The following is a 57,671-nucleotide window of genomic DNA, read 5'->3' on the forward strand; positions in this document are numbered from 1 at the left end:
CAAGTAAAGTTCCATGCTTACGTGTGATTGTGTTGCAGCGAATACCGGTCATCTTCATCCGCAGGGCGAAGATCTCAGCCAGATGGCCGGAGACTCCCCAGCTCATGGTATGAATTTCACCAGCCTGCAGGAGCGCTTCCACCAACGTGTCGATCCGGTTAAAGTCTATAGATTCCAGTGTGTTGGAAATGTTTTCTTTTTCTTTTTGACACAGTTCTGCAGCATCAAGATGGTAATGGCTGTTGATGACACTCTTCATTTTGCTGGCCGGAGAACCTTGCAGCAGTACTTCCTGTTGCAATACCTTCTTGAACTCGGCATAGCCTGAAAATCCTGCTTTGGTGGCAAAGCGCATCAAGGTGGTTTTTGAGATGTTAAGCGTCGATGCTACTCTGCCGATCGAGTGAAGGGCAAAAGTCTTGGCGTCTTTGGCCATCAGGTCATAGATACGTTTTTCATTGGCGGTCATCTCCTGGTAGCGGGTACCTATGCGTTCTATCAAGGTCATTGTTTCCCCTCCGCAGCTTTTTGATCACGTTTGATATCCTGCCAGTGGTGGCAGGCGATCTGGTGTGGTTCGAGATCCCTTCGTATGATTGTCTCCAGCATGGGCTGCTTTTTTCTGCATATAGCAGTAGCGTAACGGCAGCGAGTCTGGAATTTGCAGCCTTCAGGAGCATTGATGGGTGAGGGGATTTCACCCTCAAGGCCTATTCGCTTTTTGCGCTGCCCCGGTAAAGCGGCGGGGATAGCTGAAATGAGCGCCTGGGTGTATGGATGCCGGGCCCCGTCCCGGAGGGCACTGCTTGGCAGCAGTTCCACAATGTTGCCCAGGTACATGACAGCGATGGAATGGGCGATATGCTTGACCACCGACAGGTCATGGGTGATGAACAGGTAGCTGACATGTAACTGCTGCTGGAGACGTTTCATCAGGTTCAGCGATTTGGCCTGCACTGATACGTCGAGTGCAGACACCGGTTCATCGGCTATAACGATTGCAGGTTCGGTGGCCAGCGCTCTGGCGATACCCACCCGCTGACGCTGACCACCTGAAAATTCATGGGGATAGCGCTGGGCGTATTCTCTTCTGAGTCCGGTCAGTTCCATATATTCATGGACCAGCTTCTCGCTCTCTTCTTCCGGCCGGTGAAACTTCACTGCCTCACCGACGATCTCACCTACAGTCATCTTCGGGTCGAGCGATGAAAACGGGTCCTGAAAGATCATCTGCATCTGTTTTCTGAAGGGCTTCAATTCTGCCTCACTGCAGGAGAGAATATCCACGCCTTTGCAGGTGACTTCACCACCACTAGCGGCGACAAGTCTGACCAGTGCCTTGGCCACGGTGGTTTTGCCGCAGCCGGATTCTCCAACCAGGCCAAGGGTTTTGCCGCGATACAAGTCGAAGGAGACACCGTCCACAGCCTTTACATGGCCTACAGTGTGCCTGAAGAGGCCTTTTTTCACCGGGAAATGGACCTTGAGATCTCTTACAGACAGTACTTTCTCATTATCCATTTTCCTGGACCTCTTCATGCTTGGTATCGGAGTAGAGCCAGCAGCAGGCATAATGCTCATTGCCGAAGCTGGTGCGGGGTGGTTCCTCGGTTTTGCAGCAGTTCATTCGCTTCGGGCACCGTGGTTCAAAATTACATCCCCCGGGCAGATCGAGCGGGTCGGGTACCGTGCCGTCGATGACGTCGAGCATATCCATCTCTTCATCAATATCGAGCACTGAGTTTATAAGGCCTTCAAGGTAGGGATGCCTGGCGTTGAAGAAAATGTCATTCACTTTGCCATATTCAACAATCTGGCCACTGTACATCACCGCTACTTTATCCGCGGTTTCGGCAACTACGCCCATATCATGGGTGATAAGGATCACCGCCATGCCTATTTTTTGCTGCAGTTCGGCAATCAGTTCAAGAATCTGGGCCTGAATGGTTACATCAAGGGCACTTGTGGGCTCATCAGCGATGAGGAGTTCCGGTTTGCAGGCCAGGGCGATGGCGATCATCACCCGCTGACGCATTCCTCCGCTTAACTGATGCGGGTACTCATCCACTCTGGCCCGGCCATCGGCAATTCCTACCATGGCCAGCAACTCTATGGCTTTCTGCTTCGCCTCGGAGCGGGAGTACCCCTGGTGCAGAACCAGACTTTCACCTATCTGCTGCCCCACAGTCATGACCGGGTTAAGCGAGGTCATCGGTTCCTGGAAAATCATGGCAATGGAGTTGCCGCGAATGCGCTGCATTTCATTACTGTTCAATTCCAGCAGATTTTCGCCCCTAAAGAGAATTTCGCCGCCGGTGATCTCGCCCGGCGGGTTAGGGATAAGCCCCAGGATGGACATGGCGGTAACCGACTTTCCGGAGCCGGATTCACCGACCACAGCCAGGGTCTCACCTTTATTGACCGAGTAATTCACTTTGTCACAACCTTTGACAATACCGTCCTCGGTGTGGAACCAGGTTTGCAGATCTTTAATTTCCAGTAAGGGTGTTATTGGAGGTGTTGTCTGTGATTTCATAATTGCGTCACCTCTAAGCGTTGAGTCTGCTGTCAAGCGCGTCCCGCATACCGTCGCCGAACAGGTTGCAGGAGAGCACAATAAGCAAAATGGTTACACCGGGAACAACCGACATCAGCAGGTTGTCATGGAGGAATTGCTGACCGTTGGCAAGCATGCCCCCAAGACTCGGCATCGGCGGCTGGATGCCAAGGCCAAGAAAAGACAGGCCTGCAATTACCAGGATGGTTTCACCGATTGAGAGACTGGCCATTACCAGAATTGGTGATATGCAGTTGGGAACTATGTGACGCGTGATAATGGCCGGGTTGGAGATACCAATAACCCGGGCAGCGGCAATGTAATCAGCCTCTTTTACCGTGAGCACCGAGCCGCGGATAATTCGGGCAAAAGCCATCAGGTTTGAAAGGCTGACAATCAGGATAAGTTTACCCACGCCGGTTCCCAGGGCAGCCATAATGGCAATAGCCAGCAGGATAAAAGGGATGGAATTCCAGATTTCCAGGGACCGCATGATGATTGAGTCGGTTCTGCCGCCGTAATAGCCGGCGATCAGACCGAGGAAGGTACCGATCAGGGTGTTGAGAATAACTGCGGTGATGCCAATGCCGAGAGCGACCCGGATACCGAACAGGGTGCGGGCAAAAATATCACGGCCGAGATCGTCAGTTCCCAGCCAGTGACTGCTGCTCATGCCCTGGGACAAGGCACCCCAATCCGTCTCAAGAGGGTCATGGGGGCTGACAAATGGTGCCAGCAGTGCGGCGTAAATGAGGATTATGAGTACCACCATGCCGAACATGGCGTTTTTGTTTTTTGAAAGTCTTTTCCACATCAGCTGGCCGGAGCTTTTTACTCTATTTGTAGCCATGCGCTGGTTACTCCTATTTATGGCATAGGCCATGAAGAGTGTAGCGGCTGTGAGGAGAGCGAAGAAACAATAGGAGATCAGATCCTGTCCGGCCTTGGGAGCGAAGCTCACCAGCAGGACAAAAGAAAAAAGAAAAAGATAAAAAGTTTTAACCCGCAGCATAATATCCCCTATTCGTAACGCACCTGGGGATTGATTACCCCATAGAAGAGATCAACGAGCAGGTTGACCAGTACATAAATGACCGAAAGAATCAGCACTGCCCCGAAGACCAGTGCTTCGTCGCGGCGAAAGATGGCGTTGACAGCAAGCCTGCCTACTCCGGGCCAGGCAAAGACAGTTTCGGTGAGTACCGCACCGGCAAACAGTCGTGCCACCTGGTTACCGATATTGGTGGTAATTGGCATCAGAGCATTGCGGAAAGCATGCACCAGAATGACAGAGCTTTCCCTGACACCTTTGGCGCGGGCGGTGCGAATATAATCTTCGCGGATCACATCGAGCATGGCCGAGCGGGTGATTCGGGTGGTGGAGGCCATCAGGGTAAAGGAGAGAACGAGCGCGGGAAGCAGCACGTGCCTGGCGCCATCGACGGTATAGATTGGGCCACCATACCCGGAAGCGGGCAGCCACTGGAGCTTTACGGCAAACAGATAGATAAGAAGAATACCGCTGAAAAATACCGGAATCGAGATGCCGAACAGCGCTGTGGTCATCGAGGCATAATCAAAAAACGAATTTCTTTTGATCGCTGAGACGATGCCTGCCGGAACGGAAACCACCACCGCCAGAAAGAGGGCGGAAAAGCCGAGCTCAAGAGTTGGTATCATACGCGACATCACCACTGAAATCACGTTATCGCGATAGTAGATGGAGTTCAATTCCCCGGTGAGGAAGTTCTGCATCATCTTCAGGTATTGCACGATAAATGGTTGATCCAGAGCATATTTTTCCCGGGTCAGACGCAACAGTTCCTCGGTGGCACGGTCCCCCAGCAGGATCATGGCCGGGTCACCCGGGGTGAGCTTTAAAATGGCGAAGATGATCACCGATATGGCAGCCAGTATCGGTATGAGCATCAAGAGTCGCCTGATGGTGTAGTTGAACACAGTGTTGTCCCTTGTGATTTCTTAATTGATTCTTGAAATCTTGATCTCTCCGGCGGGAAAAGTGAATATCCCGCCGGAGTTACAGCAATTGCGCTCTGTTTGCTACTGAACGCTTACGTTACGTTTTTCGGTCACCAGGTGGAAATAATCCTGCGGGGAAGGCGCGAAGTCCTTCACCCGGTTGGAAGTGACTGCGGTAACGCTCTTGAAGACCAGCGGAATGTGCACATATTCCTGGGCCAGGGCGGTACGCATAACCTTTTTATACTGCTCACCACGCTCCGCGACGTCTACCAGTACGCGACCCTTGTCCAGCGCTGCGTCGATATCGGGGTTGGAGTATTTGGAAAAGTTCATGGAAGAACCGGTGTAGAAGATCTTGTAGGTCCAGCGATCCGGATCGGGTACAGAACCCCAACCCATTACGTATATACCGAGATCGTTGCCCTTGAGGATCGGGAAGAGGGTACCCCACTCCAGAGATTCGACCTTGGCTTTGATGTCATATTTGCGAAGCTCGGTGGCAACTGCGGTGGCAATTTTGACCCGGAACGGGTTCTGGGAGGTGTAGATGGAGAACTCAAATCCTTTCGGCAACACTCCCTCTTGTCTCAACTCGTCAAAAAGGGCGGTGGCTTTTTGGGGATCATGCGGCAGGGCATGCTCTTTCATGTAGTTGGTGTCTTCAGGAACCACACCGTTGGGTATCCAGGAGTAGGAACGTTCGCCAACGCCTTTCCAGATACCTTTGATGGCAGGCTCAAAAGGGACTGCATAGTAAACGGCCTGCCGGAAGCGCAGGTCGGAAAACGGTGCCTTGTTCACGCCAAAACCGAGGTAGGAGTTGGAAAGACCTGGGATGGTCATAACCTGCACGCGGTCGGAGCTTTCAAGACGGGAAACATCCTGGGGCAGCAGCCGGTGGGCGATATCGATACCGCCGGACTCAACCTCGGCAGCCATAACTTCAGGCTTGGGGATAGGGCGGAAGATAACCTTGTCGAGCTTTGGTTCAGTTAAGAAGTAGTCACTGTTTTTCTCGAGCACGATACGCTCATCGGGCAGCCACTCAACAAACTTGAAAGCACCGGTTCCAACCGGATGCTTGTCAAACTCATCCATGCCAACTTCAGTTACCAGTTTCTCAGGAATAATGCCTGAGGTGGCACTTCCCAAGGCGAGCATCAGCGGGGCATACGGATCTTTCAGGTGCAGCTTTACGGTATAGTCGTCAACAACTTCCACGCTCTCGATCGGGGAGAAGAACTCCTTGCTTGGCGAGGCGTTGTCCGGGTTCATAATCGCTTCGATGGTGTACTTGACGTCTGCTGCGGTGAAATCCATACCGTTGTGAAACTTTACGCCTTTACGAAGCTTAAAGGTGTAGAGCTTGCCGTCCGGAGTGATATCCCAGCTCTCAGCCAGGGCTGGTGCCGGACTGGAAGGGCTCTCTTTAAAAGAAATGAGGGTGTCGAAAATGTTGCCGGCAAGTGCTTCACCAAATACACCGGGAATCAGGACCGGGTTGAGTTTCGCCGGTTCCTTGGCGATACCGATTGTCAGGGTGTTGTCGGCGGCCAGAGCATTAAAGCTGGCGCAGACCATCGCTGTCGATACTGCCAACGATACGAAAAGCTTTTTCATCATTTCTCCTCCAAAGTTTGAAAAAATAACTACGGTTACATTTTATTCTCCTGGGATAACTTTGGTTACCTTATCGGAACTAGATGGAAATTGCGAATAAAAAACTTTTTCGATACATGTGCCGAAAAAGTTTACGGGGCGGGCAGAATAGGTTGAAAAAAAACAGGTATTTAATTAAATGCTATACTTGACAGTTGTGATCCCACAAAATAGTATTGCAATAAAATTGTAATAAATTCGGACTAATAAGCTTTAATCGTTATGGCGTATGCCAGGTTGTCAGAAGCGCATATTCGTATATGCATTTGAGTTGCACTACCATTTTTCCCGAGGGGAATGGAGTATGAGTATCAGAGTACGGTTTATCTTGGTTATCGGCTGTCTTAGTCTGATTGCGACAGGTGCTTTTGCTTTCTTGAGTTACTCGTTCACTATTAACACAGCACTGGACGAAGCACAGAAAAAGGGGGATATCGTATCGGCATTTTTGGAGTCATCCCTGGCTTTTTACAGGACTGAGCAGCGACCTCTTATCATGGATATGGTTGATAAAGAGCGCTTTCATCCGACCCTCATGTCCGGTTTTGCCATATCCCGGGGCGTGTGGGACGAGTTTAAGCAAAAGCTGCCGGGTTACCGGTTTAAACAGGCAACTGTAGACCCGCTCTATACTCCAAACAAGGCTGACATCGATGAAATCAGGCTTATTACCGATTTTAATGAAAATAAGAGTTTAGAGCGAAAATCAGGAATAATGGAGAAAGATGGAGAGGATTTTTTCTATTATGCTCAGCCCATTGAGGTGAAAAAGGGCTGCCTTCGTTGTCATGGTAATCCTGCCGATGCACCTGAGGACCAGCGAAATATGTATGGCACGGAAAATGGCTACAATTGGGTCGCCGGCAGTGTGGTAGCCGCCTATGTGACCTATGTTCCAGTGCAAAACGCAATTGATGATGCACGTAACTCGGCCATGACTCTCTTTGGTTATGGTGTGGCCGGAATCTTTGTGTTGTCGCTGGTAATCTGGTTTTTCTTTGAAAAAAAGGTGGTATTGCCAGTTAGGGCGTTGGAAAAGAGGGCCTCGGATATCAGTGTGGGTAAAAGGCTTGATGAGAAAATTGAAACTTCATCGGAAGATGAAATCGGCAAGCTCGCCAAGGCCTTGGAGAGAATGCGTATTAGTGTAGTGAAGTTAATTGAACGTCATAGCAGCAAGTAATCTCAGATACTGTATTTTTCAGCCAAAACACAAAAATTGATTACCCGCTGAAATCCGGTTCCAGGATGTGAGGTGCGAGAGCGAGCGGGGAGGGGGAGAGGTTTAAGGCTGAGGATTGGTGGGAACCAGAAAACAAAAAAGGCGCTGCCGAACTATCGGTAGCGCCGATCCGGGTACCATTTTGATAATTACCTGACTATTTGGTATCAACTGACAAATCCTGAGGTTTAAGGGTGCTGAGCAGCTCTTGTCTGTCTTCATTGCTGTCTATCTCGGCAAGGGCAGCCTCAATCACCTCCTGACGTGCGCTGTCGCTGTCATTTTGTAACAGGCTGGCGTATGGTTCCATAGCCACAGCGGCGAAAGGGCCTACAAATTCGGCCAATTCCTCGGTAACTCGTCTAAGAAAGGCAGCTGGAGTGTGTTTTCCTGCTTCACTGCCGGACTCGCCAATGGCGAGAAAGTTGTGTGTCAATAACTGCTGTATCCCTTCCAGCCCTTCATTTTCAGCGACCATTGCCTGTCTGATGATCTCGGACACGGTCCGCTTACCGTCTGCGAGTATAAAAAGCCTGCGAACTTTGCCATCCTTGATTGGAAGTGCTGTAAGTTCAATACATTTCCCGGGTACTGATGATATATCCATGGAATTACCCTTACGTGAGAAGATGCTGGACCGGCCAGACTGTGCCTGTCTATATACGGGTGAGCATTACTTCTACTATGTAATAAGGCAGAGTAAAGGTCAAGATTAAATTTAGTAATAACAGGTATATAAGCTAGTCAAGTATGGCTGAAAGGGTTGAAAATACTGTTCTGGCGGCTGACTGAGGAAAACGTAAAAATGGACAATGTCATAATATGAAAATAGTGAGCCTCCTGGGTACCGCCGGCGGCCTCATTATTCGGTTTCTGCGGTAGCTGTATCAGTAACAGGTTGATCTATGTTTTCTGTGTCCCGATCTGTCCCTTCATTTTCTGCCCTGCTGGTTTCGAGGCCCTGCTCAAGTTCTTCCAGGGACCGTTTATGGCCGATATGAAAGAGGGCAAAACCGGGGCTGACAAACTGGTTTTGCGCTCTGCCGAGGATTGTACCGGCAACGGGTGAGTGGATGGCTACAGTGGTGTTATCAAGCGGGTTGGAGATTTCTGCCAGCAATGCGCCTTTTTTCACAGATTCCCCGAGTTGTACCTTGTTGATCAGGATGCCGCCTGAATTGGAACGAACCCATTCACTCTCATAAAACACTGGCTGTGGGCTTGGCCAGAGGGTGATTTTATCTAGCATGCCAACAGATTGCAGAAAACTTCGAATTGAGCGCAGACCCACCTCAACCTTATCTGTTTCAAGGCTCAGTGGTCCACCGATCTCCATAACAATAGTGGGGATTCCTGCATCTGTTGCTGCCCCACGGAGACTTCCTGCAGGAGCAACACTATGAAGTGCTGTAACGGCGCCGAATCCTGTTACCAGCTCAGCAACTTGTGGAACAGTGAGGTCAACTCTCAGTTGAGGCAGGTTTTCTCTATAGAATGAACCAGTATGGAGATCGATGACCATATCGCCCCGCTGTACTATGGTGGTGAACAGACTGTGGGCAATACGGGACGGGTGTGAGCCTGATTCGTTACCGGGGAAATAGCGGTTCAGGTCTTTGCGGTCGCCCAGGTACCGTTCTTTTCGCCAGAATCCTTCAAGGTTGACGATTGGTACGCCAATTACAACTCCTTTCAGCCTCTTGGGGTTCAGCTCATGCAGGAAACGGCGGTTAATCTCAATGCCGTTGAGCTCGTCTCCATGGATCGCCGAAGTCATTACCAGTACGGGGCCGGGTTTAGCACCATTGACGACGATTACAGGTATCTCAATTCTTTTGCCGAGCGGTGATTGCAGAGAAGGCCATTCCAGAGTCCGGGTCGTGCCTGGGGCAACGGTGTGCCCGATGATTTCAAAAGGTTGAGCCTCTTTTACCTTAAACGTTTCAGCAAGATCCTGATGGACTTGATCGTCAGGTACCTGGACAGCAGCACCCTCATCAACATCCTTTTCCGGCGTTTCTTGCTCTACAGGCTGCGTAGCCGGTTCAGTGATGGTGTCACTATGATCTTCGATGGTCTCTGTTGCGCGGGAAATTTCTACTCCCGAGCCCAACAAAAAGGCCCATATAAGAAAGCAACAGATCAGGTTTGAAGTGAATTTCATGGTTCTGATTGTTTCCTCGATGCCTTTTGTGTAGTTAAACTTTGGATAGATGCTCCATGGAATGTTCGGCACGTTCATGTGCACTGAGATTGGATATCACCAGGGACTGCATGGCATCGATGGCATCGACCCTCGGTTGCAGGCCACTGCCGTTAGCTATCTGAATGGCGAGGCCTGGTCTGGCATTCAGTTCGAGTACCATTGGGCCCTTAAGTTTATCGAGTACGATATCAACACCAAGATAACCGAGCGAAGTGATTTCATAACAACGTGATGCCAGCAATAGAAAGTCAGACCAGAGTGGTACCTCGAAGGTCTGCAGTGCAACTCCCGTGTCAGGATGGTGGCTCACTGGCCGGTCAAACTGGACAGCACGCAGGGCCTGTCCGGTTTGTAAGTCGAGCCCGACTCCAACCGCACCTTGATGCAGGTTTGCTTTTCCGTCTGATGCCTTGGTCGAGAGCCTGGTCATGGCCATCACCGGAAAGCCTTTATAGACGATGATGCGAATGTCGGGCACTCCCTGGAAAGAGAATCCGTCAAATGTATCAGAGAAATGGACCATTTCCTCTATCATTGCTACATCGTTGGCTCCACCAAGACTGTAGAGGCCGCTGAGAATGTTTGAGGAATGGCGCTGGAGCGAGCGGAGCCCGATAGTTTCGCCGCTCGCTTTGGTATACTCTCCGTCTGTATGGGAAGAGACCACAAGAATTCCTTTGCCGCCACTCCCCTTGGCAGGTTTGATGACGAAGGCCTGGTGTTTTTGCAGGAAATCTTCAAGTTCACGGATATTACCCTGGTGATGGACGACACCAAGCAGCTTGGGTGCTGAAATACCTGCCTTGGCGAGGATTTCTTTAGTCTTAACTTTATTGTCGACCAGCGGGTAGAGGCTGCGGCGATTGTTTCTGGCGATCAGCTGAACATTTCGGCCGTTCATGCCGACCACACCAGCTTTGCGTAATTTTGCAGGTGAAACAAAAAACATGGCTATTCCCCTCTGGCGAGTGGCTCGAAGCGGCGCAGCTCAGTCAACCGATAGCCGGAGTAGGAGCCAATCATGATGATGATGGCCAGTACAACCAGTAATAACTCGGGAAACGAAAAAGTGAGATGTTTGAGGTAACTATTCGACATGGCAAAGTAGATAAGGCTTGCCGCGAAGAGGCTGCCGCCACCCTGCTTGAATACGTCGCGTGGGCCTTCTTCTTCCCAGAGTACAGACATTCGCTCGATAGTCCAGGAGATGATAATCATCGGAAAGAAGGTGACCTGCATGCCTCCGGCAATGCCCAGTTTATGGCTGCCGACACTGATAGCCACATAAATGATAATTACGAAGACCAGTACCGCTGATATTCGAGGTACCAGTAATAAGTTCAGATGACTGAGGTAGGAACGAAGCACCAGTCCCACGCCCACTACAGTAATGAACAGCACAAGTCCTGCTATCAACTTGGTTTGCAAAAAGACCAGAGCTATCAGGATCGGCATAAATGTACCGGAAGTTGGAATGCCAATAAGATTTCTGAGGACGACAACCACCAGCGCGCCTATGGGGATAAGCAGCAACAATTTGAAGGTGTTCTGGTCTTTGATCGGCAGGCTGTAGATGGAAAAATCGATTAATACGCTGCCGGATTGATGGCCATGGAGTACAGCGGCGCGTTCCGCAGCCATCCGGCCTCCAAGGATTGAAATTGCAACCTTGCCACCACTACCGCCAATAAGGTCGAGCAAAGGTTCATCATCAATTTGCCAGCTGAGGAATGTTTCTCTGCTTTCCGGTTGGGCCGTAGTGGGATTAAGGAGTACCAGCTTGTTGTTGTCAACGATTTCAATATAGGTATCCAGGCTGGCGTTGTTCTGGTCCCGAACCAGGTTGATGCCGCGAACAGGTCGTGCCTTGATGCCTGCCTTGTTCAGCACAGTCGCCGCAAGATTGGCTTTGGTCGGGAAAAATTTTGCCTCGCTGATGAGAACATTCGTGTCCGGTGATTCTGTATTGTTCAGTGCCGTAAGCAGATAAATGGCTTTTGTTATGGTTTCACTTTTTATGGTTTCACTTTTGATCAATGGGCTGTTTGTTCTGTTCTCAAGCCTTTTCTCAACCTCTGCTATTATGTTGTTTGCTGCAGTGGTGGCTGGTTCCTTGAGTTCCCGTGCATACGGTTTAAAGGATGATGGCACCAGGTCCTGACCGCCTTTTAAGCTGGAAACCGTGGCTCTGAAAAATATCTTCTGGGCCCCTTTTGCCTGTTCGCGACTCCACTTGGCCTGGTTTTCCATCAACTCAAAGGTATAACCTGAGTCGATGCTCGACATATCAAGAACAGCAATATTATCGGAGGTGTTGGGCAGATTGAAAATCATTTCAACCGGACCGTCGTTGGCGGTAAAGGTTATGGCGGATTCAACAGTCCAGGTTCGGATACTTTCAGAAGGCAGAAAGGAAAAACCGAGAGAATAATGCTTGTAGATCGCCGAGCTTAAGCCAACAACAACGAGGGTGGTAACGATAATGATAAGTTGTAGCCGTTGTTTCACTCAATTACTCCTCAGCCATCGATGAAGTGGTGTTCTTTCTGGAGACATCCACAATAAAATTACTGTCAAGTATGTTTCTGCCTATGAGCACCGGGAAGTCCAACTGGCTGCGGTCGGCAAGAGTAAACTCTTCGGTAAGGGTTTTATTACCCAGGCGAACCTTGAGGCGAATAACCGGTCGCCGATGGGATTCGGCATCTATTCTCTTGATCAGGACAAATTTAATAATCCTGTTCTCCAATTCAGCCACTTCACCCGTGGTACGCTCCAGCAGGTGGTAGCGGACCCATTTTTTGCCGTCGCGTTCAAATTCAGTGTAGTCTTCCACATCAAGAGAAGAAGTTGTAGCTCCTGTATCTATCCTGGCCTGCTTTATCATCTTTGCCCGAACTATGGTGACAGGTTCGATCTCTCCGATTATCTCAGTCGCAGGTCTGGCAATCACGCTCGTATTTCTGCCAGTGACAGCTTCGGGATTGATGATGATTTTTGCCGGTTCATCGATGATGGGCTCTTGAGGGCTGAGGTCGGGTGCGGGCAGCACTTCTTCAATAACGGATGGTTCAGTTGGTGGTTCATTAATGGTCACTTGCTTGTTCGGAGCGGAGCAGGCCGCCAGAAATAAAATAAATAAACAATTGAGTAAGGTGGCAAATAGATTACAGGTCCGAGACTTCATGTTTTCTGTTGTGGTTGATTTTCGGTTGTTTTATTGGTCGGAAGGGCAGGCGCTCAAGAGTGAAACGGCAAACCGGACATTGGAACTGATTTGTATTATTAAACAACTGAGATGAGAACACAAGGGTGGCGGGTAACAAATTGTGTACAAATCCATGGTTGGAAGGCCTGGGCTAACACCAGGGGCAAACATTGCGGTAACGGAGAGGTTGTCGATAATTGCGTAAATGATCATCGGGTTACCGGGAGGGATGAGAACACCGAGGTTGGTAAGAGGCTACCAGGCATTCTGCCAACGAGGCTTTTCACAGCCTTGAGATCTTCCCTGTACTTGCTGATGAATTTTTCAACGATGCGGATGTTGATAGGCAGGAAGCAGGCATGAATAACAATTTCGACGTGGGCTATAACTACCAAGAGGGTTGGAGAGATCTCAGTAAATTCCGAAGCGATCAGATGGGTGTCGTAGCATGCCCAAACCCAAACCAGAAAGAAATTGATACTGATCCATGAGGTGGAGCGAGAAAGCTCCTCTGTGAAGGCAAAGGAAGTGCTGAAAAAGGCTCTGGTTATAATCTGAACTACAAGGCACATGATCATTATGGTCAGCAGAGACATGCAGGCATATTTTTCGAAATTTCGATAGAAATCTTTCTGATTACCCCCACAATTTTGCCCAATGCTCAGCAACTCGTCCGGGAGCCAGATTGATTGTAAAGGAAGTGCAGGGAGGACTGATCTTTTTTCACGTAGTCCAGTGAAAACAAATCTGTTTCCGGGCTTAAAAAAGAAAAATTAAATCAGTCCTCTCGCCACAACTTGGATTGCAGTGCTGAGTTTCAAGGGTAATTTGATAATTATTTCATAGCTATTAGTATGTAAAAAATGCAATCCGGTCTTTTGGGAAGATTACGGCGTATTCATGATTTCCAGCGCGCGGTCGATATTTTCTTTTCCCCCAACTGCTCTGTAAAACCTGGGCCAGAGGGCTCGGGCACGTGCTTTCCACTCATGCTCATCACTGAGGCGGGTGATTTGCATGCCGTTGTCCAGACATTCCTGAAGTGCCAGCCGGTTTTGCTCGTCAGCCCATTGCCACTGGTGGGCAACTGCTTTGCGGGCGGCACGATCAATCAGGGCCTTCAAGTTGGGCTCAAGGTTCTGGTACCAGCGCTCGGAAACCAGCAGCGGACCAACCCACAGCATATGGTGCAGGTCGGTGACGTATTTTTGAACTTCCCAGAGTTTCTGGTCACGATTGACGGAGTGAGGATTTACCTGCCCGTCAACAACGCCCTGTTCCAGGGCATTGACGGTCTCGGACCATGCGAGAGGATGTGGCTCTACTTCCCAGGAGCGGAACAATTCGAGTTGAATCGGCACCTCCGGGACCCTGATTTTCAGACCCTGAAGATCAGCAATTCGGGTAATCGGTTTTTTGGAATTTGTCAGTGACCTGTAGTCGCTGATCATCCAGCCAAGAGGTCGGGTGAGACTTTCAGCAGCCACCCGATCGCCGAGCTCCGTTATGAAGTTGTTATTCTCAAAAAGCGTATATGCCTTCTCAATTTCAGGGAAAAGATAGGGCAGTACAGTTATGGTTGCAGAAGGTGCAAATGGGGCAAGATCACTGGTGGCAACCGCTGCGACCTGGAGTTCTCCGGTGCGAAGCTGTTTGACATTGTCGAGCTCGTCCCCCTTGGAACCGCCGGTAAACAGGGTTACGGTTACATTGCCTTTGGACTCCTGTTCCAGGATTTCGGCAAATTTCTCAAGTGCCGTGACATGGACTGAACCAGCATGATTGGCAGTCGCTGCCATAATCCGTGTTTGAGGATATTCAATATCGGCAGCATGAATGGTCTGAAAGGAAAGCATCAGACAGACAAAAGCTGTAACGAGAATTGTTCGCACATTTATACAACTCGATATCATCGGACCTCCGTTAGCTTCACGATTCTCCAGGCGCCTTCTCCTTGGCTACATGGAGACCTGTCTCATAAGCGGTATTGGCATAGATGAGTGTTCCTTCATCGTCTGAAATGCAGATAACTTCATATATGGCATTAAAATTGAGCATACGTAGCGTTGGATCATAGGAAAATTTCTGGGAACTGCTGTGCCGGCCTGCAAGGTGGATGTGCGGTTATTTATCGCGTGATGAATGGATTGTGGGGGCATACCTGGGACGGCGGCTACGTTCTGTCAAACTGCTAAAGTTTCTCCCCGAACGGCTTCCTATTCTAGCTTTGGCTGCGAAAAGTGCAACAGTATCGTCCACTCTGTCACCGTGAGAATAATAGTAACATCGATTTTCTGAATTTTTTATGTCGTGAAATGAAGTGATTAATCTATTTTTTATGCCAGGTGTTTTTTTTTGATTGCTGCTGTGGATGTGCTGAATAAACCGCCATAACAATGCAGTTCTGACCTGCTGGGGCAGTTCCATGAGGTCGATTCGGTATCAACTTGTATCGACTGCTGGTTGGGCAGTTGTCGTTTGAGCAACCTTTAGAACACCTTTTTCGTTGCAGAAGGTTGCAACGTGTTGCTTTGGCGATCGGTTGATGACAAATTCTGAGCGATATCGGGAATTGAGCTGTCGATCTTTTGCAGGGAAATGTGTAATATTCGATTCCACTCTGAAGTTGCACCCTTTGAGCCGGTCTGAACAGACGGCGCATTCCCGATGAAGAATAATGCTTGAGTTGTTCAATATTTGTTGGAATTCAACAATTCAAAGAGGTTTTATATGTCATTTGCAGTGCTGGTTATTGATGTTCAGAGTGGCCTGTTTGATCCGGAACCGAGACCATTTGAGGCTGATGTTGTGGTAAAAAACATTAACAGAGTTACTGCTGCTGCAAGATTGGTCGGTAAGCCCGTTATTTTCATACAGCATGAAAAGGCTGGTACCGTGCTGGAGTCTGGAGCAGATGGTTGGAAACTTCAGGCCAATCTGGAGATTGGTGATACCGATCACTACGTTCGGAAAACAACACCGGACTCATTCCAGGGCACAGATTTGCAACAGCTTCTGGCCGATTATGGTGTCGAGAGCCTGATTGTTTGCGGATATGCATCTGAGTTTTGTGTCGATACCACCGTTCGACGTGCTGCCGCTCTGGGTTTTTCGGTGCACATTGTAAAGGATGCACACACAACCCACGATAAAGAGCATATGGAAGCAGCCCGGATACGGGAACATCACAACAAAACGTTATGTAATATTCGAAGTTTTGGCCCTGAGATCAGAACTGTTTCAAGTGATGGGATTAGTTTCTCCTGATCTGGGTGAGAATAACTTAACGACATACTTCTGAAATAATTTCTGCTGCATTTCATTTAGGCTAAAGGTGGTGTGAGTCAATGAATCACGTACTAAACTGTACCGGGCATGAAATGAAAATGGATAATATCGTCAGGGCTGATGGTGTCTATCTCTTTGATGAAAATGGCAGACGGTACATGGACCTTGAGTCTGGTGTCTGGTGTATTTCTGTCGGCCACGGTAACAGGAAAATTATCGAAGCGGCAAAAGACCAGCTTGATTCGATCATGCACGCGGGGTTTTGTTACACCAGCAGTGTGATCGGAAAATCAGCCGGAAAACTACTTGACACTTGTGGCCTGGAAGATGGAAAATGTCTTTTTCTCTGTTCGGGGAGTGAGGCCATAGAAGTGGCACGGCAGGTTGCACGTCACCTGACCGGCAGGAAAGTATCGATGACCTTCCACGACGCCTATCTTGGTGCATACAGCTCCGCCACAGATCGAAGCCGGGACTGGTATCTGTTTGACTGGAGTTATTGCCGGCAGTGCAAAAAAAACGACACATGCGATACTGACTGTCCGTCACTTGGTGATATACCGGTTGAGGTTTCGGATTTTATTTTCGAGCCGGGCAGTTCCTCCGGTTTTGTCCGCTTTCCTCCTGAACCGCTGGTGCGGAATATAGTAGATAAAGTGCGGCAGAATGGGGGACGGATAATCGTCAATGAGGTGACGACCGGGGTAGGCCGTACCGGCCGCTGGTATGGTTACCAGCATTACAAGCTGGTGCCGGATATGATTGCGCTTGGTAAGGGGATAGGGAACGGTTATCCAGTTAGTGCTGCTCTGTTCAGTGGCGAAGTGGCACGGGAGTTGACCCGAAAGCCTTTTAAGTACTCGCAGTCACATCAGAATGACCCGCTTGGTGCTGCTATTGCCGGCCAGGTTGTGGCTGAGATTACAGAACGTGATCTTATTGCCGAAGCAGAGAAAAAAGGATTCCTGTTCCTTGCGCAGTTACAATCACTTGTCGATGGACAGATTGTACGGGCTGTTCGTGGAAGGGGTTTGATGTTTGCTATTGATCTGGTTGATGAAGGTCTGGCAGACAAAATTTACAACAGTCTTATAGTCAAGGGGTATATCATCGGTAATCGAGGTTCTACATTACGGATTGATCCGCCGCTTATAGTCAATGAGGCACAATTATCTGAATTTATTGATGAGTTCGGAAAAATCATAACACTAATAAAGAGCGCAGGCAGAAGTTGATGGTCGATTTTCCGGAGCCCTCATCCTCCGCAGGCGCATGAGGTGAGAGCATGAAAATGAAATTTTTTTTATTGACGAGTATATTAGCTTTGTTATTATCAACGTCTGCGCTTCACGCGGCGGACAACATGAAAGCCTTTCCCGAGGCTGAAGAAGGGCTGGTCCGCTATGTTTTGAACCTTCCCGCACAAGAAAATGAATCCCACTACCGCGTGGAGCTTATTGTAGGCAAAACCGTCCAAGTAGATACCCAGAATAAATACTTTTTTGGTGGTAAAATAGAGAGCGAGACCATTCAGGGGTGGGGTTATACCCGTTACCTGGTCAAAGAGTTCGGGCCGATGGCCGGTACGCTGATGGCTGTTGATCCGAACGCAGAAAAAACAGAGCGTTTTATTCCTATCGGTGGTGAACCGTTCATGATTCGCTACAACAGTCGTCTGCCAGTGGTAATTTATGTCCCTGAGGGTGTTGAAGTACGCTACCGGTACTGGGTTGCAGGTCCTGCTGCGGACGTGAATAACGGGTAATAGACGTTTTTTGCTAGCGTTGAAACAAATCAGTATAATGCACTTGTGGAGTCCTGTATTAGCTGCGGGTGCATTCCTGTCGTATTGTAATCCTGAACTCTAGGCTGTTTTCACAGAATTTTATCCAGGTAACAGCAGCGTATTAGGCGCATTACTTTCGCCCGCAGCAGATTCTCTCTGCTGTCGTTCTGCAGGCTAGTAGTTTCAGTCTCCTAATCATCCAATTACACTCGGGAAATGCTTTGAAGAAAAAAATTCTTGTTGCCAATCGAGGGGAAATTGCCATTCGACTGATTCGTGCGATCCAGGAGTTGGACTGCACCGCTGTCGCGGTATTTGAAAAACCTGATGAACGTTCCAGGCATATCCGTCTGGCTGATGAAGCTGTGCTGCTGGGAGATGGTCCCAGAAAAGATTATCTCGATATTGCCAAGGTGATCCAGGCAGCCAAGAGGACAGGAGCTGATGCGATTCATCCAGGCTATGGCTTTCTTGCGGAAAACCCTGAATTTGCCAAAGCCTGTGAAGCAGAGGGTATTGTCTTTATTGGTCCGTCATCGAAAGTGATTTCCGATCTGGGCAATAAAGTCATTGCCCGTCAGATCATGGCTGATGCCGGCATTCCGATGGTTCCCGGTACTGAAAACCTCTCCCATGGTGATGCCGGTGTCCAGGAGGCGAAGGCGTTTGGAGCCAGGTATGGGTATCCGGTTATGCTGAAGGCGACATCCGGCGGTGGCGGCAGGGGAATCCGGCTGATTGAAAATGAGTTCCAGTTAATTGAGCAGATTCCTGTGGCGCGTTCTGAAGCGCTGGCTGCGTTCAATGACGACTCAGTTTATCTCGAGAAGGTTGTGATTAATCCGAAGCATGTCGAGGTTCAGATCCTGGCCGATAAGGCTGGTAAGACTTTGCACCTTGGCACCCGCGACTGTTCTATCCAGCGTCGTAACCAGAAGCTGATCGAAATTGCTCCCTCACGTGTGGGCAACCCTGAGTTGCTTGAAAAGATCTGCCAGACTGCTGTCAAAGCTGCCAAAGCTGCAAACTATCTTAACGCTGGTACCGTTGAGTTTCTGATCGACAAGGATTTCAACTACTATTTCATGGAGATCAATACCCGAATCCAGGTTGAGCATACTGTAACCGAGATGGTTACTGGTATTGATATAGTAAGGAACCAGATAAAGCTTGCTTTTGGCTACGAACTCTCTTTCGGGCAGGAAGATGTGCAGATTCGCGGCCATGCCATCGAGGTGCGCATCAACGCCGAAGATCCGAAAAACAACTTTATGCCTGAGGGCGGCAAGAAAGTGAGCGTCTACCGTTCCACAGGTGGATTCGGGGTTCGCCTCGACGGTTTTGTCTATCAGGGCTATGAAATTCCAGAGGTTTACGATTCACTGCTGGTGAAAATGACAGTGCATGGTTTCACCTGGGATGAAACCGTTGAGCGTATGAAGCGTTGTCTCAAAAACTTTGCCATTGTCGGACCGAAGACCACCATTCCGTTTTACTTGAATGTTGTTGATGACCCGGATTTCATAAAGGGAGACTTCAATACCTCATATCTCGATACCCACCCGCATCTTTTCCACTATGAAGAAGAGGTGGGGGAAGCAGGCAAGCTCGCCAAACTGATCGCAGAGATTCATCACCGTGGTGAGAATCCGTTTGCATCGTAATTTTCCGTATCTTGATTTCGCTGATCATTAAAAAACGTGAGGATTTAAAATAATCATGGAAAGAATTATTCAGGGAACATCGGCGGGCGAGGTGCTGAAAAAACTTCGTGCGGCCAAGAGCTATTACATAACCAATACCGCCCGTGACATCTCTCAGTCCGATTTCAAAAATCGCATTCTCCTGCACACCGATTTACTGGCGGCGGAGCAGCGGGATAAGGCGGGATATTATTCACTGGAAATCACCGGTGGCGCTTCCGTCCATGTGGATATGCTTAAAAAACAGGTAAATCCATTTACCAAGCTGGAGCTGTTGCGGGAGAAGATGCCGAACACTATGTTTCAGACCCTTTGTCGGGGTGTGAACCTCTTTGGTTATCGGCCATATCCACAGAATGTAATTCGTTTTACTGTGCGGGAATTTGCCAAGTATGTGGATGTCTGGCGCGTGTTTGACTTCCTCAACCACGTACCCAATATGCAGGCAGTGCTGGAAGAGGTTGCTCTTGCAGGTAAAATCAGTGAGCCGTGTTTGTGTTTTTCAACCGGTGATGAGCATACCAATGCATTTTATCTGAATAAAGTACAGGAAATACTGGATGTTACCGGGCCGGAGGCAGTGCTCTGTATCAAGAATCATGGTGGTCTTGGCACCCCAAGAAGGATCGGAGAGCTGGTGGATGCGATCAAACAGCGTTTTCCTGATCTGGTTCTGCATTATCACGGTCACAATACCGATGGCAATGATGTGGGACGAATTGCCGAGGCGGTGATTAAAGGTGTGACCATTATCGATGCGGCCGACGCAGCTTTTACCGGTTTTTACGGCCCGCCACCGGTACTGACAGTTATTCAGGTGTTGAAAGAGCATGGCTTTGATCCTGTAGGTATTGATGAAGAGGCGGTGATTGCCACCTCTGATATCATTCGTGACGAGCGTCAGCATTATCAGCAGTTTGAATCTCAGATCAAAGGTTTTCAGCCGACAGTGCAGATCCATAAACTGCCTGGTGGTGCCATGGGCTCAAGCCTCGAGCAGGCTGTGAAGGGTGGATTCCTGAAAGAGATGCCTGAGATACTGCATAAGGAGCTGCCCAGAGTTCAAAAAGATCTCGGCAATTTCTGGTCGGTTACTCCGGGTTCCCAGATTCTCTGGACCACTGCGGTATCCAACGTGCTTGGCGGAGAGCGTTACGGCAATCCATCCGGCGACCTGAAGAACCTGCTGCTCGGCAAGTATGGTCCGTTTCCTTTCTACCAGCCGGCGGAGTGGATTTACGAGAAGGTCCTTGGTGAAGATTGGAAAGAGCAGCTCGCCAGTGAAGGTGGTGTGGATACAATTGCCGACATCGATCTTGCCGAGGAGAAGGCGGCCCTGCATGAAAAAATTGGCAAAGAACCCACTGATCGGCAGCTGGTACTCTATCTGCAGCATCCCGTCGACGCGGTGGATTTTTTCAAGTTTGAAGAAGAGTACGGCATGGCCTATGTGCTGCCGCCATCTATCTTTTACCGTCAGGGTGGTTTTGAAGTTGGTGACACCCTTTACTTTACTGACCTGGTAGGTAAAGAGCACATCGTTGAGATTGGTCCATCCCCAACGGTGGATACCGGTGAGACTGCGGTCTATATGAACGTTGACCATCATCCTATGGTGTATACCTTCCAGCCTGAGCGAAACGGTAGCGAAGCTGCAGCCCGCATACAGCTCAGCAAAGAGGAGATCATGGATCTGGCCATGGCGGGTGATGTGCGCGCTGGATTTGCCGGCAACCTTGTTGAGGTTACTGTCGCTGAGGGTGATCAGGTGAAACGTGGAGACAAGGTCGCCATCATGGAGGCGATGAAGATGCAGACTCCTCTGGTCAGCGAAATCGACGGTATCGTTACCGTCATTACCGCCAAGAACGGGGCGGCATTGCAGCCTGGCGACAAGATCCTGAAGATCGATTTTGACGAGTAAGGTATGTAGATTTATAGATCTATCGATCTGATACGATTGTTCTGTTACCCATTGACCCCAAAAGGCCTGAAAGAATTGAATTTCTTTCAGGCCTTTTTTGGTACTTTCAGTATCCAGGTGTATTGTTTCCCTTAGCTTTGTACTAATAAAAATATACACTAACGCTCAGCTCTAAAGAGTGAGGAGTAACAACATAAAGCTGAAAGGTCTTCTCCAAAAGCCGGTTGAATAATGATTCCGGTGACTGGTACGATTGCCAATTGGTCACAGCTCACGTTTATCTGATCACCTTTTCAAGCTGAAGAATTGAGGTAATCAGGTTAAAAAATACAAAGAAGACAACGCCGAATATGAAAAAAGCTCCAATGTATACCCGTTATGCCCGAGAATATGAGCGTGCTATAGAGGATAATATCTATAATGCCCGTTTCGAGCGGCCATCCCTGCTGTCGATGTTACCCGATGTGGCTGGCAAATCAGTCCTTGATCTTGGCTGTGGTCCCGGAGTTTACGCAGAAATACTATTGCAGCGCGGAGCAGAGGTTACCGCGGTAGATGCTTCCAGCGAGATGGTGGCACGGGTGAAAGAAAAGTTTGGCTCAAGAATAAAAACGTACATCCAGGATGTGAGTGAGGGGTTGCCGCAGGAAGCCGACTTTAGCCATGATCTTGTCATTTGTCCTTTGGCTGTTCACTATATTAAGGAGCTGGCGCCTCTTTTTCAGGAAATATATCGGGTGCTGAAGCATGATGGAACCTTTCTCTTTTCAACCCACCACCCGATGATGGATTTTCAGTCATCTCCTTCGGGGAATTATTTCAGAAGGGAACTCGTTACCGAGACCTGGGATACTATCGGCAATCCGGTCGATGTTCAGTTTTACAGGCGTTCCTTAACCGAATTGTTCGGTTCGATTACAGAGGCTGGGCTATATATCTCGAATTTCAGCGAGGGTATACCAGACAAGATGATCGAAGAGGTTTCTCCTGCGGATTACCAGCGCTTGTCAAAACTACCAACGTTCATGTTCATTGAGTGCAAAAAGAACAATTGATATCTTTGGCGACCAGGCTCGGTTGTGGTTGCTATAGTAACAAGCTGTTCAGGCGTTGATTACGACGCTGTATGGCTTCAGGATAACAGAAAACGAGGCACAGCCGTTTTGCCTGAGACAGTGGTGGGGACTGTCTGAGCAATTCATCGACTGCAAAAAAATGTTATCGGCTGTTTAACATTTCGGTTATTCGAACCCGATATTCAACAATATCATTGCGAAGTGAGGAGAGGCTTGCCATCTTCTCGTCTACCTTGGAGATATGTTGATCGAGGATTTCGATAAGCTTAGGAGTGATGGTGTTGAAGTTTTGCGCGTTGATGTCGAATATATCACTTAATTCCTGAATTTCTTTTAGAGATATTCCTAATTGCTTGAGCTTGAGAATAAACTTAAGTCTCAGCACGTCATCCTGGTTGTAGGTCCTGGTGCCACCGCCCAACCGTTCACTCGAACCCATAAGTCCGATCTCTTCGTAATACCGTATTGTTCTGGTGGTGATATTCAGCCGTTTGGCTAACTCACCGATCTGTACAAACGGTTCATTTTTACTGGACATTTTTTTAACCTCATAAAACTACAAAATTACCCTTGGATAATCGGGCATTTTTCATAAGTGTGGCTGATACCTGGTGAAAGGTTCACCCCGTTCTGAAACAACCTTATCAGGAATAAATTTAGTTGAAGCAACTCTTGGGATTTACCTTTACGTAATTTTTCAGAACAAGTTAGCATAGGGGATGAAGTGGTGTCAAATAAAAATAGTTAATTAGATGGTTTTGTAAAGATTGTGTGTGTAAAGCGATGTCCGCTCGATGTGAAAAATTCTTGACCTTTACGTAAACAAGGGATATATAAGGGGGAATATTTCTGCATGATTTCACTTATTGCTCAGGTTATCAACTGGAGAGTGGTTTATGATCTTTGAACTAACGGAAGAACAGGCGCTTATTCGCAGCATGGTACGGGAATTTGCAGAAAAAGAAGTTGCACCTTCTGCAGGTGAGCGCGATGAAAATGAGCGTTTTGACCGGGAACTGATGTTTGATCGGCTGGCAGAGTTGGGCCTGACGGGCATCGTATTTCCTGAAGAATATGGCGGCGCCGGCGCCGATTACATCAGTTATGCAATTGCTGTGGAAGAGCTTTCGAGGGTGTGCGCATCCACTGGTGTGACACTTTCGGCCCATCTTTCCCTGGGAGCCAACCCCATATTTCTGTTCGGTTCCGAGCAGCAGAAGCAGAAGTATCTGGCTCCTCTTGCTTCCGGTGAGAAAATGGGTGCTTTCGGGTTGACAGAGCCTGGGGCGGGATCGGATGCCGGTGGTACCAAAACCGTGGCCAGTCTCGATGGCGAGGAATGGGTAATCAATGGTTCAAAGATTTTTATAACCAACGGCGGCGATGCCGATACCTATGTGGTTTTTGCCCGGACAGACAAAGAGGCTGAAAAACATCATGGCATAAGTGCTTTTATCATTGAGAAAGGCACCCCGGGGTTTAGTTTTGGCAAAAAAGAGCAGAAGATGGGGATCCGCTCCTCACCTACGTTGGAGCTGGTCTTTGAAGATTGCCGTATCCCCAGGGAAAACCTGCTTGGTGAAGAAGGACAAGGTTTTCGGGTGGCGATGAAGACCCTTGATGGCGGGAGAATTGGTATTGCCTCCCAGGCATTGGGCATTGCCCAGGGCGCACTGGATGCCGCTGTGGACTATGCGCGGGAACGCAAACAGTTTAATAGCTCCATAGCCAGTTTTCAGGGCATTCAGTTTCAACTTGCAGATATGGCTACCCAGGTGGAGTCAGCGCGTTTGCTGGTTTATAACGCTGCCTATCGGGCGAGTAATGGCCTCGGCTACTCTCAACAGTCGGCGATGGCAAAGCTGATGGCCAGTGAAACCGCAATGAAGGTGAGTACACAGGCTGTTCAGATTTTTGGTGGTTACGGCTATACCAGGGAGTTTCCGGTAGAGCGCATGATGCGCGATGCCAAGATCACCGAGATCTATGAAGGAACCAGTGAGGTGCAGAGAATCGTAATCGGTTCCGCTCTCACCAGATAGTAAACGAGTGGGCTTTATATGCAGTAAAAGGGCGTGGGCGAGGACGCCTGTTTTTGAGGCACGAGTGTAAGTACAAAAGAGTTCAATGGAGAGAGCGATGGAATTTACCCGTGAGATTTATTGGAACGTGGGGCATGGCGCTGCAACCCTTGTCCCTATGTATCTTCTAGTAGTCGTTGCTGTAGGTGTTGTTGTATGGGCTTTTCGAAAAAAACTGGATGTGTACAGGCAGGGGCTGCCGCTGGAACGAACGGATCAGCTCGGTAGCCGGATAGGCGCAATGCTGAACAATGCCATCTTCCAGAAAAAAGTAACCCAGGTGAAGATTCCTGGTCTATTCCACGGCATATTCTTCTGGGGCTGGTTTCTGCTGCTTATAGGAACCACGCTTATCGTTATTCAGGCGGATTTCACAGACCTGCTTTTCGGTTATAAATTTCTGGTCGGCAATTTCTATAAAATCTTTTCAGTTACTCTGGATATCGCCGGACTCGCTTCAATTGTTTTTTTGAGCGCTCTCTTTGTCCGGCGGTATTTTTTTAGACCTGAAGGACTCGAGACCAAAAGAGACGATGCCATTATGCACGGGCTGATGACCATCATCCTGCTTACCGGCTTCGTAATTGAAGGTAGCCGCATGGCCGTCACCGAGCTAGGAACGCCGGTCGCGCTCTGGTCTCCCGTAGGTTATCTGCTGGCGCAGTCTGTAGCCTGGATGGGTGAAGACAGCCTGCGGCTTATCCATAAACTTACCTGGTGGTTTCATCTGCTGCTGGTGATGGGCTTTATTGCTCTTATTCCATTCACCAAGTTTCGTCATATACTTACTACCAGCGCGAATTACATTTTTGCAGACAGGGGCCCGAAAGGAAAGCTTCGTTCCCTCGATCTTGAGGACGAGGATGCTGAAACCTTTGGTGCAACTTCTGTAAAGGAGCTGACCTGGAAAGATATCTTCGATGCCGACGCCTGCACCCTGTGCAAGCGCTGTCAGGATCGCTGTCCGGCCTGGAATACCGAGAAACCTTTGTCACCCATGAAAGTGGTCAATCAGATCGGCGAGGTAGCCTACAACGATCCCGAGGCGAATCTGATAGAGACCCTCAGCCGGGACGTTCTCTGGTCATGTACCACCTGTCGGGCCTGTCAGGAAATCTGCCCGGCTTCCATCGAGCATGTGAGCAAGATTGTCGACGTTCGTCGCTCCATGGTGCTTATGGAGGGTGAGTTCCCTGATGATGCGACCATGGCAGCCATGGAGGCAACCGAGGTCAATGGTAACCCGCTGGGACTGGGCTATGCCTCCCGTGGTGATTGGGCGGCTGAGCTTGGGGTGAAGACCCTGGCTGAAGATCCGGAAGTTGATGTACTCTACTTTGTCGGTTGTTACGCTTCATTTGATAAACGCAATATCGCAGTGGCCAGGAGCTTCATTCAACTCTGTGAGGCTGCAGGCGTGAAAGTGGGAATCCTCGGCAAGGAAGAGAAGTGCTGCGGTGAGCCGATGCGTAAGATGGGCAACGAATACCTTTACCAGAGTCTTGCCATGGAGAATGTTGAGCTGATCAATGGCTATGGTGTCAAGAAAATCGTTACAACATGCCCGCATTGTTACAACACTCTGGAAAAGGATTACCGTGACTTTGAGCTTGAAGCTGAAGTGGAAAGTTACACTGTATTCCTCGAGCGACTGTTGAAAACAGGCCGCCTCAAGCTCAAAGCCGAAGGGCTGGATTGCACCTATCATGACTCCTGCTATCTTGGCCGTCACAACGATATCTACGATGCGCCTCGTGCGCTTATTGAAGCCGCTGGCGGGACCATCAGAGAGATGGAGAAAAGCAGGGCTGAAGGGTTCTGTTGCAGTGCCGGTGGCGGGCGTATCATGGCCGAGGAGAAGATAGGCGAAAGGATAAGTGTCAAGCGGGTGAATATGGCAGTAGAGACAGGTGCGCCGACGCTTTTGTCAAACTGTCCTTTCTGTCTGACAATGTTTGAAGATGGTGTGAAGGGGGCAGAGGCCGAAGATAAACTGAGACCTCGTGACATCGCCGAGTTGCTTGCTGAGAGATTGTAATTGCGGTTGTAGTAAAGCAGCTCGGGCACTAGGCTTGAATTGAACAAAGCTGAAAAAAGCGAATCGTTATCGGAGGATGGAGAATGAACATTCTGGTATGCATTAAGCAGGTTCCCGACATGGAATCAAAGTTTAAAGTTGCCGCGAACGGTACCTGGTATGACAATCAGGATCTGGCCTGGCGGATGAATGAATATGATGAATATGCAGTTGAACAGGCGGTTCAGCTGAAAGAGCAGGTCAAGGATGCTGACCTCACCGTGCTGTGCATCGGCTCGGACAAGGTCAAGGAGACCATGAAGAAGGCGCTGGCAATGGGCTGTGATCGTGGCGCCCATATCGACGACGCTGATTCCTGGGCCAAGGAGCCTTTCGAAATAGCCGGAATTATATCTGAATACGCCAAGGATAAAAGCTTTGACGTCATTTTTACCGGTATGCAGTCCCAGGACCGCGGCAGTGGTCAGGTCGGCGTACTGGTGGCAGAGATGCTTGGTATTGCCAGTGTCTCAACCATCGTGGATTTCGCTTTTGATGATGGCACAATCAAGGCCAAGCGTGAACTTGAGGGTGGAATCAAGGCCAATGTTACGGTTCAGGTTCCGGCCCTGGTGACCTGTCAGCTTGGCTTGAACACCCCACGCTACCCTACCTTGCCTAATATCATGAAGGCCAAGAAAAAGGAGTTGCTTACTATTCCGGTTGCAGATGTGCTGAAGGTGGATGCACGTATGGAGACTTCTGCCATGTACTTCCCTGAGAAGAAGGGCGGCGGACTGGTGCTGGAAGGTGAGGCAGGTGATCTGGCTGACAAGCTGATTTCGATTCTCAAAGAAAAAACAAGTGTCCTGAAGTAGGAGGGGAATCATGAAAATAGTATTGATCGCGGAATACAGGGATGGACAGATGCTCTCAGGCTACACCGAGTTGCTCGGCTTTGCCGAGACCATGGGAGCAGAAACAGTGATGTTTGTTGCCGGCAGTGATGCTGTTTTACCAGCCTATGACGGCAAACTTTATCTGGCAGATGCTGCTGTCTGTGGCGAATATAATCCTGATTTGCATAAGCAGATGATCCTGGATGTTGTTGCCAAAGAACAACCTGATATGGTTGCTTTTTGTCACTCATCTTATGGCTGGGATCTCGCCCCACGAGTGGCCTTTGGCATGAAGGCTGCCCAGGTCTCTGAAGTGGTTGAGGTAAAAGACGGAGCCATGGTCGCTCCCGCCTGCAACTCCAAGCTGCGCCGTACTGTAACTTGCAAGACCGGGCAGACAGTGGTGACCCTGCAGGCAGGCGCATTTGCCCCGGTTGAGGGCGGTGGTACTCCAGAGGTTGAGAAAATTGCCGTTGACGGTCAGGGACGAGTGGTCTTTGAGGGGTATGAGGAAGCTGAGGCCGGTGGCGTTGATCTGAGTAAAGCCGAAGTCATTGTCAGTGCCGGCCGTGGTATTGGCAAACCGGAAAATGTCGCGATGATATCTGCTCTGGCTAAAGCACTCGGTGGGGAATATGGCGCAAGCCGTCCGGTTGTCGATTCTGAATGGGTTGAACATAACCGCCAGGTCGGCACCACCGGACAGACGGTTGCACCCAAGCTCTATCTCGCCTGCGGTATTTCAGGTGCTATTCAGCATCTGGCCGGTATGAAGAAGTCTGAGTTTGTGGTTGCCGTGAATACCGACAAAGATGCACCCATTGGTGAGGTGGCAGACGTGCTGATAGTAGCCGATCTGTTGCAGTTTGTACCCGCGCTGACTGAAAAAGTTCAGGCGCTCTAATTGCCATAGGGAGGAATCTGAAAATGTTGGATGATACATTCAGCCAGATGGCTGAGTCCTTCGTCAAGGATGCGGTCGATGGGCAGAAGAGCTTCTATTTCTCTTTAGCTGATGTGAAAAAGACTGTGGTGGTGAGTGGTTCTGAATGTACCATCACCGAGGGTAAAACTGTAGAGCAGGCTGATTGCGTTTGTAAGACCAGCCCTGAGTTTTTTCTGCGGATCTGGGATGATGGCTATCGACCAGGAATGGCGGATTTTATGAAGGGCACGATCAAGTCGAATGATCCTTCTCTGCTGCAAACCTTTCTGAAATGTTTCGGTAAAGAGTAGGCTGAGAATCAGCACACCACGGTACCGTTTCGAAGGGATGGGAACTTAGGTGGCGACGGAGTTGCCGTGGTGTGTGTTGTGCAAAGTGTTGAAATTGTAAATCTCAGTTGTGTTGAGTGTGCCTATCTTATAGGTGGTGATTTCATAATGTTTGTTAGACAGGGATAGGGGAATTACATGGATGCTCTGACGGAAATTAAAGTACGTGGATATCATGCAGACTTTTACGGTCATGTTAATAACGCCAGGTACCTTGAGTTTTTTGAGGAAGATCGCTGGGCCAGGCTTGAATCCCATATAGATCTTATGAAATGGGCTGCCCGGGGGTTAGGTTTTCTGGTCGTGAATATTAACGTAAACTACCGAAAGGCTGTACAGGTCGGCCACACAGTTGTGGTTACCACTGGAATAGAGCAGGTCAATCAGAAGAGTGCGGTGCTGAAACAGGAGATACAATTCAAAGGATCCAGCGAGGTTGCGGCCGATGCGATGATCACTTTTGTGATAATTGACTCGAGTGGTAAGGCGGTTCCCCTTGAGGGAGAAATTCTTGAAGAATTACAGATGTTAGGACAATAGGTATAAATAATTGAATTTCTACAGTATAAATAATTGTCCTGAATGAAATATCTTGACGAATCAACAGGTTTTACAACTTTTTAAGCTCTATTTATAGTTGACATTTGTGTAATTTATATTAGACAAATGAGAATATGACGATTTGCTGATCGTGGTGCTTGTGTTGTGAAAAAGAATTCACCATTACGTAAACGTCATGTCATCCATTTGTTGTTCTGCTGGAAAGAGAGAGCTGGTAGGACGGAGATGTACCCGTAAAAAACACTTTGCTTCAGGTGGGCAGTTCGGCTGAAGCAGATTCAGGAGAGATGGGGCGCATCACACATCAATTGATAGAAGGGGAGATAAGCATGAAAAAAGTATTATCCGTAGTAGCATTGGCTTCGTTGTTTGGAGCCACATCCGTAATGGCATCCGGTTTCCGTATTCCGGAGCAGTCTGTTGATTCTACCGCTAAGGCTGGCGCCAACATCGCCTCCGCCGATAAGGCGGACGCCGCTTACTTCAATCCGGCGATCATGAACCTGATGGAGGACACCTGGCATGTGGAGGCTGATCTTTCCTATATTTATCTGAGTGAAATAGACTACGAAGGGACAGCGGGAGAAGCACCTTACCCGTTGCCAATTGATACCTCTTCTGAGAGGGAACACTTTTTTGTGCCCACCCTGTTTGTAGTTTCTCCAGACTACAACGGCTTCCGTTTCGGTTTCGCTTCAGTAGCGCCTTTTGGGTTGGCCAAGCGCTGGCGGGAAGACCCGTATGCTAAGGCTCTCTCAAGCAGGTTCTCTCTGCAGGTGATTGAACTCAACCCTACCGTTTCCTACGCTTTCAACGAGATGTTCTCCATTGCCGGTGGCGTTCGCATGACCTATAGCAAGGCGACGGTTATCAATGAAGGCTTTGCCGTGCCTCCAGGTAGCAGGTATCTGGATGGAGATACAGTGGATTGGGGCTATAACCTGGCGGCCAACTTCAAGCCCAACAAGGACTGGAATTTTGCTGTCACCTACCGTTCCAACATCGATCTCGATTTTGAGGACGGTGATACAGAGATAACCATTAATCCGGAGATTACTGAGGGTGATGTCACCGTTTCGACCCCGGGCGTTCTCTCCTTCTCTGCCGCCTATACCTACGACAAATGGACTTTTGACCTCACTGTCGATCAGACCCAGTGGTCCGAATATGAAAGCCTGGATTTTACTTATAATAACGCTACTGGGGATTCCTATTATGATAAATTCAACCTCTCAGTAAAGGATTGGGATGATACCTGGGCCATCAGGCTCGGCGTGGAGTATGAGCTGAATCCGCAGGTGACCCTGATGGGCGGCATCGCCTATGACGAGAACCCGGTACCGGAAGAGACCGCTAGCTTCGAGCTGCCCGATTCCGACGCCTGGCTTTTCTCGGCTGGTGCACGCTATGCCTACAGCGATAATATGGAGTTTGGTTTAGCCATTCTTTATGATTACAAGGAAGAGCGCACCTTCAGCAACGAGTCGGTTGATGGTGAATTCTCCAACGCCTCCGCCTTCCTCGTCACTGCTGGTCTGAGCTATAAGTTCTAAAGCAGCAAATTCCCAGAATGTAATAGATAAAAGCCCCCTGGCTGACAGCCAGGGGGCTTTTTCGTGTGGCAATGGTTTGAACTTACAAAGCCCGCATATATTCAGGCTTCAAGTTCACCTTTCCCGCCAGCGCCTTTTGAATCAACTCAAGCGTCTTTCTCTTGTCTTCAGGCAATTTCGCCTTAATCGGCAGATAATTTGAAGCATGGTTGGCATGGAAATAGCCGTTGGTGAGTTCAGTTGCCGCCAGCATGGAACCAAGTTCTTCCAGCATTCCATTGGCATCCGGCAGTTGCCACCTTCCTTGTTGCTGATCAGTGAAAAGTGGTGTGTTCGGGGTTAGCATCAGGCTCAAGGCCCCCACATATTCCGGGTCGATGGCAGACAAGACCCTGCCGGTCTCAGTGGCATGCTGCTGTGATCTTTCCGTGCCGCCTACTCCCAGCAGCACTGTGATCGAAAGCTTGATGCCAGCCGAACGAATCTTTCTGCCCATCTCAATCATTTTCGATGAATCGGCGCCTTTCTTGATTGCGGCCAGTGTTACATCATCTCCGGACTCAAGGCCCATATAACCGATACCAATTCCCAGTTGGTGTAACTCTTTCAGCTCATCAACACTCTTTCTTTGTATACTTTTGGTGTTGGCATAGACGCCGATCCGCTCAAGCCATGGAAGTTTTTTCCGCACTGTCTCCAGTATCTTCACCAGTCGTTTTTGTGGAATTATCAAGGCATCACCATCGCAAAGAAACAGTCGGTTTTGCCTGCGGCAATGTTTGGCGGCAAAATCAATATCAGCCATGATGGTGGCGTCGTCTTTGATGGAAAACCTGGTGCCCTTATACATTCCGCAAAAGGTACATTTGTTGTGGGAGCAACCGGTGGTGACCTGTAACAGAATCGAATGCGCCTCGCTGGGTGGCCGAAAGATATTACCCTGATAATCCATGGATCTCTCCTTGTCGTAAACGTCATGGTGTATTTCCTGTAAAGATATAGTATACTCACTCTTTCTTTCGCAAGAAGATTTAATTATTTTAGTACTATGTTGTTCGGGCACCTGAATTCAATCAAAGAAGGCTGCAAGCGCTTACCCGCAAAGGACGAAATGGTATGACATCAACACAATCCCCGTTCCCCCTCCTGTTTCAACCCCTGGACCTGGGTTTTACCCAACTGAAAAATCGCATACTGATGGGCTCGATGCATACCGGCCTGGAAGAAGAGAAGGGCGGATTCAGCCGAATGGCTGAATACTTTCGCCTGCGGGCCGCAGGTGGAGCCGGGCTGATCGTTACCGGCGGAGTAGCTCCCAACAGAGCCGGCTGGGTGGCGCCTTTTTCCCTGCGGCTGAGTAATAAGGATCAGGTTAAGGACCATAAGCGAGTGACCGAAGCGGTACATGGTGAAGATGGCAAGATCTGTATGCAGATCCTGCACTCCGGCCGATATGGGTATCATCCTTTCTGCGTGGCTCCTTCGAAACTGAAAGCACCAATAAATCGTTTCAGGCCCTGGGCTTTGAGTGCAAAGGGGATTCATTCGACCATAGCAGACTTTACCAAATGCGCTGTTTTGGCCAGAGACGCGGGCTATGACGGAGTTGAGGTGATGGGCTCTGAAGGGTATTTGATTAACCAGTTTATTGCCTCTAAAACAAATAAGCGTGATGATGACTGGGGTGGCTCGTTCACGAACCGTATTCGTTTCCCTCTTGAGATCATCCGTTCTATCCGAAAAGCAGCAGGGCCTGATTTTATCATCATTTACCGCCTCTCCATGCTCGATCTGGTCAAAGACGGCTCCAGTTGGGATGAGGTGGTTCAGTTGGCCAAAGAAGTGGAGGCAGCCGGTGCGACCATCATCAATACCGGCATCGGCTGGCATGAGGCGCGGGTGCCGACCATCGCCACCATGGTGCCACGGGCTGGATTTGCCTGGGTCACCAAAAGGTTGATGGGTAAAGTCGGAATTCCTCTCATTACCACCAACCGTATCAACATGCCCCAGGTGGCTGAATCGCTGCTGACCGATGGTTGCGCTGATATGATCAGTATGGCCAGACCATTCCTGGCAGACCCGGATTGGCCAAACAAGGCCGCTGAAGGCAGAGAGCAGGAGATCAACACCTGTATCGGCTGTAATCAGGCCTGTCTGGACCACATTTTCCAACAAAAAACAGCTACCTGCCTGGTGAATCCGAGGGCTTGCCGGGAAACGGAAAAGGTCTTTCAACCCGCAACGGTCAAAAAGCGGGTGGCTGTGGTTGGTGGTGGCCCTGCCGGAATGGCCTGTGCGACCACTGCGGCAGCCCGTGGTCACGAGGTTGTGCTTTTTGAGGCGGGTGAAAAGCTGGGCGGCCAGTTTCTTCTGGCCAGAAATATCCCAGGCAAAGATGAGTTTGCCGAAACCCTTCGATATTTTCATAACCAGCTTGAGCTACATGGGGTTGACGTGAAGTTGGGCTATCGGGCGGAGCTGTCTGATCTTGAGGGTTTTGATGAGGTTGTGATGGCCTCGGGTGTGGTTCCCAGAAAAGTTGATATCCCCGGTTGCAATCTGGACCATGTTGTTGCCTATAATGATGTCCTCTCCGGCAAGGCTGAGATAGGTTCGAGAGTAGCAATTATCGGAGCTGGCGGCATTGGCTTTGATATGGCTGGATTTCTCTTGCAGCATGAACGGGCAGGCGATGAAAAAAGTCAGGTGGAAGAGTTCATGTCGGAATGGGGGGTGGATATGGATTACGGCCAGCGGGGAGGGCTGGGGATAGCGGTGGTTCCAGCTCCGGCGCGGCAGATTCACCTGCTCCAGAGAAAGAAAACCAAGCCGGGAGCGACCCTTGGCAAAACCACGGGTTGGATTCATCGTCTGGAGTTGAAAAAGAACGGTGTCAAATTCTGGAACGGTGTGGACTATCTCAGCGTTGATGAAAACGGTTTGTGGATCAGCCATAATGACGAGGACCGTTTCCTAGCCGTGGATAATATCGTGGTGTGCGCCGGCCAGGTCCCGGAGCTGAGCCTGGCACGGGAGTTGGATGGTGCGGACATAAAGTATCATATCATAGGTGGTGCCTTAAAGGCGGCTGAGCTGGATGCGCAACGGGCTATTACGCAAGGGACTGAGGTGGCCGATAAACTGTAGGATGGTAGGAGATAGGCGTGAGGCGTGAGGCGTGAGGTGTGAGAGGTGAGGCGCGAGGAGTGAGAGCTGAGGGAGTAGGAGAAGGAACAATGGTGAAGGTGAAAATGACTGAAGGTGAAATTGCTCCGGCAAAAATTGTCTGTGTTGGCCGGAACTATGTGGCCCATATTGAAGAGTTAGGTAATGAGGTTGCCGAAGAGATGGTGGTGTTCTGTAAACCCAATTCTTCTATAGCCCCGGTTTTGTGTTCATCCCATGCTGGTCAGCAACTGCATTATGAAACGGAAATCTGCTATATGGTACAGGGCGGCCAGTTTGCGGCGGTTGCCTGCGGCCTTGATTTGACCAAGCGCGAGCTGCAAAGTGGTTTGAAAAAGAAGGGATTACCCTGGGAGCGGGCCAAGGCATTTGACGGTTCAGCCCTGTTCAGCCCCTTTGTACCGATACCGGACGGTGAGTCCGAGCTTACCTTAGAGCTGTATGTAAATGGGGAACTGCGCCAGCACGGCACTACCTCGATGATGATCTATTCCCCCCGGATTATTCTCCAGGAGATTTGTTCATTCATGACCCTGGATGACGGCGATATTGTTATGACCGGCACTCCGGCAGGTGTTGGCCAGGTGCTTTCAGGCGACCAGTTTAAAGCACGCCTGCTGGCAGGAGAAAAGCTGCTTACAGAGGCAAGTTGGAAAGCGGTTTGAGGCTCCTGTCAAATCTGAATCGTTAATTTCTCAGGGTAGCCCGCAGCCTGTCGGGTACGAGCAGCAGGTCCAAGGCATCAAGTATGGACGTGGTTACCAGATCCGCAGCTTGCACTACACCCGAGGCTGCCCCTTCCTGCTGAATTATGCAGATGCCGAGGCTGGCAGCTTTCAGCATCTGCACATCATTTCTGCCATTACCAGCGGCTACAACAAACTGGGTACCAAGTTCTTCGACAAACCGCCGCTTCGCGGCAACCTGATCCTGTAAACCTATGACATGCACGGCTATATCGGTGGCGCGTAATTTTTCCCTGACCGTACCGTGGGTGTCGGCGGTCAGGACATGAATTGTCAGGCTTCTGCGCAATTGTTCCAGGCGCTGGACTACTCCGGGCAGCAATTCACCATCAATCGCGATTGAGCCGTTATAATCCAAAACAAGATGGGTCAACGTCAAAGGGGCAGAGCCGGGTATATCAATGGTCAGCATAAGGCAAAGTACTCTCGTTGTGAATGTGCAAAATGTTACACTGATTTGAGCGGGCTAATAATCTCTTACCGTTGTCAGCCTTACCTCTGGTTACCTTTTCAGTCAAGAATAAGTTCAGGAATTGATAACGATAATTTCTCTTAAAATGCTACAGCTTCCTTGACCGGATCATGATCAGGTATTACATGGTAATACATACGAGAAAGGAGGTGTATTATGAAAAAAGAACGGGTCTTTACCTTTAAGGCGGATGAAGAGCTTGCGGAAATACTCGACCGGATTCCCAATAAATCGGAATTCATCAGAAGGGCAATTGAAATGGCAATGGAAAATCGATGTCCCTTGTGCAACGGCACCGGCTCTCTGACACCTGCGCAACATAATCATATGAAGCATTTTATGGCGGTGCACTCCCTTAAGCGTTGTGATGAGTGTGATGCGGTACACTTCGTGTGCGGTAAAGGGGAAGAAAAAGGATTGCACTGATCTGCAAAAAAAGAGGGTTGAGCGATGATGAGATTTTTAGAAAAGCAAATAGCTTTTGTGGCTTTTGGCATAGCGCTGGTCTTCCCGTCTGCCGGCTGGGCCATTGATGTCTTTGTCACTGTCCCACCGCAGAAATGGGTGGTGGAGAATATCCTTGGCAATGGGGGAACAGTCAATGTTCTGGTGAAGAATGGTCAAGACCCTCATACCTTTGAGCCGACGCCAAAGCAGATAATGGCCCTTTCCAGGGCGAAAATCTGGTTTACCATGAACATGCCTTTCGAGAACAGGCTGCGGAACAAAGTCGGCCAGGTTGCTCCTGATCTGCGCATAGTCGATATGATCGGGGATATTGAGAAACATTCCATCCATGATGCTCATGGTCATGACGATCATGACCATGAGGCCAAGGATCCCCATGTCTGGTTGTCGCCGGTCAACCTGGAGGTCATGGCGGCGACGACAGCAGCCGTTTTAAGTGAAGAAGATGCAGAAAACATGCAGCAATATAACCAGAATCTGCAAGCAGTGCAGAAAAGCCTGACAGAACTGCATGCCCGGATCGGGCAGCAATTGGCCCCATATGCAGGCTCTTCGTTCTATGTTTTTCACCCTTCCTTTGGTTATTTCGCAGAGGAGTACGGTTTGCAGCAGAAAGCTGTTGAAGCAGGCGGGAAGTCTCCGGGGCCGCGGCAGATTGCAGCGCTGGTGGCAAAGGCCAGGGAAGATCGGGTCAAGGTGATTTTCGTGCAGCCTCAGTTTGATCAGAAAAGTGGTGAGACCATCGCCAGGGCAATCGATGGAGAGGTCGTCTCTCTGGATGCCCTGGCAGAGGATGTGCCCGCCAACCTCGCTGTGATGGCCGATAGCATTGAGCAGGCATTGAGTGACAGGGGGATAAAGTGACAGAGGGTAGCAGTCCGGCCATAGAAATTGAAGGGGTCGATTTTGGTTACGAGAACAGGCAGATTCTGATCGATGTCAATTTGCAGATCGATGTCAAAGATTCGATCTGTATAGTGGGCCCTAATGGTGGAGGCAAGACCACCCTGGTAAAGCTGATGATTGGCTTACTGGCCCCCGATCGTGGCCGGATCACTATCTTCGGCAAGAAGGTCGAGGAGGGGAATCGGCTGATCGGCTATGTGCCCCAGTATGCAGAGTATGATAAGCAGTTCCCCATCTCGGTGAAAGAAGTGGTCTGTATGGGCAGGCTGGGCAATTCCTTTATGAACCGATACTCGAAGGCTGACTGGGAAAAAACAATGGAGGCATTGCGGGAAGTCCGGTTAGAGGACTATGCGGATCGATCATTTGCGGCTCTTTCGGGAGGGCAGCGTCAGAGGGTGCTTATTGCCCGTGCCCTTGCAGCGGGTGGCAAAATCATTATTCTCGATGAGCCCACCGCGAATATTGACCAGGAGGCAGAATCGCATCTCTTTGAGTTACTTGAAGGTTTAAATACCAGAATGACAATTTTGATGGTTACTCACGATGTCGGTTTTGCATCGAAATTTTTTAAGCGTATCGCCTGTGTCAACAAGAGGGTGGTTATTCACCCGACCAGTGAGCTGACCGGGGAACTGATAAAGGATATGTATGGGGGCGACTTACGCATGATCCGTCATGATCACACCTGCAGCGAGGAGGGACACCTGCATGAGTGAGTTCCTCGCTGCTCTTATGGACCCGAATCTGCCTTTTATCCGGTATGCTTTCATTACAGGCATTCTTGCCTCCGTTCCTTTTGGCATCATAGGCACATTCGTGGTTGTGCGACGAATCAGTTATATTGCCGGGGCAATTTCTCACTGTATTCTGGGCGGGATAGGTATTGGCCTGTATCTGCAGAATGCGGTAGGCGTTGGCTGGTTTACGCCGCTTTATGGGGCGGTAATTGTGGCATTATTGGCAGCGGTGGTGCTCTCTTTAGTGAGCATGTTTGCCAAACAGAGGGAAGACAGTGTAATAGGCGCGCTCTGGGCCGCAGGCATGGGAATTGGTCTGCTGTTTCTGGCAAAGACACCGGGCTACGTGGACCCGATGAGCTATCTGTTCGGTAACATTCTGCTGATAACCAGAACTGATATCTTTCTCGTGCTGGCACTGGACGTGCTGGTGGTGGGCGTCGTAGCGCTCTTTTATAATGTCTTTCTGGCGATCTGCTTCGATGATGAGTTCGCCGGGTTACGTGGCATCCATACCCATTGGTTTTATTTAGTATTACTTTGCCTTACAGCACTGACCATTGTGCTTCTGGTTCGGGTGGTCGGGATTGTGATGGTGATTGCCTTGCTCACGCTGCCGGCGGCCATAGCCGGTAATTTTGCATCAAGTATCAAACAGATGATGATACTATCCGTGTTGCTCTGCGGTGTTTTTATCCTCTCCGGGTTGAGTACCAGCTACACCTTGGATTTACCCAGTGGGCCGGTAATTATTGTGATTGCTGCGGGAGTTTATCTCACGGTGGTGGTGGGCACAAAACTGTTTGCCCGGCGCCGTGCCTAACCTTTTTCCATCTAAAGTAACTCTTGTGCGCCCCTCCCTTTGCCTGGTCGATACAATTCAACTGAATCGGCCAGGCCTTCTTCTCCTTATGAGCATATGTGCTCATTTCTAATTTTTTTCGTTTCGAGCCTATATTATCTGAAGATAGTTCAAAAAACAGCTGACAAAATTGTATTTATGACGGTTTCGGTAGAATTATAGCTCGGCTTTTGCGGAAAAATGAGTTATGCAGACTGCTGCTTGATCAAATGCTAAGAGTAGTAATTGTATTGTGAGGACCTTGCAGAAATAGGAGCAACAAATGGAAGGATTGCAAAAGAAGTATGGTTTCTGGACCGCTACCGCCATGGTTATTGGTATCGTTATAGGTTCAGGTGTATTTTTCAAGGCTGATGATGTTCTGAAGGCAGCCAACGGCAGTTTGCCGATTGCACTGCTGGCATGGCTCATCGGTGGTTGCATCATGGTGGTGACCGCATATGTTTTTGCCAGAATTGCCACTCGAATTCAAAAGGTTAATGGCCTGGTCGATTATTTCGAAGAGGCATACGGCTGGCGTGCAGGCTATCTTGTTGCCTGGTTTATGACCTTTATCTACTATCCGACACTGGTTGCCGTTCTCGCCTGGGTTTCCGCAAACTATACAAGTGGATTGCTTGGCCTTGATGGTGCGGTCTGGTTGATTGCCGCCATTTATATGGTGTTCTTCTTTCTGCTGAATATACTTTCGCCTGTGCTTGCCGGTAAATGGCAGGTATCTGCAACCGTTATAAAACTGATTCCACTTTTTCTGGTGGCAGTGGTTGGTATCTGCAGCGGTATTACAACCGGACAGACCTTTTCCAGTTTTACCGTCTCCGCCCAGAGTGTCTCAAACGGTGGCGGTCTGGCAGTGGCAACTCTTGCCACAGCGTTTGCTTATGAGGGCTGGATTATCGCGACCACCATTAACGCGGAACTGAAAGATGCCAAAAAGACTTTACCAAGGGCTCTTTTCCTCGGTTCGATCGCGGTAGTGATCATTTACATGCTCTACTATCTTGGTATTTCCGGTGTACTGTCAAATGAAGAAGTGATCCAGGCTGGCAATAATGCCCCTGTAGAAGTTATTTCCATGATTTTTGGACGCCTGGGCGGAACCCTGCTCACAGTGTTCGTAATCATTTCCTGTCTCGGAACCCTTAATGGTCTTATTATGGGCTCTTCCCGCGGGATGTTCTCTATCGCTTCGCGTGGACTGGGACCAAAGGCGAAATTCTTCGCAGCCATCAATCACAGCTATAACAGTACGGTAAACTCTGCCATGGTCGGCTTTGTGCTATCCGCCTTCTGGCTCATGGTATGGTACGGCAACTTTGCAGGCTGGTTTGGTGCCTTTATGGATATCTCCGAGCTGCCCATTGCCTTCCTCTATGTGATCTATCTTTCCCTGTATCTCTGGGTAATGAAGACATTTACGGATCTGGGCCCTGTCAGCAGGTTTGTAGCACCATTTCTGGCAGGAGCCGGTTCACTCTATATCATCTGGGGTGCAATCCAGAAGGATATGTTCATTCATTTCCTTATCCTCGCTCTGGCTATTGTTGCCGCCGGTATCCCGTTTATGAGGGTAAAGAAAGACTGATACAGAGAAGGTGGTTGAGTTGACCGGTATAAAGGCAATTCAATAGTTGCTCTTGAAAAGATTAAGGCTGTATCCGTTAAAGGCGGATATAGCCTTTTTTATTGTGAAAAATTTAAGGAATAACTAGTCCTCTTTTGGAGAGGTGATACTTCTCACCCCTGTCTCCTTACTTGGCTAACAGTTTTGGCACGTTTAAGCTTTTGGCCAATCCAGAATGACCAGAGGAGCAGTAACAGGTGAATACCTGTCCAGCCACCAACCAGAACCGAGTAGCTGTTAAGACCTTTCATCAGATAAATGGTCACTGTCCAATAGATTTCAGCCGCGACAAACATGAAAAAGCTGAACAGGCCCCACCACGTACCATGCAGTTCGTATGTAATCCAGCAACTCCAGAAATGGAGCAGCAGACCAAATGCCGCTGATATGGTAAGGATCAGCTTGATAGTTGAGTGTAGATAAAGTTCCGGGGGCGGAGCCGGTTTCGGTGGGATGACTTTTTTCTTTCGTTTCTTCTTTGCCATTTATGAATACTATACGGTAATATTTTTATTTTCGTACGTGAATACGCGCTACTTTACTGTAAATAGTCAATAAAAGGCAACCCTCTCCTGAAAGGACGATAGAAAATTATGGACTTTACCGCCACCTTGGAAAAATGCCGGGTAATGCTCACTGAAGGGGCTGTTGCAGAGCGATTGCGGCGCCGAAAAGATATTGAGCTGCACCCAACCTTGTTCAATACCCCCCTTGTCAACAACGACTATGGCAGGCAGTGTATGCGAGAGATATACCGTCAGTATCGTGAGATTGCGCGCAGGGCCCAGGTACCGTCGTTACTGTGTGCACCGACCTGGCGGGTCAATATCGAACGGCTTGAGGCTGCCGGGCAGTCAACAGAGCTGAACAGGGATGCGGTCTTCTTCATGCAGCAATTGAAGGATGAATGGCAGGATGAGACGTCGCCGCTCTTTGTCGGTGGATTGATTGGACCACGAAACGATTGCTATAAGCCGGATGAGGCACTTTCAATCGAGGAAGCTGAACAGTTTCACAGCTGGCAATTGCATAAACTTGCAGCGGCGGGGGTGGATGTTGTCATTTGCCAGACATTTCCAGCTGTATCAGAGGCAATCGGTGTGATCAGGGCCTGCGCTTCGATTGGTGTTCCATGTATCATGAGCTGTGTCATCAACCGTCGCGGGCTGGTGCTCGACCAGACCGACCTGGCAGAAGCTGTTCGAATTATGGACGAAGCTTCAGGCAACAGTCCGTTGGGGTATATGGTAAACTGCGTGCACCCGACTTTTGTGCTGCCGGAGAAACAACCACCAGAACTTTTCAGGAGACTGATCGGTATCCAGGCCAATGCCTCTTCCCTGGACCATGAGGACCTGGATGGCTCGGCAGTACTGATGCAGAGTGATATGCAGGAGTGGGGGGAGCTGATGCTCGAGCTGAACACAACCTACGGCATGAAAATTCTTGGCGGTTGCTGTGGAACCGATGAGAAGTATCTGGGCTATATCAGTTCCAGGATAAAGAGCTGAAATGTCAAGTTCCAATAGTGTTGGTCAAGCGACGAGCGGCACTGTTTTCTTGCGTAAAGGCAGCAGGATCGATTCAATCTCGTAATAAAATCTATCGGGCTTGATGGGTTTGGAGATGTAGCCGTCCATTCCCGCTTCCAGGCAGCGTTTCCGGTCACCTTTTACTGCATATGCAGTCATGGCAATTACCGGGACATGGTTTCCGGAAATCCGTTCCAACTCACGTATACAGCGCGTCGCCTGGAAACCGTCCATTCTCGGCATCTGAATATCCATAAGGATCAGGTCAAAGTCCTTTTTATGATCCCGGATCATCTCCACTGCTTCCTGACCATCTTTCGCAGAAGTTACCTGCCAACCGGCACGTTCAAGTACTGTGGTGGCAACGGTGCGGTTGATGGGTTCGTCCTCGGCCAGCAGTACCTTAAGGGAATCCCTCAGTTTCGGATCGGTGCTGGATGTTTGGTTATGGGGGATAAGGCTTAAGACAGGTGAGGCCGGCAGCCTGAATTCCGCGGAGAAGTGAAATGTCGTTTCGCGGCCCGGTGTACTCGCTACCTGGATTGTACCACCCATCTTCTCGACTAATTCTGCGACAATGACCAAGCCGAGCCCTGTGCCGCGCTTATTGCAGTCCAGTCTTGTGCCGACCTGGCTGAATGGGCGAAAAACATGATTGAGTTTGTCAGAGGGGATTCCCACACCGGTATCCCGAACCTTGAATTGAAGTTCGAGTTGCTGAGAGCCCGGAGTATGTTTTTGCGTTCTCGCCACGGAGAGCAATACCTGGCCATAGTCCGTGAATTTAATGCTGTTGCTGATGAGGTTGGTGATAACCTGGCAGAGCCGGGTTGCATCCCCGATCACTATCTTTGGTATGGTCTCGTCCCAGGTGAAATCCAGATGCACGTGTTTTTTCTCGATCCCGATTTTCAGAAGCTCGAGGGTCTCAGTAATTTCTTTATGGATATCGAATGGGAAGGTGACGAGATCGAGCTTACCTGCTTCTATTTTGGAAAAGTCCAGAATGTCGTTTATTAGTGAAAGCAGACGGTTAGCAGAAGTCTTAACCATGCCAAGATATGTTCGAACATCGTTTTCGAGTGGTTTGTCCAGGGCAATTTCAGTCATGCCGATAATACCGTTCATGGGAGTTCGGATTTCATGACTCATAGTTGCCAGAAAGGCACTCTTTTTCTGTTCTGCCTGTTCCGCTTTCTCTTTTGCTTTATGTAGCTGCTTTATCTGTTGTTTGCGGGCGAGGGCGTCACCGATATAACGGGCAACAAAGGACATGAAACGCATGTCGTGACCAGAATAAACGATGTCTGTAAAGCATCGTAATATCAAAGCACCTGAGATGTTCCCTCGTCGGAACGGTACCCCAAGCCAGGAGACCGGCCGGGGGCCGGTGAGGTGGAGGCCATGGGTATCGATGAGTTCTTCAATGTTCTCCGGGGTGATGAGGAGCGGATCCGGATGGGAAAAGAGAAGGGAGTATAATTCTTTTTGGCCCGGATCATATTCCACACGTTGGCAGCTGTGATAGGGGAATTGTGTGTCGGAAACGTACGGGAACGAGTAGTAGAGTTTCCCGTCCTTTTCGTACCAGGTCATAATGCTGAAATTCACTGCATGAACAAGTGTGCTTATAGTGCTATGGATTTGTTGATAGAGTTGTGGGAGTGAATTGAAATTATGGGATTGCTCACTGATCTGAAAAAGTACAGAACGAATTTGTTCGGAGCGTTCGAGTGCCTGCATGGAGAATTTCAGCTGTCTGATGGTGTCCATGCTTTTTAAGCGTGAACCGATGACGGAGCAGAGTGTCATAAGTCCGGTGAGCTGTTCGGCGCTGAAGGTGCAGGCTTCGGCGGAGCCGATGTAGAGTGTTCCTACGATGGTGTTCTGGTCAAAAATAGGAGTAACTATATGGGTTGAGTTGCCTGTTTGTCGCAACCATTCGGGTTGCTCTTCAGCCTGAATGATGGTCGGACTTCGTGTGGAAAACGGCTCTAGGAAACGTTCCTCGTCGAGGGCAATTGAAGAGGGGATACGCGAGCGGAGTGTCGTTGCAGCATTGGCTGGTGGTTTCAGATCTCTCGTGCTGTTCTCCGAGATAAGATAAAGCTGGATTGCAAAGTTACCGATTTTAGGGAAAATCCTTTTGTGCAGAAAGTTGTGCAAGCGGACTGGTGTGTCAGCTGTGCGTTGGCCGATGGTCAATTCCTGAATGAGTTCCAGGAAAGTGGCTGAGGCAATAGGAGCTGCAGCGAAAAGGTGTCTGGGCATAATTACCTGTTGTCATGATTACGTGGGAATTGTTGCTGGTTACGTCATTGTATTATCGATAAAAATTAGCACGACAGACCAATCATATCAAAAATAGAGATGAGGTTGAAGGGTAAGTGGAAAAAAGGATGTTAAAAAAAATCGGGCGACTATCTGATGTGCCATTTCTACTCGGCTCTGAGTTACCGAGAGAAAAGTAATTGATGCAATATCCAGTCAAACTCTTGGCATCGGTGAGTGGTAGGAGATATATTTTTTGGTAACTGCTGTGATACACTTCATTCGAGTGCAGGTTGCGCAAATTCTAAGAGCTATACAACTTGATGGGGAGTACTGATGAAAACTATGAAAGCCCTGGTCAAGGCAAAAAAAGAACCAGGATTGTGGTTGCAGGATCTTCCGCTGCCCGACCCGGGGAAAAGTGATGTGCTCATTCGTATTGAACGGACCGCAATTTGTGGCACCGATGTTCATATCTACAATTGGGATGCCTGGGCACAAAAGACGATTCCTGTACCCATGGCCATCGGGCATGAGTTTGTCGGCAGAGTTGCCTCGGTTGGAGAAAATGTCAAAGATTTCAAGCCAGGTGATCTGGTTTCGGGAGAAGGGCATCTGGTCTGCGGGCATTGCCGGAATTGTCTGGCTGGCAGAAGGCATCTCTGCCCCAACACAAGTGGTGTCGGTGTCAACAGGACAGGTGCGTATGCTGAATATCTCTGTATCCCGCAAACTAATGTATGGTACTGCGACTCTGCCATTCCTCTCGATATTCTGACCTGCTTTGATCCTCTGGGCAACGCAGTGCATACCGCGCTGTCTTTTGATGTGCTAGGGGAGGATGTGCTTATAACCGGAGCGGGGCCCATAGGCTGCATGGCTGCCGCTGTCGCACGACATGCCGGGGCACGGCATGTCGTGGTAACTGATATCAACCCCTATCGACTGGAACTTGCCAAAAAAGCGGGGGCGACCCTCGTGGTCAATGCGGCTGACACCGACCTGAGGGATGTACAGAATGCCCTGGGCATGAAAGAGGGATTTGATGTGGCCATGGAGATGTCAGGCAGTCCGGCGGCCCTGAACTCAATCCTTGAGAATATGTGTCATGGCGGCAAGATCGCCATGCTGGGCATTATACCTGAGAATACCGAAGTAAACTGGAATACAGTGGTCTTCAATGGTCTGACGATCAAAGGAATTTACGGGCGTGAGATGTTTGAAACCTGGTATAAAATGACAGCCATGATCCAGAGCGGTCTGGATATTTCCGAACTGATCACCCACCGTTTTCGCTATACTGAATTTGAAGAGGCGTTTGCCGTTATGCGCTCGGGCAATTCCGGTAAGGTTGTGCTGAGCTGGGGAGAGGAGAAAGAATAATGTCCATGGAAAAACTTGACGCAGCCCTTGTAGCTGAATTGAAATCCCTGGAAGAAGAAGGCAGGGCAAAGCCGCCGGAGAGGGTGATTACCGGTTATATCCCCCCTAAAGACGAGCGTGGTCCCAGATATACCCTTGCGGGTGTTGATGGCGAATTTATCCGTCTGAATTCCAACTCCTATCTATCTCTTTCCAATCACTCCGCGCTTATTTCCGCCGCCGATGAGGCGACTCACGCCTGTGGGGTGGGGCCCGGGGCAGTGCGCTTTATAGATGGCACGTTCAGTTATCATAAAAAGCTGGAAGAACGAATTGCCGCGTTTGTCGATAAGCCTGCGGCCAAGATCTTTAATTCTGCCTATACTTCAAACTGTGGTCTGGCTCTGACCATAGGTAACAGGAAAACCCATTGGATTGGTGATCAGCTTAATCATAATTCCATTATCCGTGGCATGCGGATTTCCGGGGTGCCGAGTAATCACAAGGGAATTTTTGCCCATAATGACATGGGTGACCTGCGTCGCTGTTTTGGCGAAGTGGCAGATGACATCGAACGGGTTGTGGTAATTTTTGACGGTATCTTCTCCATGCGCGGAGATTTTGCTCCCATCGACAGGATTATTGAGATATGCAAAGAGAATGAAAATCGTTTTCGTGACGGTATAATCACAGTGGTCGATGATTCCCACGGTATTGGTGCCTACGGCGATACCGGCAGAGGAACACCGGAGCACGCTGGCGCTGTGCCTGACATTATTATCGGAACTTTTGGCAAGGCTTTCGGGGTGAATGGCGGCTTTATCGCGGCCAGCGAGATGGTTGTGGAAGCCGTGCGCCAGAAGGCGGACACCTATATTTATACAAACCCGTTAAGCGTTGCTGATTGTGCAGCTGCCACCAAAGCCCTGGATATTTGTGACAGTGAAGAGGGGCTTGAGCTGTTAGCCAATCTGAAAAACAGGACGACACAGTTCAGGGAGGGGCTCGCCGATTTGGGTCTGGAGTCTATTCCCGGCCCCCATCCGGTGGTGCCGCTGATGGTACGTGATACAACCAAAACGCGCCGGATGGTGGAGCATCTCTGCAACAAAGGAGTATTGGTTGTCGGCTTGACCTTTCCTGTCGTCCCCCGGGGAGATGAGTCGATTCGCTTTCAGATCAATGCTGCTCATACCAGGAGTGATATCGAGTATGTACTTGCCTGTCTTGCGGAAAAAAACTGATCTCCGCAGTTCATTTCACAAATTCGATATGGCACCATTTATTATGTAAAAAAAGATGGAGATGGTGCCAGCCCGATCGAATTTCTCATAAGTTCGCATTTTCGCCCTACCATCCCGATTTTTCCCAAAAGATCTTGTTCTGCAAGTAGTAATTATTCAAGGGGCTTCGTTTTATTTCCTATATATTTAGGTGTTTATGCCTATTTACAGCTGCGATTTATACAGGCTAATTAATACAGCAAGGAACTTTGGAATGAGCCGCTGTGTCTGGTAGTGGCAAAAAACAGGCATAAATAGTTGGCCATGAGACATCCCTCGTACACAACAAGGAGATTTGATGAAGCGACTGACTTTTGTACTGCTGTTGGTTCTCGGAGCAGTATTGACAGGCTGTGCACAGAAGCTGCCTGTCAACACCGGTAATGATGTAGGGGTTCTCGCTATTCCGATGATGGGGCAAAAGAGTGGCAGGGGAGAGTTCATTTTCAGTTATGAGCTTACCCATTCGATGAACCATGAGATTGCTATCAGGATAACTCCTGGCGCAGGTGAAAAATTTGTTTTTTCTGAGGCTCTGCCAGCGGGTAGTTACACTTTCGACACTGTGACCATGTATGCGAAGCCAACAATAACCACGCTATCCTCTGTGAATAAGCTCTCCCGAAAATTGGATCCTCCTGTTCGTATCCAGATAGAGGCAGGGAAAGTAGTTCTTCTGCCTTCACGGTTACGGGTCTCTATTAAACCGGGAGATGCCGAGGAATTCTATCAGGTTACCAGTTGGGAAGAAATGGATGAAGAAACCATTGTTACTATGAAAAAAAGATTGGAGTCAATGGAGAACGCCGATGGTTGGCAGATACAATAGTACTCCTATAATGTTTTGGGATCTTAACTATATACGATAACCGTACCGTTCATTACGAAGGGGCATCTGTTATGCACTCAAGGCCCCGTATTCTTATCATATTCATCGTGCATTCACTTGTTGCAGGGTCCGTTTGAATGAGCTCTTTCCTGTACAGATTGCGTTCTGCAATTGGTACAGAATGAAAGTTTTCGTTTATCAGCACAATGGGAAGCGTTCAGGGTGAGAGGTTACACTAAAACATGTTTTCAGGGGGAATTATGAAACGTCTGATGTTGCTTTTGTGTTTGCTTGCTGTATTGAGTGGCTGCGGTCAGAAGGTGCCGGTTCTAGGTGATGGTGAGAATTTGGGAATGCTTGCGGTTCCCATGGATGTATACAATAACACCGGTTTTCCTTTCACCAGATACTTTGTCCTGTCAAATAGCGAAAATCCGGATTTTTCAGTGAGGCTTGATCCGTGTGTTGGTCGCTATTTTGCACTTTCAGAACCGGTTCCACCGGGCGTATATGTTTTTGATACTGAAACTACCTATCTTGTTCCATCATCCCGCTTTTCTTCTAGCACCCATAAGGGAAGCAGACGGTTAAATCCTCCCTGGAAAGTACAGGTTGAGAAAGAGACCCTGTTAATTGCAGGGCAAAAATACTCCGTAATGTTCAAAAAGGGCGAAAACCATATGTATTGGACAAATACCGATATTACTCATCTGGACTGGAATGAGAGAAAAGATTACACGGAAAAACTGACCCAATTGGAAAATGCAGACAAATGGCGTATTTTAGGGCAATGGGAGCAGTATTGAGAGGAAATGACAATCCTGGCAAGTTAAAGCAGTAGACGGGTTTTGTGGTAGAGACGCTACGGCTTTCGGCAGTTTGCTCTGTATTTGTAGTAAAAAGTAAGTATAACAGGTGGTTGTAATCGGGCTGGAGATCAGGGATGATCTCCAGCTTTTTTTATTTGGTCTCACCTGCGGGGGGTGTTAACTGATTATTGTTCCTTTTGTATTGTAAAAGTGACAGGAGGGGGGGGAGAATTAAATTCAGCAAATGATGAAGTTTGGGTAAAAAAATAATGAATAATAGCTCTACGGCGGATTTTCCATTGCCCACTTGTCACTGTTTTGTTAGTAATATTTGGATTCGTTTCTTGTATACAAAAAATCGGGGGATACTGTGATTTCGTTTAATAAGGTCAACAAGTGGTATGGGGACTTCCACGTCCTGAAGAATATTGATCTTGAGATAGAGCATGGTGAGGTTGTCGTTGTCTGCGGTCCGTCCGGGTCCGGTAAAAGTACGTTGATCAGGTGTATCAACAGGCTTGAGCCGATCCAGGAGGGAAGCATCGTCGTTGACGGTATGGACGTGAATGATCCTCGCACAAATATGACCCATCTACGGGCCGAGGTTGGCTTTGTTTTTCAGCAATTTAACCTCTATCCTCATATGACCGTGCTGGATAACATAATGTTGGCCCCGACCTTGGTGCGTCGCATAAACAAGGATGAGGCCAGAAAAATTGCTATGGATCTGCTGCATAAGGTAGATATTCCAGATAAAGCAAATTCTTACCCTTCTCAACTGTCCGGTGGTCAGCAGCAGCGTGTGGCAATTGCACGAGGCCTTGCCATGCGTCCGAAGATCATGCTCTTTGACGAGCCGACAAGTGCACTTGACCCCGAGATGATTAATGAAGTTCTGGATGTAATGAAGTCTCTGGCCCGTGAGGGCATGACTATGATCTGCGTTACCCATGAGATGGGTTTTGCCCGTGAGGTTGCCGACAGGGTAATCTTCATGGACGACGGCAATCTGGTTGAGCAGAACAGCCCGGAGGAGTTCTTTAACAATCCACAGAACAGACGTACCAAAGACTTCTTAAGCAAGATTCTCAGTCATTAACGGCTGAGGGAGAAGAGGCAGAACCCGTCGGTATAGAGCCTGCGGGGAGTACTAATCATTATTATAGGAGAAGATATGAAATTTCTGAAAGTTGGTGCAATGGCAGCGGCTTTCTGCATTGCCACCGCAAGCATGGCATTTGCAGGCCCCACCTATGACCGTGTTATGGGTGACAAGGTTGTAAAGGCAGGTATTTCCAACAAAGGTAAACCTTTTGGCTTCATCGATGCCAACAACGAGTGGGTTGGCTTTGACATGGACATGGCAAAAGAGATCGCCAATCGTCTTGGCGTGAAGTTTGAGCCTGTCGTCGTAAACAACAAAACCCGCATCTCCTTTCTGCAGACCAATCCACCCAAAGTAGATATGGTTCTGTCCAACATGACCCACAAGCGTGTACGTGATGAGAAAATCGACTTCTCCATCACCTACTTCTTCGATGGTCAGAAGTTCCTCGCCAAGAAAGGTGCAATTGCTGATGGCAAGGATCTCGCAGGCAAGAAAATCGGTTCCATGCAGGGCACAACTTCCATCGTAAACGCGAAAGCATACCTTGAGAAGATGGGTGACACTGATCCTAAGGTAACCGGTTACCAGAACGAGGTTGAGATGTTTGAGGCTCTCCGTTCCGGTCGTGTTCAGGCTATCTCCACTGATTCCACTCTGCTGATCGCTCTTGCAGCCAAAGAGCCGGGTAAATACGAGCTGGTAGGTGAATTCATTTCTGATGAGCCTTATGGCGTAGGTCTACCGCAGGATGATTCCGCATGGCGCGATATCGTCAACTTCACCATCCAGGATATGTGGAAAGATGGTAAGTACATGGAGATCTACAACAAGTGGTTCGGACCAGATACCGAGACCCCATTCCCGATGACTGAAAAAATTGAAATGTGGCCGTAATCAATTAACCCGGTTACAGATTTTCAAATTTTCCTTATCCCGGGACCCATGGTTCCGGGATTTGTCTGTTGATGGATGCCAATGTTTACGCACTACATGAATAAGACCTGGGTGCAGAACCTGTCACTGGTTCTCATGCTGGGATTGATAGCCTATTATTTCGGGTTTGTTTTCAACTTCGATTACAAGTTCAACTGGAGTGTTCTCTACACTGAGACCGAGTATGGCAATATGGGCCATATGCTCCTGAATGGCTTGAATCTGACGGTGAGTATCTCGTTGTACTCTGCTGTGCTTGCCCTGGGGCTCGGTACTCTGTTTGGATTAGCCCGATTATCGAATTTTAAACCGGTGTATGTGTTTGCAAGCGCATATGTCGAGTTTTTCCGTAACACCCCGCTGCTGGTACAGCTCTTCTTCTGGAACTTCGCCCTGCCTGCAGGTTTGCCTGAAGAACTGAAGATGAAGCTCTTTGAACTCGATTTCGAGTTCTGGGTGGCAACCCTCGGGCTGGGTATTTATACCAGTTCATTCATGGCGGAGGTTATCCGTGCAGGTATCCAGTCTGTCCCGAAAGGGTTGCTTGAGGCTTCATACTCTTCCGGCCTTACCTACAGTCAGTCACTGAGAAAGATCATCCTGCCACTGGCTTTTCGTGAGATTATTCCACCCCTGGGATCGGAATTTCTCAATAATATGAAAAACTCCTCCCTGGCGATGACCGTCGGTGTGGCTGAGGTGTGCTGGTCTGCCCAGGAGGTTGAAGCCCTGACCTACTCCGGTTTTGAGGCAACCGCAGCAGCGACTGCTATTTACCTGACCCTTTCGCTTATTATTGCAATTTTCCTGAACCTGGTGAATGCCAAGCTGAAGATCGTGGGCAACGATGGTGCCACCACGACCCGCAGAATAGCGGATCTGATCTTCCTGCCAGTGGTGAAGGTTTCACAGATTCTTTCCGATCTGCTCTGGCATCTGGGTAAGGCTCCTGTCGATTCCCGCACGCTCTCACCGGGTGCTGCGGCATGGTTGAAATTTCGGACAACCTGCTGGGCGGCCATTGTGTTCACAGTCAAGGCGCTGTTTGTCGCTTTCCTTTTGGGGATTGTATATCAGACGGTGAAAGGGCTTGCCTCGTTCAATTACCAGATAATCTGGGACAATCTCCGTGCGCTTCTGATCTGGCGCTTTCCCAACGGTGGCTCCACCGAGGTATTCTGGGGGCTTGGTGGTCTTTCTATGTCCATCATCATGGCCGTAATCAGTATCTCGTTGAGTTTCATTATTGGCCTGGTTGTCGGTGTCGGTCGTACTTCTGACAACCGTGCAATCAAGGTTCCCTGTATGTTCTATATTGAACTTATTCGAGGGAATCCGTTGATTATGGTAATTTTCTGGGTCTATTTCTTTCTGCCGCCGATTCTCAAGATTCAGCTTGATGTATTCTGGAGTGCGACCCTGGCCATGACCATCTTTTTTGGTGCCTATATTGCCGAGATCGTACGCGGTGGTATTGAAAATATTCCTAAAGGACAGGTGGAAGCGGCCGTATCAACTGGACTCGACTATTTCCAGACCATGCGAAAGGTCATCCTGCCGCAGGCGCTCAAACAGATGCTGCCCGCCATTGTCGGCATGTTTATCGCTGCGTTCAAGGATACCTCTTTAGCCTATATCATAGGTGTTATGGAGCTGACCACGGCGGCATACTCCATCAATAACCGTTTGATGCTCTATCCATTTGAAATCTATACTACTATTGCGGTATTGTATTTTGTCTGCTGCTACCTCATGAGTCTTTACGCCAGGAGGCTTGAGCGTAAGCTCAGCCCAGAGAGCGTTCGTCTGGCAATGTAATATTCATAAAAAACCTCCGGGGAATTCCTTCCCGGAGGTTTTTTTCTCTTCCCTTCCCCTTCGTTTGAAGGTTGTTGGTTTGATAATGAAAATCGTTTTCATTTCAGACTGATACCTTTTCTTTTCAAGATCTCTGATATATCCTTTCTCTAGACTATTTCTTTTGCTGTAAGCTCTACTGTGTTGGTTTTTTATTATTGGAACGAATATCGAAAGAGGAAGCTATGTTCAGAATAATACTGGTTTTGAGTGCCTGTTTTTTACTACTCTCTGCCGTTGGCAATGTCGGGGCTATGGAGGCCGGGACTCCTTTTAAAGTAGTCGCGTCCACCACCCAGATTGCCGATTTTGCCAGGCAGATAGTTGGTGATCGCGGCGAAGTGCTGAGTGTACTGGCACCGGGCGCCGATCCCCACACCTACCAGCCGACGCCGGCTGATGTACAGTTGGTTCTGGCGGCAGATCTCTGCCTTGAAAACGGAATACATCTGGAAGGTAAGAGCTGGATGGCCACTCTGGCTAAAGATGCCGGTAAACCTCTGGTAACGACTACCGAAGGACTGGCGCCTTTGAGTATAGACCAGGGTGGCGAAAGTATCATGGACCCCCACGCCTGGTTTTCACCGAAAAATGTGGCTCTGTATGTCAATAATATCACCAGGGCCATGATGAAATTTGATCCCGAAAATTCCAGCGAATATCAAGCCCGGGCCAAGCTCTATCTGCAGCAACTCAGGGTCCTCGACGGCTGGGTACGCGAGCAGGTGAATCGTATTCCGCCGGAGCGCCGTATCCTGGTAACCACCCATGATGCTTTCAACTACTTCTGCCGGGAATATAAGTTCAACCCGAATAATGATTTTCTCTCTATTGCCCCGGTCGGCTGGTCTACAGGCGCTGAAGTGGGTGCGGGTATTACACCCGAGCGCCGGCGAATGGTGGTACAGTCGATCAAGGACTCAGGTGCTCCCGCAATTTTTGTCGAAACCACTATCAACCCCAAGCAGATCAGGGAAATCGCCAGTGAGACAGGGGTGAAAATCGGCGGGGCGCTCTATTCCGACTCCATGGGGCCCGAAGGAAGCGCCGGGGAAACCTATATCGGCATGATGCGGGAGAATGTGCTGCTGATAGTGAATGCACTCAGTCAATAATTAATAGTGTTAAGGGGTTGTCATGAGATTTGTCCTTACAGCAGTAATCTGGATCGTCATAGTGGGAGGGCTGTGGGGATACACCCGGCAGCGGCTGCAGGCTGAGGCGGGAATTGAGCGCATTCAGCCGCAGCTGGTTCAGGTTACACAGAAGTTCGATCTTATCCTGACACCTACTTTTTCCGTTGAGCCCGACCCTTTTGCGCTGCAGGTAACGGATGAGCTTGCGGTCACTATGGATTTGCGTATCAATGGCCAGCAGGTCGCAATTGCCGCTGATAGTCTGCAGCGAGGAGTCCCGTTGGTGATCGAGGATGTTCGTGGCCTGGTGGAAGGGCAGAATGAGATTTATGTCCAGGCTAGCCCACCGTTATCTGAGAGCGAAAAATCACATGCGGTGAGAGTCCAGCTCAGGAGAGCGAGTTCATCACTGATGGATAACACTATCTGGGCAAGTCAGGGAGCGAGAGTGCTGGGTACGGTGAATTTTGTTTTAACCGCCAGGGGTGATAGTGGAACAGGGGAAGCAGATGAACACTGAAAAAACAGTTGAGGCACGATCAGATTTTGCGGTTGAGGTGGAACATTTGACGGTCAGCTATCATGCACGGGCGGCCCTGCTCGATGTAAGCGTGAGTATTGAGCATGATCAACTGGTAGGGGTTATTGGCCCCAATGGTGCAGGAAAATCCACTTTTATCAAGGCAGTTCTCGGTTTCGTCAAGCCGGATCTCGGTACGGTGAGAATCAACGGCAAGAATGTGCAGAAGGTAAAGGGGCAGGTGGCCTATGTGCCCCAGCGTGGCTCTGTTGACTGGGATTTTCCCATCACGGTCCAGGAAGTGGCGCTGATGGGACGTTATCAGAAAATTCCCTGGTATACAACACCAGGCCGTCGTGACCGGGAAGCTGCTCTGGAAGCGCTCGAAATGGTGCGAATGGAAGATTTTGCCGACCGGCAGATAGGTGAACTCTCAGGCGGACAGCAACAGCGGGTGTTTCTTGCCAGGGCGCTCTCCCAGGGAAGTGATATTCTCCTGCTTGATGAACCTTTTGCCGGAGTAGATGCGGCCACTGAAAGGGCCATCCTCGATGTGCTTGGCAGGGCCAAAGAGGCTGGCAAAACCCTGGTGGTGGTACACCATGACCTTGCGACAGCTGCCGAGTATTTCGACAAGCTCATCCTGATCAAACAGCGACTTTATGCCTACGGCACGCCGGAGATGGTGTTGCAGGAAGAACTGCTCAGTAAAGTATATGAAGGCCGCTTGCGGATCTTTGCAGATCTGAAAATGGGCGGGGCGGCTGCAGGCACACCTGTAGGGACAGTAAAGGAGGAGAGCAATGCTTGATGCATTTCTTGCACCGCTTCAGGAGACCTATTTTCAAAAGGCGCTCATTGGTGGGTCCATTGTAGCGGTGGTGGCCGGTGTGGTTGGCTGCCTGGTGGTGTTGCGGCGTATGGCGTTTTTGGGTGATGCCCTCTCCCACGCCATGATCGCCGGTGTGGCCGGCGGTTACCTGGTTATGAAGATGTTCTTTGGCCTTGAGGCCCATGCCCCGGGTATGCTGCTCGGCTCCTTGATCGCAGCAATAGCCACAGTGGCTTTGATCAGCTTTGTGTCAAGGGTATCGCGTATCAAGGAGGACACCACCATCGGGATCATGTATACCGGGATTTTCGCCCTTGGTGTTGTCGCAGTTTCCGTCTTTCGGCACTATATCCATATTGATCTCATGCATTTTATCATGGGTGATATTCTCGGGGTGGCCGATACCGATCTCTGGGTAAGTGCTTTTACAGCAGCGATAGTGCTGACAATTATCATCCTCTTTTTCAGGCATTTTCAGATTGCCACATTTGACCCGGTCATGGCTGCCTCCATCGGCCTGCCTGTGCTGTTGCTCGACTACCTGTTGACGATATGCGTTTCCCTGGTGGTGGTGAGCGCAGTGAGCATGGTTGGAGTGATCCTGGTGGTCGGGCTGCTTATCACTCCCGCCGCAACCGCTTACCTGCTCAGTGACCGGTTGGATCGCATGATGGTACTCGCCGGAATTTTTGGGGTGACCAGTGTTATTGGCGGTCTCTACCTTTGTGTCTGGCTTGATTCCGCCGGTGGTGGCGCGGTGATGCTGTTTTGCACCCTGCAGTTTCTGGTGGTTTTGGCTGTCGCTCCCAAATATGGCCTGCTGGCCCGCTGGCTGCGCCTGAAACGACTTGTTCCCCAGCAAGTGGTCGAAGATGTGCTGACCACCATCCTAAGGCATGGTAAAGCCACTTCACTTCCAGTGATTCGAACCTATGTGGAAAGTGGTCAGGGGGGGCTGCGAAAAGCACTCAAGCGTATGATTCAGGATGGCCTTATCGCAGAAGAGGTCGAGGGGTATGTTCTTACGGCAGAAGGTCGCAAGGAAGCGGATAAGGTACTCAGAGCGCACAGGCTCTGGGAGGCATATCTGGAGCGGATTGGAACACCGAAAGAAGAACTGCATACCACCGCCCATCAACTGGAGCACATCGGCGATGCCGCTGAATATCTTGACGAGCGATTGGGGAAAACAAAGAAAGATCCGCATGGACAGGTTATCCCGGAACCTCGTTAATGTGCGGTAGCTTTTAACTAATTATAAACCGGAAAATTCAGCAGTTCAGACGGCGTCATATTCGAAGTTTTCGGCAATACACTATAGATTGTCCTATGTGTATTGCCGAAACACTGAAGAAGATGGCGCCGTATGGTTTGCTGAATTCTATAGATTAATAGCTGTTCTCACCTAGCTGCACCTTCCCTCTAAATGTCCAGTAAATGATCGCGGTGTAGGAAAGGACCATGGGCATACCAATTGCCACGATCAACAGGCCGATCTTCTGGGTCAGTGGGCTTGAGGCTCCGTTGAAGATGGTGATTGAGTATTCAGGGTTGTTTGTCGCCGGCAGCAGGTTTGGGTAAAGAGCTGCGCTGAACAGGAAAACCAGCACCGCAATGGCGAAACAACTGCTGATAAAGGCATAAAAGGGTTTTTTCTGCTGAATGGCCCTGTATATATTAGCAATGGCCAGAAAATTGAGCAGGGGAACGAGCCAGAGAATCGGGTAGTCGCTGAAATGGTGGATGGAGGCGGGTACAAAGAGTGTTGACCAGAGAGTGACAACTATAAAGAGAGCCAGGAAAGCAAAATATGTACCTTTCATCCAGTGAAAGAGGCGATCCTGTAACTCTCCTTCCGTTTTCATGTACAAATAGATTGATCCGTGCATGGCGAGGAGCGCCACGGTCATCAGACCAACATTGATACTGAAACCGTTGAGCATATCGAGCATTGTACCCTGGTAGTCACCGAGTTCCGAGATGTTCAAACCTTGCATCAGCGTACCAATTGCCACACCGAAGAGCAGTGCCGCCAGTGTCGATCCTGTAAAAAAAAGAATGTCCCATAGGGTGCGCCAGGCTTTGCCCGATCGTTTTGAGCGAAACTCGAGTGAGACGGCGCGGAAAATCAGGGCAAAGAGCAAAGCAACGAAGGGGATATAGAAGGCGCTGAATATTGAGGCGTAGGCGTTGGGGAACATGGCAAAGAGTGCCCCGCCAAAAGTCACCAGCCACACTTCGTTGCCGTCCCAAAGGGGGCCTATTGAGTTCATTACCAGTCGCCGCTCAACATCCGTCTTTGCCACAAAAGGATGCAGTATGCCTACTCCCAGATCGAATCCGTCTAGGATGGCATAGCCGATCAACAGTACGTTAAGCAGAATAAACCAGATTATACAGAGTAATTCGGTACTCATATCGAGCCTCCCTCTGCCTCTTCTTTATCAAGGCGGGCGTGCTGGCGGTCCATTGCAGCGTGCCGAATGCCATGGGTGTCGGTTTCGTCATGTTCTTTAAGTGGTGTGGGGCCGGTTCGTATTTTCCTGTCGAGCACCATGATCCACACCGCAGCAAGTGCAAGATAGAGCAGGGTGAAAAGCGCCAGTGAGGTCTTTGCTTCTTCGACACTTACTGCTGCACTCACGGAGTTACTGGTCCTGAGGCCGAGAGTCTCATCATAGTTATAAAAACCGTCGGGACCTGTAACGAGGTCTGTACCATCGTCAGTCCACACAATTGGCGGATGAACGGTCCAGGGTTGGCGACCCACCTCTGCAGCTATCCAGCCTGCCTGGTTGGCAACCATGACAAAGCCGATGGCGAAAACGAAACTCCAGAGTAGCCATCGCTTATTCTGTATTGTTTTTCTATAGTTGTAGTACAACCCAAGTCCGGTGAGGACGATCATAAGTCCGCCAAAGCCAACCATGGCGCGCCAGGAAAGATAGGGGATAATGATAGGCGGCCGATCTTCTTTTTTGAAACGGTCGAGCCCTACGACTTTCTTGCTGAAGGTGAAGTCATCAAACATCATGAAGCTGAGGCCGCCGGGGATGCTCAGATCAAAGTGTATCTTCTCCGCCTCACCGTCCGGCCAGCCGATAAGGTTCAGGTCTCCCCGGCCGGTGTCAAAGTGTGCTTCAAAAGCGGCCAGCTTCTCCGGTTGGTATCTGTAGGTGTTCTGGGCCTGGGTA

General features: G+C 49.4%; 54 protein-coding genes (2 of these 54 running past the window's edge). 33 read left to right on the forward strand and 21 right to left on the reverse strand.

Annotated features, from left to right (window positions below):
• The 6 genes from FCL45_RS09900 to FCL45_RS09925 form a co-directional block, all read right to left on the reverse strand.
• Positions 1-508: the 5' portion of a MurR/RpiR family transcriptional regulator gene (locus FCL45_RS09900; RefSeq protein WP_136796273.1), read on the reverse strand. 338 nt of this gene lie to the left of the window's left edge; the window shows 508 of its 846 coding nt (coding positions 1-508); the start codon lies at positions 506-508; its stop codon lies off the left edge, out of view.
• Positions 505-1,521 carry an ABC transporter ATP-binding protein gene (locus tag FCL45_RS09905; RefSeq protein WP_136796274.1) on the reverse strand — a complete coding sequence of 339 codons (1,017 nt, stop codon included), beginning with the start codon at positions 1,519-1,521 and terminating at the stop codon, positions 505-507. Before FCL45_RS09905 ends, FCL45_RS09900 begins: the two co-directional genes overlap by 4 nt.
• Positions 1,514-2,536 carry an ABC transporter ATP-binding protein gene (locus tag FCL45_RS09910; RefSeq protein WP_136796275.1) on the reverse strand — a complete coding sequence of 341 codons (1,023 nt, stop codon included), beginning with the start codon at positions 2,534-2,536 and terminating at the stop codon, positions 1,514-1,516. Before FCL45_RS09910 ends, FCL45_RS09905 begins: the two co-directional genes overlap by 8 nt.
• 13 nt (positions 2,537-2,549) lie before the next feature.
• Positions 2,550-3,569: an ABC transporter permease gene (locus tag FCL45_RS09915; RefSeq protein ID WP_217907707.1), complete on the reverse strand. Its 1,020-nt coding sequence runs from the start codon at positions 3,567-3,569 to the stop codon at positions 2,550-2,552.
• A gap of 8 nt (positions 3,570-3,577) precedes the next feature.
• On the reverse strand, positions 3,578-4,516 hold the full coding sequence (locus FCL45_RS09920) for an ABC transporter permease (RefSeq protein ID WP_136796276.1): 939 nt from the start codon (positions 4,514-4,516) through the stop codon (positions 3,578-3,580).
• Positions 4,517-4,618: 102 nt separating this feature from the next.
• Positions 4,619-6,163: an ABC transporter substrate-binding protein gene (locus FCL45_RS09925; RefSeq protein WP_136796277.1), complete on the reverse strand. Its 1,545-nt coding sequence runs from the start codon at positions 6,161-6,163 to the stop codon at positions 4,619-4,621.
• A 340-nt stretch (positions 6,164-6,503) separates the two neighbouring features.
• Here FCL45_RS09925 and FCL45_RS09930 point away from each other — a divergent pair, with 340 nt between their 5' ends.
• Complete coding sequence (locus tag FCL45_RS09930) at positions 6,504-7,382, forward strand: c-type heme family protein (RefSeq protein WP_167495690.1); 879 nt, start codon at positions 6,504-6,506, stop codon at positions 7,380-7,382.
• A 196-nt stretch (positions 7,383-7,578) separates the two neighbouring features.
• Here FCL45_RS09930 and FCL45_RS09935 read toward each other — a convergent pair whose 3' ends face one another.
• The 8 genes from FCL45_RS09935 to FCL45_RS24865 all read right to left on the reverse strand — a co-directional run bounded on the left by FCL45_RS09935 (position 7,579) and on the right by FCL45_RS24865 (position 14,893).
• A complete protein-coding gene (locus FCL45_RS09935; RefSeq protein WP_136796279.1) occupies positions 7,579-8,028 on the reverse strand; it encodes a DUF8082 domain-containing protein in 450 nt (149 codons plus the stop codon).
• A gap of 255 nt (positions 8,029-8,283) precedes the next feature.
• Positions 8,284-9,585, reverse strand: a complete 1,302-nt coding sequence (locus tag FCL45_RS09940) for a succinylglutamate desuccinylase/aspartoacylase family protein (protein WP_167495691.1) — start codon at positions 9,583-9,585, stop codon at positions 8,284-8,286.
• A 34-nt stretch (positions 9,586-9,619) separates the two neighbouring features.
• Positions 9,620-10,576 (reverse strand): alpha-L-glutamate ligase-like protein, encoded by a 957-nt coding sequence (locus FCL45_RS09945; RefSeq protein ID WP_136796281.1) that lies wholly within the window; start codon positions 10,574-10,576, stop codon positions 9,620-9,622.
• Between the two features lie 2 nt (positions 10,577-10,578).
• Positions 10,579-12,135, reverse strand: coding sequence for a UUP1 family membrane protein (locus tag FCL45_RS09950; RefSeq protein ID WP_136796282.1), 1,557 nt, complete (start codon positions 12,133-12,135; stop codon positions 10,579-10,581).
• Between the two features lie 4 nt (positions 12,136-12,139).
• Positions 12,140-12,724, reverse strand: a complete 585-nt coding sequence (locus FCL45_RS09955) for an ATP-dependent zinc protease family protein (RefSeq protein ID WP_167495692.1) — start codon at positions 12,722-12,724, stop codon at positions 12,140-12,142.
• A gap of 320 nt (positions 12,725-13,044) precedes the next feature.
• Positions 13,045-13,413: a hypothetical protein gene (locus FCL45_RS09965; protein ID WP_136796284.1), complete on the reverse strand. Its 369-nt coding sequence runs from the start codon at positions 13,411-13,413 to the stop codon at positions 13,045-13,047.
• A gap of 309 nt (positions 13,414-13,722) precedes the next feature.
• Positions 13,723-14,748 carry a TRAP transporter substrate-binding protein gene (locus FCL45_RS09970; RefSeq protein WP_136796285.1) on the reverse strand — a complete coding sequence of 342 codons (1,026 nt, stop codon included), beginning with the start codon at positions 14,746-14,748 and terminating at the stop codon, positions 13,723-13,725.
• Between the two features lie 16 nt (positions 14,749-14,764).
• Entirely contained in the window at positions 14,765-14,893 is a 129-nt protein-coding gene (locus FCL45_RS24865) for a hypothetical protein (protein WP_267314015.1), read from the reverse strand.
• A gap of 672 nt (positions 14,894-15,565) precedes the next feature.
• Between FCL45_RS24865 and FCL45_RS09975 the strand changes: the two genes are divergently transcribed.
• From FCL45_RS09975 to FCL45_RS10000, 6 genes are all read left to right on the forward strand, one after another.
• Positions 15,566-16,102 carry a cysteine hydrolase family protein gene (locus tag FCL45_RS09975; RefSeq protein ID WP_136796286.1) on the forward strand — a complete coding sequence of 179 codons (537 nt, stop codon included), beginning with the start codon at positions 15,566-15,568 and terminating at the stop codon, positions 16,100-16,102.
• Between the two features lie 80 nt (positions 16,103-16,182).
• Positions 16,183-17,358, forward strand: a complete 1,176-nt coding sequence (locus FCL45_RS09980) for a class-III pyridoxal-phosphate-dependent aminotransferase (protein WP_136796287.1) — start codon at positions 16,183-16,185, stop codon at positions 17,356-17,358.
• Positions 17,359-17,414: 56 nt separating this feature from the next.
• Positions 17,415-17,888: an ecotin gene (locus FCL45_RS09985; protein ID WP_136796430.1), complete on the forward strand. Its 474-nt coding sequence runs from the start codon at positions 17,415-17,417 to the stop codon at positions 17,886-17,888.
• Between the two features lie 242 nt (positions 17,889-18,130).
• Positions 18,131-19,573 carry an acetyl-CoA carboxylase biotin carboxylase subunit gene (locus FCL45_RS09990; RefSeq protein WP_136796288.1) on the forward strand — a complete coding sequence of 481 codons (1,443 nt, stop codon included), beginning with the start codon at positions 18,131-18,133 and terminating at the stop codon, positions 19,571-19,573.
• A gap of 55 nt (positions 19,574-19,628) precedes the next feature.
• Entirely contained in the window at positions 19,629-21,536 is a 1,908-nt protein-coding gene (locus FCL45_RS09995; protein ID WP_136796289.1) for a biotin/lipoyl-containing protein, read from the forward strand.
• 350 nt (positions 21,537-21,886) lie between these two features.
• Positions 21,887-22,591, forward strand: a complete 705-nt coding sequence (locus FCL45_RS10000; protein ID WP_217907710.1) for a class I SAM-dependent methyltransferase — start codon at positions 21,887-21,889, stop codon at positions 22,589-22,591.
• A gap of 163 nt (positions 22,592-22,754) precedes the next feature.
• Here FCL45_RS10000 and FCL45_RS10005 read toward each other — a convergent pair whose 3' ends face one another.
• Complete coding sequence (locus FCL45_RS10005) at positions 22,755-23,150, reverse strand: MerR family transcriptional regulator (protein ID WP_136796290.1); 396 nt, start codon at positions 23,148-23,150, stop codon at positions 22,755-22,757.
• A gap of 358 nt (positions 23,151-23,508) precedes the next feature.
• On the opposite strand from FCL45_RS10005, the gene FCL45_RS10010 reads away from it, so the two are divergent.
• The 7 genes from FCL45_RS10010 to FCL45_RS10040 all read left to right on the forward strand — a co-directional run bounded on the left by FCL45_RS10010 (position 23,509) and on the right by FCL45_RS10040 (position 30,998).
• Positions 23,509-24,654, forward strand: a complete 1,146-nt coding sequence (locus FCL45_RS10010; RefSeq protein WP_136796291.1) for an acyl-CoA dehydrogenase — start codon at positions 23,509-23,511, stop codon at positions 24,652-24,654.
• A gap of 97 nt (positions 24,655-24,751) precedes the next feature.
• On the forward strand, positions 24,752-26,731 hold the full coding sequence (locus FCL45_RS10015; RefSeq protein WP_136796292.1) for a heterodisulfide reductase-related iron-sulfur binding cluster: 1,980 nt from the start codon (positions 24,752-24,754) through the stop codon (positions 26,729-26,731).
• An 83-nt stretch (positions 26,732-26,814) separates the two neighbouring features.
• Complete coding sequence (locus tag FCL45_RS10020; RefSeq protein WP_136796293.1) at positions 26,815-27,588, forward strand: electron transfer flavoprotein subunit beta/FixA family protein; 774 nt, start codon at positions 26,815-26,817, stop codon at positions 27,586-27,588.
• 10 nt (positions 27,589-27,598) lie between these two features.
• Positions 27,599-28,513 carry an electron transfer flavoprotein subunit alpha/FixB family protein gene (locus FCL45_RS10025; protein WP_136796294.1) on the forward strand — a complete coding sequence of 305 codons (915 nt, stop codon included), beginning with the start codon at positions 27,599-27,601 and terminating at the stop codon, positions 28,511-28,513.
• 23 nt (positions 28,514-28,536) lie between these two features.
• Positions 28,537-28,845 carry a hypothetical protein gene (locus tag FCL45_RS10030; protein WP_136796295.1) on the forward strand — a complete coding sequence of 103 codons (309 nt, stop codon included), beginning with the start codon at positions 28,537-28,539 and terminating at the stop codon, positions 28,843-28,845.
• A gap of 177 nt (positions 28,846-29,022) precedes the next feature.
• Positions 29,023-29,424 carry an acyl-CoA thioesterase gene (locus FCL45_RS10035; RefSeq protein ID WP_136796296.1) on the forward strand — a complete coding sequence of 134 codons (402 nt, stop codon included), beginning with the start codon at positions 29,023-29,025 and terminating at the stop codon, positions 29,422-29,424.
• 350 nt (positions 29,425-29,774) lie between these two features.
• Entirely contained in the window at positions 29,775-30,998 is a 1,224-nt protein-coding gene (locus FCL45_RS10040) for an OmpP1/FadL family transporter (RefSeq protein WP_136796297.1), read from the forward strand.
• An 82-nt stretch (positions 30,999-31,080) separates the two neighbouring features.
• Here FCL45_RS10040 and FCL45_RS10045 read toward each other — a convergent pair whose 3' ends face one another.
• Entirely contained in the window at positions 31,081-31,950 is an 870-nt protein-coding gene (locus FCL45_RS10045; RefSeq protein ID WP_136796298.1) for a radical SAM protein, read from the reverse strand.
• 164 nt (positions 31,951-32,114) lie between these two features.
• On the opposite strand from FCL45_RS10045, the gene FCL45_RS10050 reads away from it, so the two are divergent.
• Together FCL45_RS10050 and FCL45_RS10055 are read left to right on the forward strand one after the other, a co-directional pair.
• Positions 32,115-34,148 (forward strand): NADPH-dependent 2,4-dienoyl-CoA reductase, encoded by a 2,034-nt coding sequence (locus FCL45_RS10050; RefSeq protein WP_136796299.1) that lies wholly within the window; start codon positions 32,115-32,117, stop codon positions 34,146-34,148.
• An 89-nt stretch (positions 34,149-34,237) separates the two neighbouring features.
• Positions 34,238-34,852 (forward strand): fumarylacetoacetate hydrolase family protein, encoded by a 615-nt coding sequence (locus FCL45_RS10055; RefSeq protein ID WP_136796300.1) that lies wholly within the window; start codon positions 34,238-34,240, stop codon positions 34,850-34,852.
• A 22-nt stretch (positions 34,853-34,874) separates the two neighbouring features.
• Here the strand turns inward: FCL45_RS10055 and FCL45_RS10060 are convergent, their stop codons facing one another.
• Positions 34,875-35,345: an HAD family hydrolase gene (locus tag FCL45_RS10060; protein ID WP_136796301.1), complete on the reverse strand. Its 471-nt coding sequence runs from the start codon at positions 35,343-35,345 to the stop codon at positions 34,875-34,877.
• Between the two features lie 216 nt (positions 35,346-35,561).
• Here FCL45_RS10060 and FCL45_RS10065 point away from each other — a divergent pair, with 216 nt between their 5' ends.
• The 5 genes from FCL45_RS10065 to FCL45_RS10085 all read left to right on the forward strand — a co-directional run bounded on the left by FCL45_RS10065 (position 35,562) and on the right by FCL45_RS10085 (position 39,966).
• Complete coding sequence (locus FCL45_RS10065) at positions 35,562-35,831, forward strand: CopG family transcriptional regulator (protein WP_136796302.1); 270 nt, start codon at positions 35,562-35,564, stop codon at positions 35,829-35,831.
• A 24-nt stretch (positions 35,832-35,855) separates the two neighbouring features.
• Positions 35,856-36,737 carry a metal ABC transporter solute-binding protein, Zn/Mn family gene (locus FCL45_RS10070; protein WP_136796303.1) on the forward strand — a complete coding sequence of 294 codons (882 nt, stop codon included), beginning with the start codon at positions 35,856-35,858 and terminating at the stop codon, positions 36,735-36,737.
• Positions 36,734-37,498: a metal ABC transporter ATP-binding protein gene (locus FCL45_RS10075; protein WP_136796304.1), complete on the forward strand. Its 765-nt coding sequence runs from the start codon at positions 36,734-36,736 to the stop codon at positions 37,496-37,498. The genes FCL45_RS10070 and FCL45_RS10075 overlap by 4 nt, the downstream gene beginning before the upstream one ends.
• Positions 37,491-38,342: a metal ABC transporter permease gene (locus FCL45_RS10080; protein WP_136796305.1), complete on the forward strand. Its 852-nt coding sequence runs from the start codon at positions 37,491-37,493 to the stop codon at positions 38,340-38,342. Before FCL45_RS10075 ends, FCL45_RS10080 begins: the two co-directional genes overlap by 8 nt.
• A gap of 301 nt (positions 38,343-38,643) precedes the next feature.
• Positions 38,644-39,966, forward strand: a complete 1,323-nt coding sequence (locus FCL45_RS10085; protein ID WP_136796306.1) for an APC family permease — start codon at positions 38,644-38,646, stop codon at positions 39,964-39,966.
• 152 nt (positions 39,967-40,118) lie between these two features.
• On the opposite strand, the gene FCL45_RS10090 is transcribed toward FCL45_RS10085, so the two are convergent.
• Complete coding sequence (locus FCL45_RS10090) at positions 40,119-40,490, reverse strand: hypothetical protein (RefSeq protein WP_167495693.1); 372 nt, start codon at positions 40,488-40,490, stop codon at positions 40,119-40,121.
• A gap of 108 nt (positions 40,491-40,598) precedes the next feature.
• On the opposite strand from FCL45_RS10090, the gene FCL45_RS10095 reads away from it, so the two are divergent.
• The gene (locus FCL45_RS10095) at positions 40,599-41,516 is read left to right on the forward strand and encodes a homocysteine S-methyltransferase family protein (protein WP_136796308.1); all 918 of its coding nucleotides are present in this window, start codon (positions 40,599-40,601) and stop codon (positions 41,514-41,516) included.
• A 24-nt stretch (positions 41,517-41,540) separates the two neighbouring features.
• Here FCL45_RS10095 and FCL45_RS10100 read toward each other — a convergent pair whose 3' ends face one another.
• Positions 41,541-43,808 carry a GAF domain-containing hybrid sensor histidine kinase/response regulator gene (locus tag FCL45_RS10100; RefSeq protein WP_136796309.1) on the reverse strand — a complete coding sequence of 756 codons (2,268 nt, stop codon included), beginning with the start codon at positions 43,806-43,808 and terminating at the stop codon, positions 41,541-41,543.
• 345 nt (positions 43,809-44,153) lie between these two features.
• Here FCL45_RS10100 and tdh point away from each other — a divergent pair, with 345 nt between their 5' ends.
• The 11 genes from tdh (at position 44,154) to FCL45_RS10155 (ending at position 55,711) form a co-directional block, all read left to right on the forward strand.
• Positions 44,154-45,191: an L-threonine 3-dehydrogenase gene (tdh, locus tag FCL45_RS10105; RefSeq protein WP_136796432.1), complete on the forward strand. Its 1,038-nt coding sequence runs from the start codon at positions 44,154-44,156 to the stop codon at positions 45,189-45,191.
• Positions 45,191-46,414 carry an aminotransferase class I/II-fold pyridoxal phosphate-dependent enzyme gene (locus FCL45_RS10110; RefSeq protein WP_136796310.1) on the forward strand — a complete coding sequence of 408 codons (1,224 nt, stop codon included), beginning with the start codon at positions 45,191-45,193 and terminating at the stop codon, positions 46,412-46,414. Before tdh ends, FCL45_RS10110 begins: the two co-directional genes overlap by 1 nt.
• 337 nt (positions 46,415-46,751) lie before the next feature.
• The gene (locus tag FCL45_RS10115; protein WP_136796311.1) at positions 46,752-47,282 is read left to right on the forward strand and encodes a hypothetical protein; all 531 of its coding nucleotides are present in this window, start codon (positions 46,752-46,754) and stop codon (positions 47,280-47,282) included.
• 260 nt (positions 47,283-47,542) lie between these two features.
• The gene (locus FCL45_RS10120; protein ID WP_136796312.1) at positions 47,543-48,088 is read left to right on the forward strand and encodes a hypothetical protein; all 546 of its coding nucleotides are present in this window, start codon (positions 47,543-47,545) and stop codon (positions 48,086-48,088) included.
• A 373-nt stretch (positions 48,089-48,461) separates the two neighbouring features.
• Positions 48,462-49,190 (forward strand): amino acid ABC transporter ATP-binding protein, encoded by a 729-nt coding sequence (locus tag FCL45_RS10125; protein WP_136796313.1) that lies wholly within the window; start codon positions 48,462-48,464, stop codon positions 49,188-49,190.
• Between the two features lie 75 nt (positions 49,191-49,265).
• Positions 49,266-50,093, forward strand: a complete 828-nt coding sequence (locus tag FCL45_RS10130; RefSeq protein WP_136796314.1) for an ABC transporter substrate-binding protein — start codon at positions 49,266-49,268, stop codon at positions 50,091-50,093.
• Between the two features lie 81 nt (positions 50,094-50,174).
• Positions 50,175-51,950, forward strand: a complete 1,776-nt coding sequence (locus FCL45_RS10135; protein WP_136796315.1) for an amino acid ABC transporter permease — start codon at positions 50,175-50,177, stop codon at positions 51,948-51,950.
• 224 nt (positions 51,951-52,174) lie between these two features.
• Positions 52,175-53,104: a metal ABC transporter solute-binding protein, Zn/Mn family gene (locus FCL45_RS10140; protein WP_136796316.1), complete on the forward strand. Its 930-nt coding sequence runs from the start codon at positions 52,175-52,177 to the stop codon at positions 53,102-53,104.
• Between the two features lie 22 nt (positions 53,105-53,126).
• The gene (locus FCL45_RS10145) at positions 53,127-53,645 is read left to right on the forward strand and encodes a hypothetical protein (protein WP_136796317.1); all 519 of its coding nucleotides are present in this window, start codon (positions 53,127-53,129) and stop codon (positions 53,643-53,645) included.
• Positions 53,635-54,456 (forward strand): metal ABC transporter ATP-binding protein, encoded by an 822-nt coding sequence (locus FCL45_RS10150; RefSeq protein WP_136796318.1) that lies wholly within the window; start codon positions 53,635-53,637, stop codon positions 54,454-54,456. Before FCL45_RS10145 ends, FCL45_RS10150 begins: the two co-directional genes overlap by 11 nt.
• Positions 54,449-55,711, forward strand: coding sequence for a metal ABC transporter permease (locus tag FCL45_RS10155; RefSeq protein ID WP_136796319.1), 1,263 nt, complete (start codon positions 54,449-54,451; stop codon positions 55,709-55,711). The genes FCL45_RS10150 and FCL45_RS10155 overlap by 8 nt, the downstream gene beginning before the upstream one ends.
• A 154-nt stretch (positions 55,712-55,865) precedes the next feature.
• On the opposite strand, the gene cydB is transcribed toward FCL45_RS10155, so the two are convergent.
• The gene (gene cydB / locus FCL45_RS10160) at positions 55,866-56,894 is read right to left on the reverse strand and encodes a cytochrome d ubiquinol oxidase subunit II (protein ID WP_136796320.1); all 1,029 of its coding nucleotides are present in this window, start codon (positions 56,892-56,894) and stop codon (positions 55,866-55,868) included.
• Positions 56,891-57,671, reverse strand: the 3' portion of a protein-coding gene (locus FCL45_RS10165; protein WP_136796321.1) for a cytochrome ubiquinol oxidase subunit I. The gene runs 779 nt beyond the window's last position; the window shows 781 of its 1,560 coding nt (coding positions 780-1,560); the start codon falls outside the window, past its right edge — the gene reads right to left on this strand; it ends in the stop codon at positions 56,891-56,893. Before FCL45_RS10165 ends, cydB begins: the two co-directional genes overlap by 4 nt.

It is taken from the genome of Desulfosediminicola ganghwensis, assembly GCF_005116675.2.
Classification (GTDB): Bacteria; Desulfobacterota; Desulfobulbia; order Desulfobulbales; family Desulfocapsaceae; genus Desulfopila; species Desulfopila ganghwensis.

Coding starts and splice junctions, on each gene's coding strand:
- FCL45_RS09905 (WP_136796274.1), bottom strand. CDS start 1,521: ATGGATAATGAGAAAGTACTGTCTGTAAGAGATCTCAAGGTCCATTTC.
- FCL45_RS09910 (WP_136796275.1), bottom strand. CDS start 2,536: ATGAAATCACAGACAACACCTCCAATAACACCCTTACTGGAAATTAAA.
- FCL45_RS09915 (WP_217907707.1), bottom strand. CDS start 3,569: ATGCTGCGGGTTAAAACTTTTTATCTTTTTCTTTTTTCTTTTGTCCTG.
- FCL45_RS09925 (WP_136796277.1), bottom strand. CDS start 6,163: ATGATGAAAAAGCTTTTCGTATCGTTGGCAGTATCGACAGCGATGGTC.
- FCL45_RS09930 (WP_167495690.1), top strand. CDS start 6,504: ATGAGTATCAGAGTACGGTTTATCTTGGTTATCGGCTGTCTTAGTCTG.
- FCL45_RS09935 (WP_136796279.1), bottom strand. CDS start 8,028: ATGGATATATCATCAGTACCCGGGAAATGTATTGAACTTACAGCACTT.
- FCL45_RS09940 (WP_167495691.1), bottom strand. CDS start 9,585: ATGAAATTCACTTCAAACCTGATCTGTTGCTTTCTTATATGGGCCTTT.
- FCL45_RS09945 (WP_136796281.1), bottom strand. CDS start 10,576: ATGTTTTTTGTTTCACCTGCAAAATTACGCAAAGCTGGTGTGGTCGGC.
- FCL45_RS09965 (WP_136796284.1), bottom strand. CDS start 13,413: ATGATCATGTGCCTTGTAGTTCAGATTATAACCAGAGCCTTTTTCAGC.
- FCL45_RS09970 (WP_136796285.1), bottom strand. CDS start 14,748: ATGATATCGAGTTGTATAAATGTGCGAACAATTCTCGTTACAGCTTTT.
- FCL45_RS24865 (WP_267314015.1), bottom strand. CDS start 14,893: ATGCTCAATTTTAATGCCATATATGAAGTTATCTGCATTTCAGACGAT.
- FCL45_RS09975 (WP_136796286.1), top strand. CDS start 15,566: ATGTCATTTGCAGTGCTGGTTATTGATGTTCAGAGTGGCCTGTTTGAT.
- FCL45_RS09980 (WP_136796287.1), top strand. CDS start 16,183: ATGAATCACGTACTAAACTGTACCGGGCATGAAATGAAAATGGATAAT.
- FCL45_RS09985 (WP_136796430.1), top strand. CDS start 17,415: ATGAAATTTTTTTTATTGACGAGTATATTAGCTTTGTTATTATCAACG.
- FCL45_RS09995 (WP_136796289.1), top strand. CDS start 19,629: ATGGAAAGAATTATTCAGGGAACATCGGCGGGCGAGGTGCTGAAAAAA.
- FCL45_RS10000 (WP_217907710.1), top strand. CDS start 21,887: ATGAAAAAAGCTCCAATGTATACCCGTTATGCCCGAGAATATGAGCGT.
- FCL45_RS10005 (WP_136796290.1), bottom strand. CDS start 23,150: ATGTCCAGTAAAAATGAACCGTTTGTACAGATCGGTGAGTTAGCCAAA.
- FCL45_RS10010 (WP_136796291.1), top strand. CDS start 23,509: ATGATCTTTGAACTAACGGAAGAACAGGCGCTTATTCGCAGCATGGTA.
- FCL45_RS10015 (WP_136796292.1), top strand. CDS start 24,752: ATGGAATTTACCCGTGAGATTTATTGGAACGTGGGGCATGGCGCTGCA.
- FCL45_RS10020 (WP_136796293.1), top strand. CDS start 26,815: ATGAACATTCTGGTATGCATTAAGCAGGTTCCCGACATGGAATCAAAG.
- FCL45_RS10025 (WP_136796294.1), top strand. CDS start 27,599: ATGAAAATAGTATTGATCGCGGAATACAGGGATGGACAGATGCTCTCA.
- FCL45_RS10030 (WP_136796295.1), top strand. CDS start 28,537: ATGTTGGATGATACATTCAGCCAGATGGCTGAGTCCTTCGTCAAGGAT.
- FCL45_RS10035 (WP_136796296.1), top strand. CDS start 29,023: ATGGATGCTCTGACGGAAATTAAAGTACGTGGATATCATGCAGACTTT.
- FCL45_RS10040 (WP_136796297.1), top strand. CDS start 29,775: ATGAAAAAAGTATTATCCGTAGTAGCATTGGCTTCGTTGTTTGGAGCC.
- FCL45_RS10045 (WP_136796298.1), bottom strand. CDS start 31,950: ATGGATTATCAGGGTAATATCTTTCGGCCACCCAGCGAGGCGCATTCG.
- FCL45_RS10050 (WP_136796299.1), top strand. CDS start 32,115: ATGACATCAACACAATCCCCGTTCCCCCTCCTGTTTCAACCCCTGGAC.
- FCL45_RS10055 (WP_136796300.1), top strand. CDS start 34,238: ATGGTGAAGGTGAAAATGACTGAAGGTGAAATTGCTCCGGCAAAAATT.
- FCL45_RS10060 (WP_136796301.1), bottom strand. CDS start 35,345: ATGCTGACCATTGATATACCCGGCTCTGCCCCTTTGACGTTGACCCAT.
- FCL45_RS10065 (WP_136796302.1), top strand. CDS start 35,562: ATGAAAAAAGAACGGGTCTTTACCTTTAAGGCGGATGAAGAGCTTGCG.
- FCL45_RS10070 (WP_136796303.1), top strand. CDS start 35,856: ATGATGAGATTTTTAGAAAAGCAAATAGCTTTTGTGGCTTTTGGCATA.
- FCL45_RS10080 (WP_136796305.1), top strand. CDS start 37,491: ATGAGTGAGTTCCTCGCTGCTCTTATGGACCCGAATCTGCCTTTTATC.
- FCL45_RS10085 (WP_136796306.1), top strand. CDS start 38,644: ATGGAAGGATTGCAAAAGAAGTATGGTTTCTGGACCGCTACCGCCATG.
- FCL45_RS10090 (WP_167495693.1), bottom strand. CDS start 40,490: ATGGCAAAGAAGAAACGAAAGAAAAAAGTCATCCCACCGAAACCGGCT.
- FCL45_RS10095 (WP_136796308.1), top strand. CDS start 40,599: ATGGACTTTACCGCCACCTTGGAAAAATGCCGGGTAATGCTCACTGAA.
- FCL45_RS10100 (WP_136796309.1), bottom strand. CDS start 43,808: ATGCCCAGACACCTTTTCGCTGCAGCTCCTATTGCCTCAGCCACTTTC.
- tdh (WP_136796432.1), top strand. CDS start 44,154: ATGAAAGCCCTGGTCAAGGCAAAAAAAGAACCAGGATTGTGGTTGCAG.
- FCL45_RS10110 (WP_136796310.1), top strand. CDS start 45,191: ATGTCCATGGAAAAACTTGACGCAGCCCTTGTAGCTGAATTGAAATCC.
- FCL45_RS10115 (WP_136796311.1), top strand. CDS start 46,752: ATGAAGCGACTGACTTTTGTACTGCTGTTGGTTCTCGGAGCAGTATTG.
- FCL45_RS10120 (WP_136796312.1), top strand. CDS start 47,543: ATGAAACGTCTGATGTTGCTTTTGTGTTTGCTTGCTGTATTGAGTGGC.
- FCL45_RS10130 (WP_136796314.1), top strand. CDS start 49,266: ATGAAATTTCTGAAAGTTGGTGCAATGGCAGCGGCTTTCTGCATTGCC.
- FCL45_RS10135 (WP_136796315.1), top strand. CDS start 50,175: ATGTTTACGCACTACATGAATAAGACCTGGGTGCAGAACCTGTCACTG.
- FCL45_RS10140 (WP_136796316.1), top strand. CDS start 52,175: ATGTTCAGAATAATACTGGTTTTGAGTGCCTGTTTTTTACTACTCTCT.
- FCL45_RS10145 (WP_136796317.1), top strand. CDS start 53,127: ATGAGATTTGTCCTTACAGCAGTAATCTGGATCGTCATAGTGGGAGGG.
- FCL45_RS10150 (WP_136796318.1), top strand. CDS start 53,635: ATGAACACTGAAAAAACAGTTGAGGCACGATCAGATTTTGCGGTTGAG.
- FCL45_RS10155 (WP_136796319.1), top strand. CDS start 54,449: ATGCTTGATGCATTTCTTGCACCGCTTCAGGAGACCTATTTTCAAAAG.
- cydB (WP_136796320.1), bottom strand. CDS start 56,894: ATGAGTACCGAATTACTCTGTATAATCTGGTTTATTCTGCTTAACGTA.